This window comes from Geomonas terrae (assembly GCF_004791675.1).
Lineage (GTDB): Bacteria > Desulfobacterota > Desulfuromonadia > Geobacterales > Geobacteraceae > Geomonas > Geomonas edaphica.
The window spans coordinates 57,072-114,742 of sequence record NZ_SRSC01000005.1; the positions used below are offsets into that span (position 1 = coordinate 57,072).

The following is a 57,671-nucleotide window of genomic DNA, read 5'->3' on the forward strand; positions in this document are numbered from 1 at the left end:
CCAGAAGGAGAGCTGGCTCCAGGGCGCGAGGTAGCCGGTAAGCGAGATCCCCTGCACCAGGGCGAAGAGCGTGAAGCCGGTGACCCAGTTCAACTCGCGCGGCGCCTTGTAGCTTCCCATCATGAGCGTGGAGAACATGTGCAGCAGGAGCACCGCCACCATCATGTTCGACCCCACCGCGTGACACAGGCGGATGAACCAGCCGAAGGGGACCTCGTTCATGATGAAGGAGACGCTCTTGAACGCCTTGTCCGCGTCGGGCACGTAGTAGATCATGAGTAGCATGCCGGTCACGACCTGTATGGCGAAGATCACCAAAAGGACGCTCCCCAGGGAATACCATTCGTTGATGTTGCGCGGCAGAAGGTAGCCGGTGAGCTCCTTTTCCGCGATCTCGCCGATCCCGTAGCGCAGATCGAGCCAGCGGTACAGCCGGTTTAACATGGATGCCTCCGTATGCGGAAAGGGTTAACCGATGGTGATGTTACCTTCGGTGACGGTGAACGGGATTTTTGCGAGCGGGCGCGGGGGAGGGCCCCCCAGCACGGTGCCGTCGGTGGAGAACTGGCCGCCGTGGCAGGGACAGAGAAACTGCTGCTTCTCCTTCACCCACTGCACGATGCAGCCAAGATGGGTGCAGACCGCGGAGAGCGCGACCAGTTGGCCGCTGTTCGTCTTGATGAGGACGGCTGAGGACCCGGCGAACTCGAAGAACTTGGCGTCCCCCTCCTTCAGCTCCCCGGCCGGTATCACCAGTTTGGCCGCCCCTCCCTGTCCGGACCTGGGTGCCAGGTAGCGCAGCACCGGGTATCCGGCGGCAGCCGCGGCCGCGACCGTGCAGCCGGCCACACAGACCCCGAGAAACTTCCTTCTCCCTTCGTTCTCCATGCCTTCCCCCCGCTAGTGTCGGTTGATTCGGCACAAGTATAATGACCACTTGGGCCATTTCAAGCGACTTTCTTCATGAATATCGGCTGCCCTCGCCGCTCATCACCCCGCCGGCTCGAAACTACGGGACTTTAACCGAGGCGTTCGCTCATGAGGAGTCGCCTCTTTCCCTTTACCCGCGGCGCCGTTTCCGATATGCTTCCACGTCCGTACCCCACGACGAGAAAAGGAGAACGCCATGGAAACCTACTACGACCCTAAGGACCTCGGGAGCTTCGCCGAGATCGGCAAGGACGCGCCGGAACTGGCCGGGAAGTTCTTCGACTACTACAACGAGGTCTTCGCCGAAGGTGACCTAACCGAAAGGGAAAAGGCCCTCATCGCCTTGGCCGTCGCCCACACCGTGCAGTGCCCCTACTGCATCGACGCCTACACGAGGGCCTGCCTCGAGAAGGGATCGCACCTGGGCGAGATGACCGAGGCCCTGCACGTGGTGACCGCGATCCGCGGCGGCGCCTCCCTGGTGCACGGGGTGCAGATGCGCAAGATCGCGGAAAAACTTTCGCTCTAGGAGACGGGATGTCCGGGACAACGGAAAACACCGCGACGGAGAGCTTCCGGCAGCGGCTCGCGCGCCACGAGCTACGCCTCGAGCGGGACGAGACCCGTGCGCTGCAGGTGAACGTGGGCCTCGTCTGCAACTTGGCCTGCGGGCACTGTCACCTCGAGGCGGGGCCCGCCCGCAGCGAGATGATGGCGCGCCCGGTGATGGACGAGGTGATCGCCGCCGCCACGCGCCTTCCCTTCGCCGTCATCGACGTGACCGGCGGCGCCCCGGAACTGGTGCCGGAGCTCCCCTACCTCTTACGCGGTCTGGCACCTCACACCCCGAGGCTCATCGTGCGCACGAACCTGGTCGTCCTTGAGGGGGAGCGGGGCGAGCCCCTCATGGAGCTCTACCGCGACCTTGGCGTCGTGCTCGTCGCTTCGCTTCCCGCCGCCAACCAGACGCAGACCGACGCCCAGCGCGGTGCCGGGGTCTGGGAGCGGAGCATGGCGGCGCTCACGCACCTGAACGCGCTCGGCTACGGCATGCCGGGAAGCCTGCTCGAGCTCGACCTCGTCAGCAACCCCTCGGGCGCCTTCCTCCCGCCGCCGCAGCTCCAGGCCCAGGAGAAGTTCCGGCGCGATCTCGCGCGCAGGCACGGCGTCAGCTTCCACAACCTCTACACCTTCGCCAACGCGCCGCTCGGCCGCTTCCGCCTCTTCCTTGAGCGCTCGGGCAACCTGGACGCCTACCTCGACAAGCTCGCCTCCGGCTTCAACCCGTGCGCCGTCTCGGGCGTCATGTGCCGCAGCCAGCTCTCCGTCGACTGGACCGGGCGCCTCTACGACTGCGATTTTCACCTCTCCCGCGGCATCAACATGGGGGGAGAGGAGCGCCTCCTGCGGGAACTCTCCGAGCTTCCCGCGCCGGGCACGGCCATCCCCGCCGCCGACCACTGCTACGCCTGCACCGTGGGCGCCGGCTTCACCTGAGGGGGGAGCATCGTGGCCTAGTTAGGCCGCCGGTCCGCAAATTTTTCATTGGGAAGTCGTGTCATCCTGCGCTATAGTGGCCCCTGGCCCCGAGCGCTCAGCGCCCGCGGCGACGCCGGGAAAGGAGGACCATGTGGCGAGAAAACCGCTGGTAAAAAAGGACGAATGCATCAGTTGCGGCATCTGCATCGGGAACCTTCCCGCCGTGTTCCGCTTTGACGACCACGGAAAGTCCGAGTGTTACGACCCGGAAGGGGCCGACGAGGCGGAGATCCAGGTCCGCGCCATCGACCTCTGCCCGGTCTCCTGCATCATGTGGGAGGAGTAGGCCTCCACATGAGACGAACCGACCTCTTCAGGGGCGCCACCCTTTTCGCCTGCGTCGTCGCCATAAGCCTTCTGCACTACCTCACACCGCTCCGTCTCGCGGTGTTGCACGACATCTTCCAGCGCCTTTACTACATCCCCATCATCCTAGCCGCCTTCTGGTTCGGCTTTCGCGGCGGCATCGGCTGCGCCATCCTGGTCACCATCGCCTACGCCCCCCACATCCTCTTCCAGTGGGGCGGCCACATCGCCATGGAGATGGAGAAATACCTCGAGGTCATCCTCTACAACGTCGTAGGCGGGATCACCGGCTTCTTGTCGCAGCAGGACCGTTTCCGCCGTGAGGAGCTGGAGCGCAGCGCAAAGGGACTCGAGGACTCCTACCGGCAGCTGAAAGAGCAGTCCGAGCTCATCATCAGGATCGAGGAGCAGTTGCGGCGCGCCGAGCGCCTTTCCGCCCTGGGCGAGCTCTCCGCCATCCTGGCCCACGAGATCCGCAATCCCCTAGCCTCGATACGCGGCACCGCCGAGATCCTCATGGAGGACGGCAGCGCCGCCAACCGCCACGAATTCCTCGAGATCCTCGTCAAGGAGTCCGACCGCTTGAACCGCGTCGTCGAGGACTTCCTGCGCATGGCCCGCCCTGAGCCCGCCGACAAGAGGGAATGCGACCTGAACGAGGAACTCGCCAACATCGTGACCCTCCTCTCCGCCCAGGCCCGCACCGGCGGCGTCACGTTAGAGCTCGAACGCGGCGCGCTTCCGCCGGTAGTCGCCGACCCGGGAAAGCTGCACCAGGCCTTCATGAACATCCTGCTGAACGCGATCCAGGCCTCGTCGCAGGGGGGGAAGGTGCGCGTCGCCACCACCTTGGGGCGCGACGGACGCATCGAGGTCCGCTTCACCGACGAAGGGAGCGGCATCTCCGCCGAGGCGCTCGCCAAGATCTTCGAACCCTTCTTCACCACCAAGGGAAGCGGCACCGGCCTAGGCCTCTCCATCACCAAGAAGATCATCGAAGGGCATGGCGGCACCCTGGAGGTGCAGAGCGAGCCGGGGCGCGGGACCACCTTCCTGGTAGCTCTCCCGCTCTCCCCGTAGTGTGGAAAATCCTACGCTGGCTGGCGGATATTCCACAGGATGTGGGCGCATGTCGTCCATGGGTCTCCACGCCGGCAAGTGATCCCGGTGGGTTACCACTTTCCAGCGGCGTGGCACGCTCCTTGAAAAATGGTTCCCCGACCGAGCCTGCAGGACGCATCCCGCGTCAGCCACGCCGGTCCGGGAGAGCCTATGAAAAACAGGATATGGAACAGCGTCCTCTTGCTCGTCGTGGTCACGGTGCTTGGCGTCTTCGCCTTTTACGTGAGGGTGGGGGCTACCGCCGACAAGGTCGTCGTGCTGCGCACCTCCGGGATGACCTGCGGCGCCTGCGTGAAGAAGATCAACGAGGCGCTGCAGACGCAAAAAGGCGTGGCGGCCACCGAGGTGGATCTTGAAAGCGGGCTCGTCATAGCCGGTTACGACTCGAAGCAGGTGGCCCCGGAACGGCTGGTCGCCGCGGTAGAGAAGTGCGGCTTCGCCTCCAAGGTAGCCGGGGTGCTCACCCCGGAGCAGTTCCGCACCATGGCGGGGCGCGACCTGGGCGGCAAGGCCGCCCACGGTGGCTGCTGCGGCAAAGACGGTTGTGGCGGGAAGTAAACACGTTCTACGTTCAACGCTCTAGGTTCTACGTTGAAAACCTTCATCTCACCCGGCTTTAGCGAGCCGGATCAAAAGGAGCTTCACATGGTTCAGCAGAACAAAAAAGGATTGCAGACCCTCATCATCGCCCTTGTCGCCGTTGCCGCCATGGCCACCGTCGCCTTCGCGTTCTCCCTACCCGGCATGGGCAAGTACGAGAAGGTGAAGCCGGTGAACGGCGCCGTCACCATCCCGGTCGCCAAGGTGAACGACGGCAAGGCGCACTACTACAAACTCGCCGACGGCGGCAAGGAGATCAACTTCTTCATCGTCAAGGGAAGCGACGGCCAGCTCCACACCGCCTTCGACGCCTGCGACGTCTGCTACCGCGAGAAGAAGGGGTATGAGCAGCAGGGCGACAAGATGAACTGCAACAACTGCAACCAGAAGTTCGCCATCAACAAGATCGGCGCCGCTTCCGGTGGCGGGTGCAACCCCTCCCACCTGACCGCCAAAATCGACGCGTCCAACGTCACCATCTCGGTCACCGATCTGAAGTCCGGCGCGCGCTTCTTCTAGAAAACGTTCTAAGTTCTAAGTTCAACGTTCTACGTTGGAAAACCTCAGGCGTCCCTGCCCCTGGAGGGGGAGGGACAGGGAGGGGGGCTTTGACCGACAGTTTCCCCCCCTCCCGCCCCCCCCTCCAGGGGGAGGAGATCCCCGCGTCTCCTTGCCCCCTGGGAGCTTCTAGGTTGACACCCGTCTCGCCCCCGGTGTATTACAGAAAGTGCAGTTAGCATCAGGGGGTATCAAGTGAGCAAAGACAAAGACGAGCGCAAGAGGTCACACCTCCGGCTCGTGGTGGACAACGCGGAGATGCGCAGCGCCAGACCTTCGGCACCGGAGCAGGAGTTCGTCCCGCTCGAGGAGCTGATCGCCAACCGCGACGCGTTCCGTGCCGCTTTCTACCGCGGCATGGGCAGGCTGCAGACCAAGGGATACCAGTCCCTGGAGCGCTTCTTAGCCGGCCGCGGCGCCCCTTACGGCATCGACCCCGTGCACGGCAAGGTGATGGTCCTCCCCGCAGGACACCTCTCCCCCGAATCGCTCGAATACGGCTCGCCGCAGGACGAGGTGCTCCTCTGCATCGCCGAGGACGCCGGCGGCACCGGCCTTTGCTTCTCCCTGGAGATGATCCTCCCGTACTTCAGCGAGGACGACCAGGTCATGGAGGAGGCGCTTCTCTTCGCCCCGGTGCTGCAGTACGGCGCCTTGTTCCTCGAGGAGAACCCCCACGACGGCATGCTCGACCTCATCTACCGGCTTGCCGTGCCGCTCTACCCCCCCGTGCTCACGGCACGGCTCGCCGAGCGGATGTTCTCCATCTTCTCCTTTGAGCTGAAGGAAACCTTCCTCACCCTCTCCGACTACCCCGAATAAAAAGCGAAAGAGGGGGTGTTACCACCACACCCCCGATCTATTGCTTGAAAAAAAAGTGCAAATCTGTTAGACAGACTGGGGATTTTCCCGAAGCCTGCCCGGCTTCCCTGCAGCCGCCTTCCCGGGCCGCGTCCTGCCGCTTATGGGGAATACCATTGTTATGGGAGGAACCTCTGCCTCCCCTGGAATTTGCATTGATTGTGTTGGCTGGCCCCATGTCCACCATTCCAATCTTACTTGCTAGGGTGTCATCATGAAGATGCTTGCCTTTGTCCCTTTCGCGCTGGCCGCGCTGCTTCTCACCTCTGCCGGCAACGCCCGTGGCGACTCCTGCGTTACCTCGGCCTGCCACGTCGAAATTGCCAAGATCGCCGTTCCGCACGCCCCCGTCAAAGAGGGGGACTGCGCGAGCTGCCACACCGCCGTCTCCAAGGAACACCCGCTCAAGGGGGGCAAGAGCTTCCAGCTTGCCGCCAAGGGGGGAGCGCTCTGCACCGGCTGTCACGACGGGCTCGCCTCCAAGAAACTCGTGCACGAGCCTGTGAAAAGCGGGGAGTGCACCGCCTGCCACAAGCCGCACGGCAGCTCCGGCCGCTTCCTGCTCGAAAAGGGTGACGACCAGAACCCGCTTTGCACCGGCTGCCACGACCAGGCGACCTTCCAGCAGCGCTTCATGCACGGCCCCGCCGCGGTCGGCTCCTGCACCGAATGCCACGACCCGCACCAGTCCCAGGAGAAGGCACTTCTCAAGCAGAACGTGCGCGAAACCTGCCTCAGGTGCCATTCCGACTTCAACAGCCAGTTGAAGGCCGCCACCTTCCAGCACCCGCCGGTGAAGAAGGACCCCTGCACCATCTGCCACAATCCGCACGGCTCGGGCGTTCCCATGTTCCTCGTCAAGAAGATGCCCGACCTCTGCATCTCCTGCCACGCCCCCATCGGCAAGAAGATCGCCGAGGCGAAGGTACTGCACAAGCCGATCAAGTCCGAGGCCGGCTGCAGTAGCTGCCACTCGAGCCACTTCTCGAAAGCAAAGGGTCTTTTGGCCTTCACCGAGATGGAGACCTGCCTCTCCTGCCACGGCACGGACAAGCCTCCCCTGAAGAACATCAAGAAAGAGATCGCCAACAAGAAGTACCTGCACGGCCCGCTCAAAAACGGCGAGTGCAAGGGGTGCCACGACCCGCACGGCTCCAACTATTTCCGGATGCTCGGCGGCAACTATCCCGAGACCCTCTACGCCCCCTACAAGGACGGGCTGTACGACGCGTGTCTTAAGTGCCACGAGAAGAACCTGCTGCGCTTCGCCGACACCACCATCTACACCAAGTTCAGAAACGGCAACCGCAACCTGCACTACGTCCACGTGGTGAACAGCCGCAAGGGGCGCACCTGCCGCGTCTGCCACGCACCGCACGCAAGCAGCGGCGAGAAGCTCATCAACGTGGAAGGGGTGCAGTTCGGCGAGTGGAAGGTACCCATCAACTTCAAGACGACCGCAGCCGGCGGTTCCTGCGCCCCCGGATGCCATCGCCCTCTCGCTTACAACCGCGACAAGGCCGAGGATTACAGCATCAAGTAACGGAGAACCCGTGCCCGGCACGGCAAGCAACACCCATAGGTCAAGGAGAAAAAGGAGATGTCAGCAATGCTTCGTGGTAGCAGGTCGTTTCATGCGGGGAGAGGTTTCATGGTGCTGGCGCTCGCGCTGGTCGCTTTCGGGCTCACCGGCTGCGGCGCGAGAAAGCTCGGTTCCGGTGAGCCGGTGTTCTGGCCCCCCGAACCTAACCCCCCCAGGGTGCAGTTCCTGAAAGGGGTCTCCGCCTCCAAGGACGTGGCAAAGGAAAAGGCCAGCGTGAAACTCCTCTCCCTCTCCAACGAGGAGGAGGACACCAACAAGATCATCGCCAAGCCGTACGGTATCGCCTCGAACAAGGGGCGCATCTACGTCGTCGACACCATCCAGAACAACGTCGCCATCTTCGACCTGGTCAAGGAGACCTACGAGATACTCCCCGGGAGCAAGGGGCAGGGCAAGCTCAAAAAACCGATCAACATCGCCGTCGCCTCTGACGGCAACGTCTTCGTCGCCGACACCTTCCGCAAGGAGGTGATGATGTACGACGAATTGGGCAACTTCGTCAGGGCCTACGGCAAGGACATCCAGATGAAGCCGGTCGACGTCGCCGTCGACGACAAGAACATCTACGCCCTGGACATCTCCAACAACGAGATCAAGATCATCGACCGCCAAAGCGGCGACTTGGCCGGCGCCATCGGCAAGGGGAGCGAGACCCAGGTCGGTCTGTCGCTTCCCACCAACCTCACCATGGACAAGGACGGCTACCTCTACGTCACCAACGCCGGCACCGGCAAAGTGGTGAAGCTCGACCGCGACGGGCACATCGTGCACACCTTCGGCGGGCTCGGCGATTCCTTCGGCGAGTTCGGCCGTCCCCGCGGCATCTCCGTCGACGACAAGGGGCGCATCTACGTCGCCGACGCCTCGCATCAGAACGTGCAGATCTTCAACGAGACCGGGCGCATCCTCATGTTCTTCGGAGACCCGGGCTACGTCTACGAATCGCTCAACCTCCCCGCCGGGGTGATGGTGATCAGGGACAACCTCGACTACTTCCAGAAGCTCGCCGCGCCCAACTTCGTCCTCGAGGAGGTCATCGTGGTGACCAACCAGTTCGGGCCCGTGAAGGTCTCCTTCTACGGTCTCGGGCAGATGAAGGACTTCAAGGGGTACGACACCCTCCCGAAGCAGGCGCCGAAAGGGAAGGGCGACGCGGAAGGGAAGAAGTAACAAAGTTCACTGAAATGCCTGCGGAGACGTCGCGCCGGCCGTAAAGGCGGGCGCGACAACCCTTTCACGGGGTTCCTGCGGCGACCCAAGGGGCACATGGCACGACTCACGCTACATATCGCGGCTTTCCTGATGGTTTTCGCCATCCTCGCCGGGTGCGATCCCATCACCAGGCACAAGGTCCTCTCCACGGTGTTCGACGGCGTGCCGACGCTCCCGCCGCCCGAGGAGATCTGTACCCAGTACGCGGATGCGAAGCTCACCGAGTACAAGGAGGAGCTTGCCGGGGCCAAGAAGGCCGCCGAGGCCGGGGACGTGACCAACGGCTCGGTGCACCAGCCCTACGACGAGAAGAAGTGCGACAACTGCCACGACAAGTCCAAGGACGATGGTCTGGTGCGCCCCGCGAAACAGCTCTGTCTCATGTGCCACAAGGACTTCTTCAAGGACAAGGGGCACTACCAGCACGGCCCCGCCGCGGTCGGCGACTGCCTTGCCTGCCACGTACCCCACAACTCCGCCTACACTTCGCTTCTGAAGGTGGACAGAAAGAACATCTGCGATCTCTGCCATAAGGAACAGCGCGCGGCGCTCGGGCTGCACAACAAGGTTGCCGAGCGTAAGATGGTCTGCGCCGACTGCCATAACCCCCATTACGGGACCACTTCGTTTTTCTTGAAATGACCGGGATGGGATGATGCGGTCCAAACTTCTTTTCATACCGCTTAGCCTGCTCCTCGTACCGGAGTGGGCGGCGGCGCAGGTGACCAACGTCCTTGCGCTTAGAAACCTCAGGCAGAGCGTGGAGACCACGTACCACCTGAAGGCGGCGCAGGCGGACCTCGTCTCCACGACGCAGCAGTCGCTGCAGGAGGACTACCACCTGGGGCTCGACTACGCCATTTACCGCGCGCGTCTTCTGCACGGCGAGATCGGGCTCGACCTGCGAGCGGACCAGAACCTCTACATGGGGAACGAGCGCTCCACCAACGACACCTACGGTTTCGGCGTGCTCTACAACATAACGGGCATCTTCCTGGACCGCTTCCCTTATCCGCTTTCTTTCAGCTTCACCTCGGACATCGCGGACGTGCCGCGCGAGTTCGCCTCGAGCTATCAGCAAAAGAGCAACTCCCTCGCGCTCCACCTCCCGATCTCGTCGACGTTCCTGCCGATCACCTTCGGCTACAACAGGACCTCGAACCAGACGAGCGGCCTCGAGCTCGACAGCCGCTCCCAAAGCGACTCCTACACCTTCGGAGCGAGCCACAATTACAAGAACAGCGAGACCTACTTCACCATCGTCGGGAGCACCCTGAACCTCACCACCGACAACGACGTAGAGAGCCAGCAAAGCAGCAACATCGACGCCAACCTCCGCAACAGTCTCAACTTCTCCACCGCGTCCTTGAACAGGATTTTGAACAGCCGCGCGCACGTGGTGACCCAGCGCGGCGTGAACGAATCGCGCACCACCGATCTCGGCGCGTCCCTGAGCTGGGACCTGGGGCGCGCGCTCGAGAGCGGCACCGACTACAGCTTCACCATGCGGGAAGAGCCGACCCAGATTCAGCGCACCCACAACGCCCGCGCCTGGCTGCAGCACAGGCTCTTCAAAAGCCTCACCACGCGGATCGAAGCGGAGGGTAACGACCGCAGCCTCTCGGCCGGGAGCGAGCAAAGCGGCGGCGGCGGCCTCATGCTGGACTACCACAAGCTGCTCCCCCGCGACAGCAGGATGCAGCTGACGGCCGGCAGGCACTACCTGGTCACCGCCAACAAGCTTAGCGACAGCGGCATCGACATCTTCGCCGAGGTCCGTCCCGTCGACGAGCTCCTCTTCGTCACTCTGGACCAGCAGAACGTGGTGGAGGGGTCGGTCAAGGTGTGGAATCAGGCGAGGACCAAGCAGTACGACGAGGGGATCGATTACACGGTGCGTCAAAACGGCCCGTACACCGAGGTGGTCGTCAAGACAGGCACCTCGAGCATCCATGTGAAGGATATCCTCTCCATCGACTACAAGGTGCTGGTCAACTCGAACATCACCTACTCCACCACCAACGATGCGCTGGGCGCGGACTTCACCTTCCTGGAGAACAAGTACCGCGTCTTCGCCAACTGGAACCGTACCAGCCAGGAGCTCATCTCCGGCAGCGCCGACCAGATCAACCTCGCCGGTTCCAACTCCTACCGCCTTGGTGGGGACACGAGGTTCGACGACGACGCCGGGACCCTCTCCGTCGAGTACACCCGACTCGTTTCGAGCGCGGAGAAGAGCCAGACCTACAAAGGGGCCTTCATGCGCAGCGGTTCCTGGATGCAGGGGCGCTACACCATGAACCTGACCGACCGCTACCTGATCCGCGAGAGCGATCTGGTGAGCAAGGGGAACACGGGGGGGAACACCTCCAACGTGTTCTCCGCGAGCGGCAGCTATTCGAAGATGCTTGAGAACACCGCCCTCGTCACCGCCACCAGCAACCTGCTCAACAACACAGGGTACATCGACAACACGAACCTCTCCCTTTCGCTCGACGTACGCTGGAGCGTGCGCAAGCTCACCTTCAACGTGAACACCCAGGCGAACTTCCGTTACTCCGGAAGCGGATGGACCAGCGACCAAACCCTCATGCTGCGCATGGCGCGGCAATTCTGACGGCAAAGGATGAAAACATGAGCATAAAGAATTCGATCATCTTTTTCCCGTTGCTCGTTTTGCTGCTTCTGTCCGGCTGCGCCGGGAGTGCCCCGCAGCGCCGGGGAGGCGACTACCGCGAGCTGCAGTGGCCGGCGCTCCCCACCCCCCCCCGCATCACCTGGGTGAAGGAGATCCGCGACTTCGAGGACGCCGGGATCTCCAAAGGGTTCTGGCAGCGCGCCATAGAACTCCTCACCGGTGAACCGGACCAGCGCATAGGCAAGCCTTACGGGGTCTACGTCGACCAGAAGGAGAGGATCTTCATCGCCGACGTGGGACTCGCCCTGGTCCACATCATGGACCCCGACAAGAAGAGCTACACCGTCATCGGCGGGGGGCTGCGCACCCCGATTGCGGTGACCGGGGACGACCGGGACAACATCTACATATCCGACGCGGGGACCGGCGTCGTCTACCGCTACGCGCTCTCCGGCGGGAAACTGCAGCGCTTCAACGTGACCGCGCTCGATCGTCCCACCGGCCTTGCCTTCAACGCGAACAACCGCTTCATCTACGTCTCCGATACCGCGAGCCACCAGATCGTGGTCTACGACCTCGCCGGCAACGAGCGCTACAGGATCGGCGGGCGCGGCACCGGGGCGGGGCAGTTCAACTACCCTACCGACCTCTTCGTCGACGCCTCCGGGCGCCTCTACGTGACCGACGCGCTCAACTCCCGCATCCAGATCTTCACCGCCAACGGCCACTTCCTGAAGCAGTTCGGCCGGGCCGGGGATACCTCGGGGAGCTTTGCCCGCCCGAAGGGGGTTGCGGTCGACAGCGACGGTCACATCTACGTCTGCGACGCGCTCTTCGACGCAGTGCAGATCTTCAACGACAACGGACGCGTGCTGCTCGACTTCGGCTCGCACGGGAGCAATCCGGGGCAGTTCTGGATGCCGGCCGGTATCTTCATCGGCAAGGGTGATCTCATCTATGTCGCGGATTCTTACAACAGGAGACTGCAGGTCTTCAGGTACCTGCGGGTCGACGACCCGCAGACAGGCGCCCCGCTACCGGCGCCGGGTGAATCCAAATGAGAGGGATCAAGATCAAGGTAATACACGCGCTCTGCGCGGCGACCCTGCTCCTTCCGGGTGTCGCCACCGCTTCATCCCAGGGCGCCCGCATCGTCAACACGCCGCACAACCTCTCCGTCAGCGGGGGAGGGGGGGCGCACAACGTAAAGGCGACCGACGAGGTGCGCATCTGCGTCTTCTGTCACACGCCGCATCACGCCGTGAGTGAAGGGCCGCTTTGGAGCCGCAAGTCCAACCTCAGCATCTACGTCCCGTACGCGTCGACCACCATCAAGGCGAATCCGCAGCAACCCAAGGGACCCTCGCGCCTTTGCCTTTCCTGTCATGACGGCGCGGTCGCCATGGGGGTGCTAAACGGCGACTTCACCGTCTCAAGCCTCGGCAAGATCCCTACCGACTTGGACCCGGCGCTCAACGCGAACCTCGGGACCGATCTCTCGACGAGCCACCCGGTGTCCATGACCTACGGTCTCTCCGGCGAGCTGAACGACAAGGGGACGCTGGCCAGCAAGGGGATCAGCCTCTCCGAGGATACCTACGTGGAGTGCACCTCGTGCCACGACCCGCACAACAACCAGTACGGCAACTTCCTCGTGCGTGACGACTCCGCCGAACACGACCTTCTCTGCCGTGACTGCCACAACAAGACCGACTGGGCCAACGCCGACAACAAGCACCGTACCGGCGGGGCGCGCTACAGCAGCGCGGTATCCACCCAGGTCGGCGCCGACGGCTGCCGCAACTGCCATCGTCCCCACTCCGCGGAGCGGGGGGTGCATCTTCTCAAGCAACCGGCCCCGCTTTCCGGCGAGGAGAGCAACTGTCTCGGGAGCTGCCACTCCGGTGCGTCGTACAACACCTTGACCAGCATCGACATCGCGACCCAGATCTCGCGCACCTTCAGCCACAAGATCCAGATCTACTCCGGCGTGCACAAGGAAGACGAGACGTTGCCGCTGACCTCCGACTTAAAACACGTGCAGTGCGTCGACTGCCATAACCCGCACCGCTCAGGTTTCCAGGGCTCCCCCTTGGGCGACCCGAACCCTGCGGTCACCCCCGCCTCCACCGCGCCGTACGTGAACGGTCCCCTGCGCGGGGTACGCGGCGTCGACGTGAACGGCAACGCGCTCGGAGGGGACGGTTCCGCCCGCTACGAGTACGAGGTCTGCTTCCGCTGCCACCAGGGCGTCTCCGCCTCCTCCTTCAAGACTGCGAGTCTTAGCCGTCCCGTGCGTGCCTTCTCCACCTACGACGAGGGTAAGCGCTTCGCCACCGGGAACCCGTCGTACCATCCGGTCGCCTACGACACGGTGGGGAGGACCGGCAGGAGCCTCATCTCGTCGCTGCAGAACAGCCAGTTCCGGATCTACTGCTCGGACTGCCATGCCCCGCACGGTTCCGAGGAGCCTTACATTCTGCAGGCTCAGAACATAGATACCTTCCCCTCGGCCGCGACGTCGTACCCGCTATGCTTCAAGTGCCACGAGCAGCTGTACCTGCTCGACCCGATGAACGTGCCGCACTCCAATTCCGCGGCCCTGCACCAGTCGCACGTGCGCGACCACAGTGCGCCCTGCTCGGCGTGTCATGATCCGCACGGCGTGCCGAGTTCACTCTTGGCCAACACCACCAACGGAGCCCACCTCGTCAACTTCGACACGAGGTACACAGGAGACGCCCCGGTCTACAACGCCCCGGCCCGAAGCTGTGCCGTAGCCGGCACCTGTCACCCCGCCGGCGGCACCAAGATCTACTAGTAAACAGCGACTACGCATCACGCACCATTAGCCCGCCCGGCTCCAGCCCGGCGGGCTTTTTATTTCATGAAGTGCCGTCTGTTGCCCTGACGCCCCCACTTTGCGAAGGTTCTTCAGAGAATACCGTGGAAGTATGTGTGCGTCAGTCTCGAAGCATTGAGTATGGCATCACGTTCCCCCCTTTGCGAAGGGGGGGCAGGGGGGGGGTGATTTATACCTTTCCGCCTGATGGACGGAGTCGCTTTCCTCATGAACAAGTTGTTCCGCATCAGTCTATTTGCTGTTGCAGCGTGTGCGATCCAAGAGTCAGCAGGTGCTTGTATGGTCAGGCCAAGGCAAATCCCCCCTTGCCCCCCTTTGCAAAGGGGGGGACGTTTTGCCCAGCCCACTGTTTGAAGCGCAGCCAAAAGGGAGCTTGCCTCCCGTACCCACAACGTTCAAAAGGGGGGCAAGCCCCCGGACCGACAATGTTCAAAGAGGGGGGTCAGTGAAAGGGCGGCCCCCCTTCCGTGTTATCCCGTGAAAACCCCGTACCCTCCCCGCGACAAGGCGGCGCCTCCCCCCTGGAAGTGTCTTTTCTCCATCTTTTTGCTTCAGTCCAAATTAAAAAAAGTGATAGCAGATCAGCGCTTTGCGCCTGGGCCTTTTCCCTTAGCCCAAAAATAATCGGCCCCAAAATCCCCGTGGCACCGCAGTTGCACAATAGGTAATCGTAATGCTTTTCGTGGCCATTTTCGGGCAAATGACGGATGGCCCAGCCAGCCGACTAGGCCCATACAAAGAAAACGAACATGAAAGGAGGATGTGTCCCAGTTCAAAGTCTATTCAGTGTAATCCGTGTAGCACCAAGCAGTAGATGGAATATCATTCAATCGAAAAAAAGGAGAGTACAAATGAACAAGAAGACGGTATTTGCTGCACTCGGCATCGTTGCTCTTTCCACGAGCATGGCATTCGGCCTCACAGCGCCTAAGGGCGGGGTTGTTGGCTCCATCCACGACATGAACATCTACACCGGCACCACCCCGGACAGCCAGGGCCGCGTATGTGCGTTCTGCCACACCCCGCACCACGCTGCAACCGAAGGCAACGACTACCTCCCGCTGTGGTCGCACGCTCTGCCGAACACCTCCTACGTTCCTTACTACAGCGCAACCATCGACTCCACCGTTGACCCCTCCACCATGATGGAAGGTCCGAGCAAGCTCTGCATGAGCTGCCACGACGGCGCTATCGCGGTTGACACCCACTACGCAACCACCGGCACCAAGAAGCTCGACTCCGACACCTTCGGCACCGCAGCTATCGCTCAGACCGCTTCGCTTTCCAACGACCACCCGATCGGGTTCGTGTTCGACCAGGCTGACGGCGGCGTTGCAAACGGCCCGGTCACCGGCAACCCGGCTGACAACACCCCGAGCGCAGTAGGCAAGGACAACTGGATCCGTCAGAAAGCCGCTACCTACATCGACAACACCAGCCTGAAGATTTCTGACCGTCTCTACGCTGGCAGCCAGGGCCCGATCATGACCTGCGCTACCTGCCACGACGTTCACAACAAGAAAAACGTCGACGACCCGACCAAGACCAACTATCTGCTGCTTTCTCCGAACACCGATTCGAAACTCTGCCTGACCTGCCATATCAAGTAACTTGAGCAGTGGTCGAGGCAGACCGCAGGAAGCATTGAACCAGAAATAAGGGCCGGGCCCTGTGGCACTTCGACCCGCAGTTACTTATGAACACTAAATCGAAAAGGAGAATATATATGTTGAGAAAAGTTGGGATAGTCTCTACCCTCCTGCTCGCTCTCCCGGCATTCGCCCACGCGTGGACCGTCACGGCGAAAATCGGCAGCGGCCAGGGGTCTGTGGTCAGCGGCACGAAGACCATCTCCCTCCCGGTAGCAGCACCGGCAACCGGTTCCATCGGGTACTACAAGCAGGACAACGTGACCGGTCAGACCAGCCAGGACTTCATTGTTGATCCGGCTGCTGGCTACTCGATCTCCTCCGTCATCGTGAACGGCGTAGACGTGACCGGCACCGTGGCTCAGGACGCCAACGGGACCTACACCGTCGCCGCGGGCTCCCCGATCAGGAACAGCCAGTCCCTGGTGGTTTACTTCAAGCAGAACCTCCTGACCGTGACCGCTACCCAGCCGGCAGCAGGCGGCAGGATCGTCCTGCAGCGCTGCAACGCTTCCGGCGTTGTCTTCGGCTCCAGCAGCATGTACAGCCTCGCCAACCTGAAGGCCGGCGCATACGTGAAAGTCGTTGCCCTGCCGAACGCAGACTACAAAGCTGCCACCGTGGCTGGCGTAGCCGTGACCGCCGCCCCCGGCGACGTGGTTTCCCAGGTCGTACAGGTGAACGCAGCCGGTGCCCTCACCGCCACCTTCACCCAGGTTCCGGTGGTTAAGCCGAACTTCTCCATCAGCACCAACATTGCGAGCCCGGGCGACAGCGTCACCGTAACCCCCTCCGCAGTGTCCAACATGACCGGCGTTACCTACACGCTGACCTCTGACGCACCCGACGAGACCGTGACCGGGACTGGCCCGTTCACCGTTAAGTTCCCGACCTCCGGTACCTTCGGCTTCACCCTGACCGCCACCGTCGGCGGCCAGAGCTTCCCGATCACCAAGGCCGGCCTCATCACCGTTCAGCCGCACAACGCTTGCACCACCTGCCACAGCAACAGGAACGCGGTTATCACCACCGCATGGCAGACCGGCGCACACGGCAACGCATCCGGCCACACCACCGGTACCTGCCAGCGCTGCCACGCAACCGAAGGCGCTATCGCAGGCTTCGCCATTGGTTACACCGGCGGGTACGCCGACGTTCTCAACGCGGCCGACGCCAAAGCTGCTTACACCGTATGGTCCACCGTCAACTCCTCCAACAACGGCATCAGCTGCACCGTCTGCCACGCTCAGGATCCGCACAACGGCGGCAACAACCTCCGCGCTGTAAACACCTGGGCCAACGGCGCCGCCACTACCTGGGACCCGAACGGGAACGGCAAACTTGACCAGTACGACGTCTGCACCGGTTGCCACTCCCTGACCAACAACGCCGGCGCCCTGGTTGGCAACTACCACGACGGCAGCTCCCCGAGCGTCGAGCGCACCATCTCTGACTCGCACTTCGACGATCCGACCACCGCCGTGGTGGAAGGCTACAACCTGCGTAAAGCAGGCGCTACCCCCTGCGCAGACTGCCACAACCTGCACAAAGCTGACGTAGAAATCCAGGAAGAGTGGGCAGAGTCCGGCCACGCTGGTAAGATCCTTGCCGCCAAAGAAGCAGCTCTCGTGACCAACGCTGCTCTTTACTACAGCGCTCCCGCCGGGACCGACGTGAGCACTGTTCTCCGTCCGGGCAGCACCAGGACTTACCTCGAAGACTACAAGCGCACCAACACCAACGCTGCAAACGGCACCCTGAGCGCCAACGCACTGCTCAAAACCATCGGTCCGGACACCGCCGAGGCATTCGTTCACTACAACTGGACCCAGACCAGCGGTTCCGGCAACCGCGCTACCTGCGAGAAGTGCCACACCGCAACCGGCGCAGCTAACTACATGAACAGCCCGGCTACCTACAACCCGGTTAACAACGACTTCTCGCACATCTCCGGCTGGACTTCTACTGCCGGTGCTAACGGGAAAGAACTCCTCTACTGCTGGGGCTGCCACTCTGACTCCGCAACCGGCGCACTGCGTAACCCGGGTGCCGTCGTTGCTGACTACAAATTCCAGGGTGCACCTGCTGTTTACCCGAACGTTGGACCCTCCAACACCTGCCTTACCTGCCACGTGGGCCAGGCTTCCGGCAACAGCATCACCGATCTGACTGCAGCAGCTAACACCTTCACCAACGTAAGCTTCGTTAACTCCCACTACATGGCAGCTGGTTCGCTCATGTACGTAAAAGGCGGCTACACCAACTTCGTTCCCGCTAACACCCAGGTAGCCGGCACCACCGGCACCGGCATTGTGTCCTACGGTCAGACCCTGACCTCCGACGCCGACATGACCGTCGACATCACCGGTGTTGCCACTGCTGGTAAACTGACCTCTACCCACCGCAAACTGGGCACCCCCGCCATCAACGGCGACTCCCACAACAAGGCTCTGTTTGTACCGGGCTTCCTCGACAGCGACGGTCCGTGCGTGACCTGCCACTACGCTAAGGGCGATGTGACCAAGGGTGACAACGGCGTTGCCGACCACACCCTCGAGTTCGGCGCAAAAACCCTCAACGGCGTGTGCGTGAACTGCCACGGTGCTGAAGCGGCTGACGTTGCCGGTCTCCAGAACTTCATCGAAGAAGAGGGCGCAGCTCCGTTCGAGGCAACACTGTCCCTGGCCCTCGATCTGCTCCAGAAGAAGTACAACATCACCTACAACCAGGCATCTTACCCCTACTTCTTCGACGCAAGCGCTGCCAACGGCGCAGTGAAGAACTGGACCCGTTCCAACGTATCCGGCTTCACCGCACTCTCCGCTGCCAACGCAGAGAAGCTCATGGGTGCATGCTTCAACATCAACCTGCTCAAGCGTGACCCGGCTGCCTTTGCCCACGCTCGTACCTACGCTCGCAGGCTGCTGTACGACACCATCGACTTCCTTGACGACAACACCATCAACCAGTCGGTCGGTACCACCGCACTCGCCTCCGGTCTGACCGACTCCACCGGTGCCCTCCTGTTCGTGAAGGACACCGCAGCTTACAACAGCACCGGCACCGCTATCACCACCCCGTACGGCACCACCACCGGCGGCATGCTGTACATCCTCGGTTGGAGCCGCACCACCGGTGCATGGGCTGCTTACGAGCGTCCGTAACATCTGATGATTAACTCTTGATTTGATGCTGTACTTGCCCCGCCTCGAAAGAGGCGGGGTTTTTTCCTAAGCAGGAAAGGGAGAGAAAACCATGAAAAGGACATTGTTTGCGCTGATGGTTGCTGCAGTTTTGCCTCTCTCCGCCCATGCCGCAGAGTTCAAGATCCACGAAACCGACAACGAGATCATCGTCGAATACAACGGCGACGGCAAAGCCGCAGTCATGCCTCTCGAAATCGCTCCCGTCGAGGTCAAGCCCGCTCCTACCCAAGTGGCCGTTTCCAGTACCCCGTCACCGGTTGAAGAAGATGAGGAGGAAACACGCTCCGTCGGCAAGTTGGCGCGAAAGGAGCAGGCGCTGGCTAAGGCCAAGGAACGCGTCGCGCGCGAAAAACGGGAGAAGTGGAAGACCCGCAACCTCTCAACCATCTCTTCCGACGATTACTACCAGGCACAAAGCGTTCCCGAATAATATTTGGTCGTCTGCTTAGTCGCAGATCCTGTCCAGTTTGCCACCATTGTCATGGTCGCGTAACGCCGTTTCCCCCCCCTCACTTCCTCTTTGCATCACCATCTCAAAATTCCGGTTGTACAGAATGGAATAGATTTCATCACGGGCCTGCCTCTGTTTAGTTCCGCGGAACTGAACATGATCCTGGCCGTATAGCCGAGCATTTCGAATGCTACGGAATTACTACGTCTTATCCCTGACGCTGGAACCAGGACCACGTGAGAAGGCTTACTTGCGGCATGACTAATAGGGGGCACTCGGCTGGCGAGCCAGCAGAGTCCGGATGACTGGATAAAGACTCAAATTATAAAAAGACAAAGTTTCAGTGCCTTGCAGGTGCGTGGTGTGAGGCACCAGTGAAACGTAAACATCTATAACCCTTGTGGTATACGGATTGCAGAAAAAACTTATGTGTTGCTTTTAACCGAGTTTGGTGCGGCAAATCGCGTAGCGGTCTGGCCGTGTCCGGGCAGAACAACGAGGAATGACTCGGAAGAACGGGCCTAACCTTGCTGTTCTTTAGCGGTGTACCTGCAGACTAAATCCACAAGGAGAATACATGTTGAGAAAAATAGGGTTCCTCTCTTTCCTCTTGCTTGCCCTTCCGGCGTTAGCCCACGCGTGGACCATCACGGCAAAAGTAGGCAGCGGCAAGGGCACCGTCTCCGACGGCGTAAAGACCATCGCTCTTGGCCGGGCCGGCGTGCCCTCAATCGGGTACTACAAACAGGACAACTTGACTGGTCTCACCAGCCAGACCTTTACCGTTGATCCTGAAGCAGGCTACTCGGTGTCCTCCGTCATTCTGAACGGGATAGACGTGACCGGTACCGTGCCCCTGGACGCTAACGGGACCTACACCGTTCAAGCGGTCCCGGTTGGTTACGTGTCTATCCGGAACAGCCAATCCCTGGTGGTTTACTTCAAGCAGAACCTTTTGACAGTAACTGCCACCCAGCCCGCGGCAGGCGGTAAGGTTGTCCTGCAACGCTGTGATGCCTCAGGTGCCGTCTACGGTTCCAGTAGCATGTCCAGCCTGAACCTGAAGCCCGGTGCGTATCTGAAAATCACCGCGATGCCGAACGCTGATTACGCGGTTACTAATTTGGCGGGTGATGTAACGGCGACCGGCGCTGTCGGCGACATCGTGTCCAAAGTTGTGCAGGTTAGCGCCAGCGGTGCCTTCTCTGCGAATTTCGGTCAGGTTTGTGCTCGGCTGCCAATGAGGTGCACGAGTAATTCAAATCTCGTTGATCCGGGAGATACAGTCACAATAACCTGTGCTGACGGACCAGGTATCAGTTACACGATAACCTCTGACGCTCCCGATGCGACGGTGACTGGAACCAACCCGTTCATCATCAAGTTCCCGACCCCCGGTACCTACGGTCTTACAATCACTCAGTTCTGTGGCGGCCTGGGCTTTCCGATGACAAAGGCCGGCCTTGTCACTGTTCAGCCGCACAACGATTGCACCACCTGCCATAGCAACAGGAACGCGGTTATCACCACTGCATGGCAGACCGGCGCGCACGGCAACACTTCCGGTCACACCACCGGTACCTGCCAGCGCTGCCACGCAACCGAAGGCGCTATCACCGGCTTCGCTGTCGGTTACACCGGCGGCTACGCCGACGTGCTTAACAACACCGACGCCAAAGCTGCCTGGACCACCGCTTCCACCGGGCTGACCTCCAACAACGGCATCAGCTGCACCGTTTGCCACGCTCAGGACCCGCACAACGGCGGCAACATCCTCCGAGCAGTAAACACCTACGACACCGCAGCCAAGGCTGCAGTGACCTGGGACCCGAACGGGAACGGCAAGCTTGACCAGTACGACGTATGCACCGGTTGCCACACCCTGACCAACAACTCAGGCGTAGTGGTCGGCAACTATCACGACGCCAGCTCCCCGAGCGTTGAGCGCACCATCTCCGACTCCCACTACGACAACCCGGCAACCACCACCGTCGTGGAAGGCTATAACCTGCGCAAAACCGGCGCCACCCCCTGCGCCGACTGCCATAACCTGCACAAGGCTGACGTAGAAATCCAGAAAGAGTGGGCTGATTCCGGCCATGCCGGCAAGATCGCTGCCAACAAGACAGCTGCTCTCGAGACCAATTCCATCCTGTACTACGGTGCAGTTGTCGGTATGGACCCGTACGTTATCCGTTTGCCCGGCCCTAGGACATACATTGAAGACTACGGTCGCACCATCACCACAGCTGCCAACGGAACCCTGAGCGCCAACGCACTGCTCAAGACCGTCGGCGCAACCGAGACGACCGGCGCTGCCTGGGTTCATTACAACTGGGATCAGACGCAGGGTGCCGGGAATCGCGCTTCCTGCGAAAAGTGCCACACCGCTACCGGCGCTGCCAACTACATGATGGATCCGGTTAACTACAACGCTGCTAACAACGACTACTCGCACCTCCCGGGCTGGACTGCAACTGCCGGCTCAGGAGCTAACGAACTCCTCTACTGCTGGGGCTGCCACTCTGACTCCGCAACCGGCGCACTGCGTAATCCGGGTGCAGTCAAGGCTGACTACAACTACAAGGGCTCACCTGCAGTCTACCAGGATGTACAGGCTTCCAATACCTGCCTCGCTTGCCACATCGGCCAGGCTTCCGGCGACAGCATCACCGACCTGACAGCAGCAGCTAACACCTTTACCAACGTAAGCTTCGTTAACTCCCACTACATGGCAGCTGGTTCGCTCATGTACGTAAAAGGCGGCTACACCAACTTCGTTCCCGCTAACACCCAGGTAGCTGGTACCACCGGCACCGGCATCGTGTCCTACGGTCAGACCCTGACCTCCGACGCCGACATGACTGTCGACGTTACCGGTGCTGCCGTTGCTGGTAAGCTGACCTCCACCCACCGTAAACTCGGTATGCCTAGCATTAGCCGTTATCCAGTCCCTGTAGAGTTCGTGTCGGGCGTTTCCGACACCGATGGCCCGTGCGTGACCTGCCACTACGCTAAAGGCAATGTCGCCATGGGGGACAACGGCGTTGCAGATCACACCCTCGAAATCGGTACCAAGGCCCTCAACGGAGTGTGTATAAACTGCCACGGCTCTGAAGCGGCTGATGCTGCTGGCTTGAGGACCTTCATTGAGGAGCAGGCCAAACCGTACCAGGCTACCCTGACCTTGGCTCTCAAGGTCCTTGAGGACAACTACAACATCACCTACAACCAGTCCGCGTACCCCTACTTCTACGACAAAAACGCCGGCAACGGCGCCGTCAAGGACTGGACCCGCGGTGGCACACTTACCGCTGTACAGGCTGAGAAGCTGATGGGGGCCTGCTTCAATATCAACCTGCTCAAACGTGAGCCTGCAGCCTTCGTTCATGCACGTACCTACTCTCGTCGGCTGCTATACGACAGCATCGACTTCCTAGACAACAGGACGATCGACCAGTCTGTTGGTGCTACCGCAGTCGGCTCAGGCCTGACCGACGCAACCACAGGTACCCTCCTGTTCGTGAAGGACACCGCAGCTTACAACACCGTCAACAACTCCCCCACCACTTTGTACGGCACCACCACCATAGGTATGGCTTACATTCTCGGTTGGAGCCGCACCACCGGTGCATGGAACGCTTACGAGCGTCCCTAGCAACTACCACTGTCTCTTGATTTGATGCTGTACCTGCCCCGCCTCGCAAGAGGCGGGGATTTTTTTAGCTGGACTATCCCCACACCCGCGATGCATGAGCTCCTGACGTTCCCCCCTTTGCGAAGGGGGCAGGGGGGATTTATCCTTGGTCCGACCATGCCAGCATCTGCTGACGCGGCCATCGCTCACGCTGCGCCTGGAATAGATGACAGAACCTTGGTGGCATCCTCTCAGAGGAAAGCGGCTCAAGAGATCCAGTCAAACCTGCGGAAACCGCTGTAAAAAGCAAATCCCCCCCGTCCCCCCTTCGCAAAGGGGGAGCCTGCCCCCCGTAGCGTACCTTGGCGAAGGGGGGAGCGCGAGGGCACCGTTCTCAGCAAGAATCCCCCAAGAACGCAAAAAGAGGGGACGATTGCTCGTCCCCTCTTACATACAACGGTGCCGCCTTTGACTATTTTCCTATAGGCGGGTGCCCCGGGGGCATGGTCTGGCCACCTGCAGGCTGGCCGCCCTTGATGCCGGAGGCGAAATAGATGACGTCGAAGGTGCGATTGAGGCTCTTGCTGCTGAAGGAATTCATCGGCATCGCGTTCTCGATCTCGATCTCCTGCCCGACCTTCAACTGCATGACCGGCAGCGCCACCCAGACGCTCTTGCCGTCCTTTTCGAGGCGCGCGTAGCTGTATCCGCCGGCATCCATGGTTTCGGCTACCTTGCCGCCAATCGCCTTCATGGAGATCGGGGGAGCCTGATCATGCGTCACGAGCCCATCCGAGAAGATGATCTCGTCGAACTTCCGGCTCAGCGACTTGCTGGTGAAGTTCTTCAGTACCATCCCCTTCTTGACCTCAACCTCCTTGCCCACCTCCACCTTCGGATCACCACTCACTGCAGCCCATGTGGCCTTGCCGTCCTTCTCTACCTTGAGGTAGGTGTACCCGGCCACGTACATGCTCTCCGCGACCTTGCCTGACAGCGCGCGCACTTCGTAATCGGCAGGCTGCGGCGCATTCTGAGCCGCGGCGGGCTCTGCCGCCGGTTTCGCCGCAGGCTTGGATACCGTGGCGCATCCCGCCTGGAAAAGTGCCATGACGCCAAGTGACATGCTCGCTGCTGCTACCATCCGTTTTTTCATTCCTTGTCTCCTTACACATTTCATATTGCGTGCTACATGGGCGGCTGTCGTTACTGCCGCTCTGAAACTCTCAATGGTTCTGCGTGGCACTCCTGTGCTCCAGCATCGAGCGCGCGCTGTCCAAGTCTCTGCGGTACTCCGGGCGCCCAGGCTCGATGCTTGCTGCGCACTGGAAGAAGACGACAGCCTTGTCCATGTCGTTGCTCCGGGCATGGATTGTGCCGATCTTGTAGTAGATGTCTGCATCCGCAGGAGTAAGCCTCAGCGCGATCTGGTACTGCTCCAGGGCCTGCGTGGTGAGGCCGGACTGCCGGTACAAGTCGCCCAGGTTGATATGCGGAGCAGCTTCTTGCGGCGCCAGACGGATGGCCTCGCTGAGGGCGGCCGCCGCCTGCTCGATCCTCCCCGTTTTTTCCATGATAACTCCTATCAGGTTGTAGGCGTAGGGCATGGTGGGGGCCAGTCGTGCCGCCTGCAAGGCGTGCTCCAGTGCCTCGTCAGTGCGATGCGCCTTTTGAAAGGCGAGAGCCAGGTTGTAGTGCGGTCTTGCCTTGTTCGGTGCCTTCTCCACCGCGTCGGACCAGAGAGTCACGTCACTCGCCCATGCTTGGTTGCGCACGAAGGTCGTGCAGGCAAGGGCAAGCACAAGTACGCCGATGACGACCCCGGTTGCTTTTGCCGGTAGACGCTGCAACAAAAGCGAGGCGAGCGCTGCGAGCGCGATGAAGGCGCCTGCCGAGGGGAGATAGACGCGGTGTTCGAAGATCACGTCGGCGATCGGGATGATGCTCGATTCGACCGAGAGGGTGATGAAGAACCAGAGAATGCCGAAGGAGACGAGCCTAAGTAGCGGCTCCCCGCGTGAACTGCGCAGCAAAAAGTAAAGGGAGAGGACCAGCAGCGCGAAAAGGAGCAGGAAGGAGAGCGCGACGGGGGCGTCCCCGAAGGAGTGGTAGACCGGAAAGTCGTAATCGATGGTCTGGTGTACGGGTAAAAAGAGGAGCCTCAGGTAAGTGGTGATCACGGCGAACTGGGTATAGAGGTAGTCCAGCCGCGATATCCCGCTTTCTACTCTGGTGAGGGTGTCGACGTCGCCGATGAGGCTCCCGATGGGGCGCCCTGTGCCGAGCAGGCTGATCGGAACCACCACCACCATCAACGCCATCGGGGCCAGGAAGAGGAGTCTCTTCGTGGCGCTCATCCTGAAGAAGAGGAACTCGTAGAGCACGACGACGAAGGGGAGTGTGAAGGCGATCTCCTTCGTTTTCATAGCGCATCCGGCGGCGGCCAGGGCGCCAAGGTAGAGCAGCACTGGCTTCCAGTGCAGCGCCCTGGCCCCCACTTGCTGTAGCAGGCGCGCTTTCCCGTAGCAGAGAAGGGAAAGGACGAAGAATAGGGTGGCAAGGGAAGCCAGCCTCTGGATGATGTAGGTGACCGCCTGCGTCTGGACGGGATGCGCGACGAAGAGAAGGGCGGCGAAAAGCGGCAAAAAACGGTAGGAGGCGGTCTCTTCCGCGCCGGCATTGCGCTCGGCAAAGAAGGGTGTCTGCAGCGTCAGGGCGGCGAGCCCGTATACCAGGCAGGCCGTCAACGCGTGAACCGCCAAGTTGAATATGTGGTAGCCGGTGACGTCCAGCCCGCCGAGACGGTAATTCATCGCCACCGACAGGTAACCGATGAACCTGCGGGGATTGTAAGCGTACCCATCACCCCCAAGGAAGCGCCCCAGGTCTTTTATGACGCCATTGTTAATGATCGAGGTTTCGTCGTCCAGTAAGAAGGGGACGTGGAAGGTGTTAGAGTAGGCGATTGCCCCGACCAGCACGATGATGAAGAGGTGGAGCGCCGGCCTGTAAGACGGTTTTGTGTTCATGGCGGACCTTCTGAGTGATTTTGCGCGTAATTTAGCATAAATGGTGGTGGGAGAACAGTTTAAACAGCGTTTACCAAAGAACTTTTGCGCTTCTGAGCCCCTTCACGCGCACCGCTCACGCGACGCGGCACGCAGGGGAGGTCGGGAAAAAATTTTCGGTCATTTAGCGGTGTGTCCGAACTGAGGGCGAGCTGTGTATCGTTGATGCGGTGGCCGCTCCATTGGGCTTTTGTCCCGTCGCGGCATCCGGTTTCACGGCGGAAAGGAGAGGGGTGCGTTCAGTTAAAACGCTGGTTCGTGGTTGTAACTTGTTGTTTTATCGGCATAAAAATCAAAATCTTACTAAATGTTTTCCATGAGCCTCCGATTAGTAACCAAAAGGCGGGAAGGGCGTTACACACTCCGGGCCTTTGCAGGCTTTTGTTTCATCCCTAGAAAGGAAAGGAGGAAGAGAAGGCAGTCTGCATGTGATGGTGGCAGTAGAAGCAACCGCATCAAATGTTCATCATTCCAATGAAAAAGGAGAGCAAACCATGAACAAGAAGATGATGTTGTCTGTACTGGGTATCGTTGCTGTTTCCTCGAGCCTAGCATTCGCCGATACGACGCCGGGGAGCGGGGTGCTTAACTCCATCCACGACATGAACCACTATGCGGGGGTCACCGCCGATACGCAGGGACGGGTATGCGCTTTCTGCCATACGCCGCACCACGCCCTCACCTCGACCGCAGCCGGAGATTACCTGCCGCTTTGGTCACACACCCTTACAACTAATAACTATTTGCCCTACGCTTCAGCCACTATCGATGCCACCATTACTGCCGGAGTAATGATGGAGGGGCCGAGCAAGCTATGCATGAGTTGCCATGACGGTGGAATCGCCGTCGATACACATTATGCGACGACCGGGACGGTGGTTCTGACGGATAAGGACAGTTGGGGACAGGCGGGAATCGCGCAGACTTCTTCGCTAAGCAACGACCACCCGATCGGTTTCATCTTCGACGCAGCTGACGGGGGGGTTGCAGCAGGCCCCACGACAGGTGACCCGTCGTCCGTCTCCCAGTCACAAGCCGGTCAGGACAAGTGGATCCGCAATAAAGAAGCGACGTATCTTGGGAATACCGCTCTTCAAATAAAAGACCGCCTTTACACCGGGAGTCTAGGCAAGCCGATCATGACCTGCGCGACATGCCATGACGTTCACAACAAGAAGAACGTCGATGCCGCGAACGCAACAAACTACCTGCTGCTCTCGCCGAACCTCGACTCGCAGCTTTGCCTCACCTGTCACATCAAGTAGCCGCTGCATAAAAAAGGCCCCCGTCCACCGACGGGGGCCTTTCCCGTCTCTCCATGAAATGCCTTCAGGTTTAACCGTCGCATTTTGTCTTATCCCCCTTCATCCCTGTAAATCGCCTTTGTTTCGCCTCTCTTTGCGCCTTTGCGTCTTTGCGTGAGGAAGCCTGCGGGCGGCGCCTGTATTTTTTTTCGATATTTTATTGACATCTTTTAATGGATCGCTATATTTGAGGTGTTTGTTAAATTCAACTAACTTGGAGGGGCAATGGTTAATACCTTGAAGTTGGACTTCTTGCGGGCGCCGATACCCGCGCGGATCGTCAAGGGGAGGGTCATCATCGCCGCGATGACCGGTAACCCCTTCTTTCCCGAGCCGTGGTCTGAGCATACCACTACGCTTGCCCGCTTGAACGAGGTGACCCACAACCTGGAGGTCAGTCATCTCGAAAGCCTGGGAGGGGGCAAGGGGAAGATCGCAATGCGCGTGCTCTACGAGAAGGAGTATGCCGAGGAATTCAGATCGCTGGCGGCTTACGTCACGCTTGTCGCGAAGGGGGACATGCAGAAGCTCACCGCCTCGGGCTTCGATGTAACGAAAGCGGTCCCGGTTCAGAACAAGAAGCACGCCCATGAAACGGTGCCCGTCTTTGAAGTGAAGCAGGGGGCACAAAGGGGCAGCGTCCTCTTCAGGGCAAAGAGCATTGCCGGAGCGGCGAGCTTTGAAGTTCACTTTGCGGTGGGAGACCCGGCCGTGGAGAGCAACTGGAAGCACGGAGCAGTCTTCGCACGCTGCACCGGAATGGAGCTGGGAGGGCTGACCGCCGGCGTGGACCACTACTTCAGGATGAGGGCGATCACCAACGTGGGGCCCGGGCCCTGGTCACCTCCCTTACCCTTCATGCCCACCTGAGAAAGAGCAAAAAGGGCCCGTGCCGAAGCACGGGCCCTTTCCTTTTCCCCCTTAGATGTGATTCTCCCGCCCGCAAAGCAAGCCACAAACCATTTTTCAGCTCCATCCCCTTCATCCCTGTTTACCGCTTCAGGTTTCGCCTCTTGCCGAAAACAAGCTTGCAGGAGCGATCTCAAGCTTGATTTTGACAAAATCAAGCTTGTTAGAGCGTTCCCAAGCATGTTTTTGATAAAATCATGCTTGGGATCATGAACTTTTGGGTAAAGAACAGGCTCTTTCTCCTTTTTAGCGTTCTCGCAAGCACGATTTGGAGGATTTTGGCACGGTTTTGGTCTGTAAAGCGGAGAAAACGGTGGAAAACAGGTTGGAGGGAGCGATTTCAAGCTTGAGGACGCGTTCTCAAGCTTGATTTTGGCAAAATCACGCTTGAAGTCGCGATAACATGCTTGATTTTGAGAAAATCATGCTTGAGATCGCTCCAACACGTCAAAAGCAAGGATCATTTCACAGGGATGAAGGGGATGCAGGGGATAACGTCCGAACCGAAGGCTTAAAAGATAGAACGCAAAGGCGCCAAGCCGCGAAGACGCAAAGGGAAACCACAAAAAGCCTTATAGGTTTAACCCGATTAGGATCTTTGCTTTTATCCCCTTCATCCCTGTTAATCGGTTTGTCTTCTTGGCGGGCCTGCATCAAAACAATCACTCCCCAGCCCTTCAATCAAACAAGCAGAGTCCTCGAGGCCTGGCCGTTTAGCAGGATCTGTTGGTGTATCTATCCTTTCATTATTAACAATTGATGCTGTCGGTGGTAGTACTTCTCTTGCATGACATCTTCTGATACTTCTGTAGGAATTCATAACCGGCTGTGTATGCGCAGAAATGTGGCCAATAGTACCCTTTCATAAATGCTGATTATGTGATAAGTGGGAAGTGTAAACTTAGCTATAGCCAACAAAATATTATTAAAAGTGGGCGCGCCATGTCTGTTCCTTTACAAGCACCTCTTAGGCAATATCAGCAATTCGCGACGGAAATAGATACAGCTGTGCAGTCGGCGCTATCGAGCGGTCGGTGGCTTTTTGGCACTAGTGTAGATCAATTTGAGAAAAGCTTTGCGGCTTACTGTCGTGTGCCGTTTGTGATTACCGTCGCAAATGGCACCGATGCTCTTGAAATATCCCTCATAGCGGCGGGAGCAAAGGGGCGCGAAGTCATCACTGTTGCCAATGCCGGTGGTTACACGACAACCGCTTGCAGAATCATCGGTGCGATCCCGGTATATGTCGATATAGATCCAGAAACTCTCCTCATGTCTCCGCAGCATGCCCTTGCTGCCGTGACAAAGGACACTGCCGCACTGGTTGTGACACACCTCTATGGACGCATGGCAGACGTCGAGGCTTTCCGCACCGGTCTTGCCGCCATGGGCCGAGAGGATGTCGTCATTATCGAAGATTGCGCTCAGGCACACGGCGCTTTATTGAACGGGAAGCGTGCCGGGAGCTGCGGAGACCTCGCCACCTTCAGCTTCTATCCTACAAAAAACCTGGGTGCCATGGGGGATGGGGGGGCGATAGCGTGTCACGCCCCGGATATCGCGGCCAAGATCAGGGCTCTCAGTCAGTACGGCTGGTCCCAACGCTACTGCAGCACTGTTGCTCACGGCAGAAACAGCCGTATGGACGAAATACAGGCTGCGATCCTTCTGTCCAAGCTCCCCCACTTGGATGACTGGAACGAGAGGCGCCGCCAAATCGTTCAGCGATACCGGGCTGCCGCTTCAGCGGCATTCAATTGCTGGAACACCGATTCCCCTGCATTCGTAGCCCATCTCGCCGTCTGTCGCCATCGGCAGAGAGACCATATCCGAGCCGTTCTTTCCGAGGCCGGCGTTGCGACGGATGTTCACTATCCCACCCTCGACTGTGACCAGCCCAGCCAGCAAGGCTTGCCGATGGTAGTTCACGACCTGCACGAAAGTCGCGCGGCATCCCGTGAGATTTTCACCTTGCCCTGTTTCCCTGAGATGACTGAAGACGAAGTATCGCTTGTGGTCAGCGCGCTGCAATCAAACGGGTGATCGAGGAACCTGCATGAGCCAAGACTGCCATTCCACCCCAGACTACTCCCTGATCATTCCGGTCTATAAAAATGAAGAAAACATCGACGATCTGTTGATGGCTCTCACGCGCTTGCACGAAGCGGTCGGCGGCAAGATGGAAGTTGTCTTTGTCGTTGACGGCTCGCCTGACCATTCATATGCCCTGCTTTATGAGGCTCTTCCTCGGGCGGGTTTCCCATCACAACTTGTTGCGCTCTCCCGAAACTACGGGTCGTTTGCCGCCATCCGGATCGGGCTCGAGATAGCATGCGGTAAATACTGCGCGGTGATGGCCGCCGATCTCCAAGAGCCGCCAGAGTTGATCACGTCCTTTTTCGCGGTACTGGACCAAGGCGAGGCGGATGTGGTCTTCGGGATGCGTACGGGGAGGGACGACGGTTTTTTCTCCGGCCTGTGCTCGGCGGCCTTCTGGGCTCTTTATCGGAAGCTGGTTTCTCCAGATATGCCTAAGGGGGGTGTCGACCTTTTCGGCTGCAACCAATTGGTACGGAAAGCGATTTTGTCGATTTCGGAGCCGAACTCCTCGCTTGTCGCGCAGTTGTTCTGGGTGGGGTTCAGACGAAAGTTCATTCCCTATCGGCGGCTGCCTCGTGAGAAAGGTAAAAGCGCGTGGAAGTTTCGCTCCCGATTCAAGTACATGCTTGATAGCATTTTTTCCTACTCGGAACTTCCGGTCATCATCCTTTTGTGGACCGGTGGAATAGGACTCGCCGTCTCTTTCTTCTTCGGGATCACGACATTGCTGGCCCATCTTCTTGGGTACATCGAGGTTCCGGGGTACACGACTCTCATTTTGCTGCAGGTCTTTTTTGCCTCCTCTCTTTTGTTTACCCAAGGGATCATCGCCTCTTATCTGTGGCGGGCCTTCGAAAATACGAAAAAACGACCGCTGGCATTGGTCCAGAACCACACTGAATTTAACAGGAAGGATTGATACATGGATGACGTCTTCGTGCATGCCCACGGCATCTGCGAAAGCAGGCAGGTCGGCAGTGGAACGCGGATCTGGGCTTTTGCACATGTGCTCCCCGGAGCGAAAATCGGCAAGAACTGCAACATCTGCGACAATGTTTTCATTGAAAACGACGTCGTCATTGGCGACGACGTGACTATCAAATGTGGCGTGCAAATCTGGGACGGCCTGCGCATAGGCGACAAGGTTTTCATTGGCCCGAACGCCACCTTCACTAACGATATCTTCCCGCGATCAAAAGAGTACCCGGAAGCCTTTGCTCAAACGCGCATTGGCGATGGTGCATCCATTGGTGCCAATGCGACAATCCTTCCGGGACTGCAGATCGGTGCCAAGGCAATGATCGGTGCGGGGGCCGTGGTGACGAAGAACGTGCCGCCCAATGCCATTGTCACCGGAAACCCTGCGACGATAAGCGGCTACGTCAACATAAGCAGGGAGAAGGTCAGGAGTTTCACCGCTGGTGCGCCAGACTTGCAGTCAGTGACGGAACCCGTGAGCCTTCATGTCGGCGGGGCGATGCTCTACCCGCTGCCGCGCTTCTCAGACATGAGAGGGGAGCTCTCCCCGATCGATTTCGGAAAAGACCTCCCTTTTAAGCCAACGCGGCACTTTCTGGTTTTCAACGTTCCGGGAGGAAAGGTGCGCGGAGAACATGCGCACAAAGTCTGCGCCCAGTTTTTGATGGTGATCAGGGGCAAGGTCAGCATAGTCCTCGATGACGGTAATGATACCTGCGAAGTCTCGCTTGATAGCCCGTCCGCCGGAGTGTATCTGCCGCCGAGTGTCTGGGGCATCCAGTACAAATTCACCCACGATGCGATTTTGTCGGTGTACGCATCTCACCCCTATGATCCTGAGGACTATATCCGGTCCTACGAGGAATATCTTTCTTATATTCCGAATAAGTGCATGCAGGGCTAAGATCCGGGCGTTAAAGGTACCTTGAAATGAAATTGCGTAATGAAGCTTTTGCGGATGTTGCCTTTCCGTTGCTGATACTCACCATCCAGAACCTGTTGGTCTTTAGCGGACATTACTTCAACCACTATCTTTTCCCCTGGGATTTCGCACAGGCATACTACGGGTTCACGGCATTTTGGACCTCGGCCGTGGATCAGGGGCTTTTCCCGCAATGGGTGCCGTTTCAAGCCATGGGATACCCGCTGGCTTTGAACCTTCAATCGGGTCTTTACTATCCCCCGCTCTGGATTTTCCCCGCCCTTGGCCTGCCATATACTCTCACAGCCGCCGTCATGCTTCAGTGTTTGCATGTTCTTTTCGGGGGCTTCGGGATGTTCTTCCTGCTCCGGCTGAAATTGGGGGGGCGCATGATACCGCTGGTCGGTGCCCTTATGTTCCAGTTCTTCGGAGGTTTCTATTCCAATGCCGAACATGTCGACATCATCAGAGCCTTCGCATTCATGCCATGGCTTTTGTTCGTCTTTTCCTTCGAACCTGGGGGGGCGGAGGCAAGCTGCAGACCACTGTGGCAGCAATACCTTTTCGGGAATAAGCCTAGGAATCTGTTCATTCCGCTTTTTATCTTCCTGATGGCAACCGGGGGATACCCTGGGAATTTCATCTCCGGGCTGTTCATGCTTGCGATCTATGTCGTGCTGCAAACGTGTCGCAGCTACCTTGCCTCGAGGTCCCTCGTAGTATCCGGCTCTATAGCCCTTCCTGCATTGCTGCTTACCATTGTCGGGCTTGCCATGTCCATCGTCCACCTCGGGCCGACATGGGTGGAGAAGGCAAGTCTCACCCGAGAGCAGACGTCGGCCACCATCCAGAAAATGGGATTGTGGCTGACAGAGATCCCGACGCTTTACCTCTCGAATGCGTCGCTGCCGGGTGAAATTTCGATGACATCCTGCTACGTCACTTTGCCGGCTGTGATCCTCTGTTTCTTCCTGCCGCTCCGGAAGTTAAAGGAATACTGGATCGAAGTCGTACTGTTGGTTCTTGCGCTTTTGATGGTGCCAGGCCCACGTAGCCCGTTCTTCACCCTCATAACAAAAATTCTCCCGCCGCTGAACTATTCCAGGTTTCCGACGAGCGACTACCGTATCTTCATCGGGGTCATCCTCATCCTTTTGGCTGCCGTAGCTTTGAAATCGTTGTCTCATGCACCACAGGGACTGGCAGCGCTGGTGACCCGAGCTTCGGCGTCAATTGTGTTCATCGGTTCTGGGTACTATTACTTTCAGAGTATCGATCCGTTGCTCTCGGTTTCATCGGCGCAATTTGCAGCCTTCCTGGCGGTTTCCATACTGACCCTCGCTGTGCTTTTTAGTATCGGCATGAAGCGCTGCATCCCCCTTGAAACGGCATTGATCCTCCTTGCACTTCTTGTTTTGGGAGACGGGCTCAGGGTCCTTCCAAAGATAGAGTTGCACAGGCCTGGAATGATCATCAGCACATGGCGCGATAAAGACGCTTACTCGGGATACAAGGCTTACGGTTACCCCCTCGGCGCCGGTAGAAAACTCGCCATATATGAAGCGATTAAAAACTCTCCGCCTTCACGTCCGCGGCGTATCGACGCTACGGACCACTTGTTGTTCACGTGGGCCGGGTACTTGACGGCAAACTATATGACTTCCGACCTTGGCGGCACGAAGATGACGGCACGGGAGGAGATTGAAAAACATCCGCTTACGAAGGAGATCATGATCAGCCCGTGGAGCATACTGTTACTGCGGCACGGCGAACCTGCCCCTTTGGCACCGAATGAGAGCCTTGAACAGAAAGCCTACGGCATCAATGATATCGCCTACGAGATATCACTGGAGAGTCCACGGTTGATGGTGGAGAATGAGATGTATTTTAAAGGGTGGACGGCTGATTTGAAGACAGCGAACTCTGAACTCAAAATAGCTGCAACGAGTATAGGGGAAGGGCTGAGGGCGTGGGAGTTGCCTTCAGGAAGATACCGTATGATTGCCCACTTTGAGTTCCCTAATCTCAACGTGTATCGAGCTGTGAGCATTTCAGCTATTTTGGTGTGGTTTATACTTTGCTTTCTCAGGATTGGAAAACCTGCCTTTCGGCGGGTTCAAGTCGCTGAAAGTGAGCTTAGTACGTAACCGGCCCTTTCGTTTTTGTGTAGGCTTCCACCGTGTTAAGAAATTGCTTCATTTCCTGCGATAGAATTCGACATTCGCTACACGGATTTCGGAACAAGCGGGCGCGCCGGTGCTTGAAATGGACATGCTTTCAGGCTGGTCCACAAAAAGCCAGTTGGGGGCGCTGTCCAGCGGGATCAGCAGGGATCCGTTCTCCGCAGTGAACCGTATGGAATTCTCCGCTCGTTGCGGGTCCTTCACCTTTTCCACCCAACTGAGCACCAAATCCTGCTGTGGGAATCTGGTACCGGATGCACAACTAAAGTCTACGCGCAAGAAAGAGGTCTCCGATCCTTTCAAGTGCAGAGGCTTGGTGTCAATTTGGGCCGAGGTCTTTGTCGTGACGGCAGCAGCCTTGCCTGTGGACGCCAACCTGGGCTGCAGGGAAGCCAATGAGTGCCCCCACGCCACGGGAATCTTCCCCAGAACTTCCGGTTTGAAGGCCTTGGAAAGCAGGGCTCTCTCCGTTTCGGCTTTCTTTGACGGGCTGAGGGGCTCCGTTCGCTTAAGGACAACAGTGCGCCATTGCGACAACTGAGACTTCCGCACCGGGGGACCACTAAACCGGATGGTTGCTCCTTGCATACCTGCGATGCTTCTTGAACTTCCGTCGGGTAAAACGATGGAGTCGCCCGGTGCCACAGCTAAAAGGTGGATGGGGTCTTCCAATACCAGGCCATTGCCGGCGGTCACCGTTCCCCAGGCGGCATCGTCTTTGGGAGCCAAGGGGACCTGCTCGAGTTGAGGAATGGTCGGAAGGGTACGGGCCCGGTCCGGTTGAACGAGGAAAATGAACCTGCCGCGTTTGATGGGCTGGTACGATAACGCCACGCGCCGGTAAATCGTGTTGGCGCGAAGCGGCAAGGGGCCGCCGTCGTGCAGGATGTTATCCCCCCAGACGAGGATGACCGGCGGAAGTCTGTCTCCGACCCGTGCCAGCATCCTTTGCTGCATGGCAGTGGACGGCGCATTGTAGATGGCCGCTTCGAGCAGAGGGGCCGGCAGGTTGAGAAAGTAGTACCTGGCGGCGTGGTTTGTCAGGTCCAGGTAGGTTTCGCCCTCATGCAACAACTCTGAAAGTTCTCTCCTTAATTCCACCAGCTCGTCAAAGCGTCTGTCCGGCAGGATGAGGTTGCCGATGTGCGGGGGGAGGGCGCTGTTTCGATCCATCGAGGCTCTGGCCTTCGCGTCGACCTGGACCTCCTGGAAGGGAAGCCTTAGGTAGTCAACAGGCTCAGGGTAACGGTCGTAAATCCCTGTACCCAAGCCACCGAAGAACGAACATGCTAAGGCGATAAGACTCCAGTGTCGGGGAGCCGTGACATGGAAGGCGAGGATCGGCACCACGCCGCCGACGAGCCACAGCGTCAGTGTCCCGGTGCGGGTTATCGCTGGGTCGATTCGACCGAAGCTGTACATGGAGGAGATCACCAGGAAAAGCAGAGTGCAGGCCGCCAGCGCCAGTGTCACATCAGGCCCGTTGCCTGATTCCTCCCGCGCGCGGCTCCAGATGAACAAGGTGAGAAAGGGCATGCAGATGACCCAGCCAAACCGTATGATTTCCATCAAGAGGGCGGACTTTAATACCCCATCTCCATCGGTGGTGCTGAAGAGCGTCGAAACCCAGCTGATGCCGTTTGCTGCCGTGTTCGCTGCGGAATTTTCTCTAAGAAAGGTGATTAGATTCAGAGCGATGCGGCCGGCAGGTGTAACTACACAAAGTAGCGCAACGATAACGGCAAGTGCACCCACCATGTAAAGGAAACCGCGAAGATCCCTTCTCCAGCCGCGAACCGCCATCAGTAAGGCGAACGGTGCCGTCGCCAAGGCAAAGGCTGTCCCTGTCGACATCATGTAAAAGACCATAAAACACGATGTCCCCATCCAAGCCACCAGCCAAGCCTTTTCACGTCGCAGCAGCTGCGGGGCCAATAGTACGAGAAAAGCGGGGAGTACGAAGTAGTAGTGCTCAGAAAGGACGGGTATCGTTAGCGCGATCACGAATGCGATAGCTGCGGGAAGCAGGTTTCTCAGCATGAGGAAAGTCAGTGCTGCCGTCGCTATGTAGATCATCCTTCCCACTATCATCATGGAAGGGGCTGATCCGTCGAAAAATAGCGAGTTGCTGAAACCGTAAAGCAGGTAAACCATTCCACGGGGGTAATTGAGGTCAACGAACGGCAGCTTGCCTTGGCTGGTCAGTTGTTGCCAAGGGAGAAGCTTTTCGCCGAAGTGGTAGTCGTCGCCCGGGTACACGGGGAGTGTGGCCCCATTGGCCTTGAGAAACACTATGATGGGCAGTAGCGACCACGAGCTGATCGTATCGCCCAGGTGCACAGGCTCCGTGCGGTTTCTCTTCAACAGCGCAGCGACTGATATGGCAACCACAGTCCAAATGACGGCGAACAGGTATGGGGAGGGAGAGTAGCCCTGAAACAACCGGTCATCCTCTTTCCATGGAGGAGGGACCAAGACAAACAAAAGCAGGGGGAGTGGGAGTTGAAAGGCTAACACCGCCCTGAAAATCCGTTGCTTCAGCTTTTCAACCGAATCGGACAGGGCGAAAACCAAAATGGCGGCAATCAAGGCCAGGATTGCAAAGATCCGTACAACTGATGTTATGTGGACTGCTTGCCCTAAAAAGACCAACCGTTCATGCAACTCTACGGAGGCCCTGCCGGCAAAGGTAAGCAGCGCAAGGATCGCCATGACGCCGAAGAATGCCATCAGCAGGATGCCACCCACGATGTCCGTGACGTCCCGAGCCGTTACTTCCTCCTTGAATCGGGTCAGGCCTGTCGCCGAAAGCAGGGTGAGCGCTATGGCAGCGCAAGAGATGGCAGGTATGCCGTAATCCGGCTTAAGCGCGACGAACTGTGCGCCGGCCCAAAGTAGTGCAGGGAGAACGCACGCTGAAGAAAGGTTGTTGAAGGCTTCTGCCATTGGGCCTCGTTCATCGCCTCTGCCCAGGGTAGCGATCAACATCCGGGAGGCCATGAAAACAAGACCGAAGACAGCGCAAAAAACGCCGATGGCAAGATAATCGTAGCTTTTATTGATGGCAGGCACGGTTATGGCGCCAACGATGAAGTCAGGATAGCCTTGTGAGGCCCTGAAATATCGGGCGGAAAGAATGACACCTCCTGCTGCGCACAGAGAAAGTACTAAAGCGGCAAAAACTACACCGATGCTGATTGCTTGCTCCTCTGATTTCCGCACTACGCCATCCCCTTGAGACCTTTCATCACTCCTAGGAAGCACCTAGCTGTCTCTCCTGCGCATTTCCCACCACAGGTATTTAAGCAGTCTTTTCGCGGTGGGGAGGATCTTGAAGTTGCTTTCCCCAAACGGACGAGCCACTTCATGAACCGGGAATTCACATCGCTTGATGCGAAGTCGATACGACCTTATAACCATCTCGATATCGATGGAGAGGCCGTGATCAACAGGGTTCATCCTCTTGAAACCCGATACGCTGAACCCCTTGTACCCATGCAGCACGTCTTTGATGGCATGCCCTTCACGACGCCATATGAGGGCAGCAAAGGTAGCTAACCCGAGGACGCCCCACTTTCTCGGCTTAAAAAGGGCACTGTCCTCTTCGTTTCGTCCGCCTTCGATATTGCGGCTTGCGACCACCAACTCGTACCCAGCTTTAAAATGCGGCTCGAAATCGAGCAGGGTCGAAGGGCATATCGTGCCCTTTGGAAAGAAAACGACCACGGCATCTCCGGTAGATTTTTCGACGCTGTGTATGTACGCAGCATTGAGTCCCTTTTTCGGTTGCTGGTACACGGGGATTCCCTTCGATTCTAGATACTCGACGGTACCGTCGGTGCTCCCGCCATCGACGGCGTATACCTCGTGAAACTGGCCTACGGGCAGCCTGGGTACATCGATCTTGCACCCTTCCAATTCATTCCATACCAGCAGACAAAGAGAGATCTTCATAGTGCCCCTTTACTTCCCCAGAAGTTTTCTGGCGGTTGCCATGCCGTGAGCCACGGCGATATCTGAATTCATGTGCTCCCAAGTACCCCATCGCCCTGCACCGACGATGCGATGTTTCTCTGCCCATGAAAGGATTTCGGCAACAGCGTCAGGCTTCCCGATGGTGTTGACAGGGTAGGCGTAGTCATTGCGGTAGTTCCATTTCCCATGGGTGGTGGCACGGTGCGAGTTGGTCTCGGTCCAGTACCCCCTGCTCCCTGCACAGAAGTTGCTGCGGTACAGAATTCGGTGATAGGAGAGATCTTCATCCGGTTCGTACAGCCAGTGGACGTCAGTCGGTGCCGTCTCTGGATGGTAGTCGATGTCGATGGAGGCGTTGCGCAGCGACGAAATCCGGCCTGCCACGACCGGCGGGAGATCTGAAACTGCTGTCCAGAGAGGCCAAGGGATGGTGGTGATTATGGTTTCGCCTTGGAACTCTTCGTTGACGATCCTTTTTGAGATGTCGATGCTGGTGACGGGGGTGCGGGTTCTCAACCTATCGCCCAGGGCATCGCCCATCCGCTTCCATACCTCGCCATAACCGTGATTCTTTGGGTAGAGGAAGGTGGCATGGGCCGGAAGGGTTCCGGAGGCCTTTGCTTCAAGGCAGCTTTGAAGCGTCTGGCGGAATGAAACGTCTGGTAACTTGTAAAGCCAATAGGTCCCGAGCTCACTCAGGTTCGTGCTCCATATTTTCCGGTTATACGGAAGCATGTACTCTTGCGCGATCCTTTCGCCCAGTTTCCAAACGATCCATTCGTCAAAGGCTTCAGGCATGGGGCTGTCGCTGACGCAGCCGGCTTGGGCGATTGACTCTAGGAAGTCGAGTTGGTCATCGACCGGCATTTGCCAAAGATTCGCCTCCAAGGGGTAGTCGAGTTCGTTTCCCCTGATCTTTATCCTCGAGATGCGATGGTACTCCCGCCACTCCGATTCTGGAAGGAACCCAAAGAGGAAATCAAGAACTTCACGGCGTTTCACGTCCAGAAAGTGCCCCCCTCCGATGTCCAGCGGGTGGCCGTCGACCTCGAGACTCCTGCACAAACCGCCGGCAGTCTCCTCCTTTTCGAGGACGAGGAAGGACTCTTCTCCCAGTGCGGCAAGAGTGTGTGCAATGGCCAAACCGGTGGGGCCGGCGCCGAGGATGAGGTATTTGACTTTGGTCATCGCTGCAGTTCCTTTCTACGTAAAATGTGGGCTACGCTGTTCGATACGGGGCCAGCTAGAAGGAAAAACAACCAGCCTAGCGGGTGGAGGTAGCGAACCGTGGGGCGTTCGATGAGCAGGCTTGCCGTGGCTACCACTGCAGAGGTCGCAATTAAGATCAGAAAAACTTTGTCACGGCCCACCTTGTTGAAAACGAGGGTGAAGGCGGCTAGGAGCGGTACGCACAACAACACGAGATACCAGGGCCAGGCAGCAAAAAAATAGGTGCCCGTGATGGTCTTCATGGTGGGAAGTCCGGCTGCATCGAGGTTGAAATCGGTCTTGAGAGAATGAAGCATTTCGGGAGGAAGCTCGCGGTCGCTCCCTTTGTCGGTGACCATGCTCGGCTTCAGCATCTGCGGGTCCCAATAGTCTGAAAAGCCTTGTAAGGCCAGTAAAGCGATGCCGAGAGGGTCGCGCTTCAGAGCATTGACTGCGGTAGTTTTTGCAGCGTTGTCTGCTTTTAGGAGGTCGGGAATGACCATGTTCATTCTTGCTATGAGCCCCCCTTCCATCCAGTGTTGCTGCCCACGGGCCTTTCTGTCCTTCAAATCAAAGACGAGCCCGGAAAAAATTGCAGGTGCAAGCCTTTGGTCGGGGAAATCCACGGGGGAAAGCACAGGTGCAAAATCGGCGGCGAGAAAGAGGCCGCTCTGGTACTGGTACGCTGCCGGCCCCTTTACCAGAAATCCGTTGAGATGTTTGTATGAGGAATGGCAGGCAAAGGTAACGGCAAGGGAAAAGGCAAGATGAGCGGCGACGATACGAAGAGCTTTAACAGGGAAGGGGCGGGACTTCAGTAGGGGCAACAGGGGGACGATCACAGCAAAACAGATTACGACGGGCAGGAAGCTCAACCTTACCGTGATCAAGGCAGTCCCGGCAATCTGCACTAGCGCCAGTCTCAAGTAGCTCCGATTGTCGAGGTAGTAACAGATGCCGAGAAAGTACAAGGCGAATATAAAGAGGGACAGGGTTTCCGTCATCACGTACCGCTCGTACAGCAGTTGCAGCGGTTCCATGGCACACAGAACGCCGAGCGGCATCGCGGTTCGGAATCTTGTTGCCAGGAATCTGACGAGTATGAAAATGAGGATTACAGCAGATGCTGTGCTGATGATGACTTGAAGGAGGACAAGGTAAAATAGCGAGCCCGTGGTTACCGCGGCGAGCCTTACGAAGAAACCGTAGACGAAGGAGCGATCCGGTGGGATTAAGAGGTTTACTGCCGTACCAAGATATGTTTGCGAGTCTCCCAGGAAAAACATGGGAAGCGGGTCCAGCATTAACAGAAGGAGTTTGAGGCCGGCCAGGGTGGCCACGCAAATGATCCACTGGCGGCTTGTCATTGTCTGGTCCGAATTCACTTCTCCCCCTTTTTCATTGCATTAAGCTGAACCGGCTACGTTTATCATCTTCACGGAGCTGCATCCGACCGCGAGGCGGTGCCGTCGCAAAGCTCAGACATGATCCTCCCAACCTTCCCCTGAAAGGCTGTTTGCGAGAAGTTGCAAGTGACGAATTCCCTTGCCTTGTCCCGGATGCTCTCCCACAGTTGCTGGTTGCTGTGCAACTCCGAGACGGCGAGTGCAAAGTCAGTGTGGGTATCCGCTATCATAATGCTTTCCTTGTCCACAAGGCCGATCCCCTCCGCACCAACGGAGGTAGTCACAACAGGAATGCCGTAATTGGCAGCTTCGATGATTTTGCCCTTGATGCCTGCACCGAAACGAAGCGGAGCGACATAGACTAGGGCTTTCTCGAAGAGCGGTCGAAGGTCGCTGACATAGCCCGTGAAATCTACTAGACTCAGGTCGAGCCCCTTGAGCTCGTGGTGTGACACTTCTCCCGCAACTGTTAGTCTTATCCCCGGGATTTCGATACTGAGTGGTGGAAGGATCTGTTGTATGAAGTAGCGCAGAGCATCCACGTTCGGCGGGTGCGTCCCACCGACGAAAAGGAGCCCCGTTCTTTTCTCGTAAGTAGCCTGAGATGCTTCGACGTCGTTTACCGGCAGGGGGATGACTTCGACGTGGGCATCCGGCAGTTCCTTCAAGATGATGTCACGCTCGACGGGACTGTGGATGCCTATGACGTCACAATTGCGGAACAGGTAGAATTCACGTTCTTTTATTTCTGCAAGAGCTGCAGCGTTACCACCTTCCTGCTCAAAGCGGCGCCCTTCGCGCACGAATTCCAGGTCGGGGTCGTGATACATGACTCTAGTGATATGCCGCCGCACCGTGTCGATGTACTTGATGGATATGTGGTTCCTGGTGAGGATAGCCGCGTCGAAGAAACTTCCATATTCTTCTAGATAATCGTTTAGGTTATGAGGCCCAATAATTACCTCCACGCCCATTTGCTGGAGGACCGAGGTGTATGGTTGGTGTGAATAGAGATTGTCGGGCCAGAATATAACCTTGTAGTCTAAAGCAACCAATGCCTTTAGCAAGCTATACATAAAGAAAGAGCCTGCGTCTTTGTCGTACATCGGTACGTAATGATCAATTACAAGTACGGTTTTATTGTGTCGGCTGCGGTCCCGCGCTTCGAAGACGTTTTGCCCGTTGGCGAAGTGATCACGCACTAGAACTTCCTGCCACCGTTGCAGGAATTTCGACTTATTTACCTCTTGGTAAGCCTTGATCCCAGTCGCCACATTCTTGCCGTGGGAAACTCCTTCAAAATGCACGACAACCGATTTGGGTTGATAAATGACGCGATACCCAAGACTGCGCGCCTGAAAGGCGAGGTCGGTATCCTCAAAATAAGCGGGAGCATATCTTTCATCGAAGCCGCCGACCTTTTCCCAAAGGTCGCGCCGCACCATTATGCTGGCCCCAGAAACGTAATCGACTTCTTTCACGTAGTTATAACCGGGCTTCTCCGGGTCGTCTCTCCAGCCAAAGTTCCAGCCGGATGCATCGCTCCATATGATGCCTCCGGCCTCCTGCAGCATTCCGTCCGGATAGACAAGTTTTGAACCGGCGATGCCGATTCTTTTGTCGGCATCCATAAGCGTGACAAGAGGGAGGAGCCAGCCAGGTTGAACGTTAGTGTCGTTGTTCAGGAAGAGGAGGTATTTGCCGCGGGCGGAAATAGCTGCATTGTTGCAGTTGCGAAGAAAGCCCAAGTTTTTGGAATTCCTAACGACTGTGATGTTTTTGACCTGCTGCTCGATATCGATGGTCTGGTCCGTTGAGACGTCATCGGCGATAATGACCTCGTATGGCACATCCCCGCTCTCCTCGATGATAGAGGCAAGGCAGGAGTGGGTGAACTCCCACTGATTGTGTACGGGGATGATGATTGAAACCACTGGCGCGTCGCAGCGAGGCAGGCAGAGCGGTGTGTGTGGTGAGATCGTCCCGTGGAGAATGACCGGTTTGAACTCGGTCGATTGGGACGATCTGCCAAGGAAATAGCCCATACCTTTGAGCAGGCCATTTATATCACCGTTTTTCATATACCCGAAGGCAAGCCTGACGGTGTCTCTGTTTGTGGCCCTGATGGTGCTAATGGGGTGAAGTAAAAGTTGTAGTACGAATTGTAGAAAAAGTGTCATTCTAAACCCCATATGCGTCTGCAATAAAGTCTCTTGTTGCGCACAACTGTGTGTTGAATCCACTCCCCCTGGCGCAGATACAAGCGATCTTATCTTCTCATACACAATTCGCAGCGGTTTGGTGATTCTCCATGAGATAGAACGATGAAATTCTTCTAGATGGATTTCCAAGGTTTTCAGATGTTGTTCTTTTAAGGACAGCTCGGCTTGGAGTGTCTCTAGCTGCTTCTGTTGTGATAGGACCACGGTGTCACGTTGCTTTACATCTTCAACCGTAGCCTGTGCCCACTGGGTACGTTCCTCAAGAATCAATTCTCTAATGGTGCCATGTTCGGCTGCTTTTTCGAAGAGAGTAACCACTTGATCTGGCTTTAAAACATTGAGTATGCCTAACAGCGTGGCGCCCTCATTTCCTCTCTGTGATCCTTTCTTTTTGCTGCCGTTGTAAGCCTCTGTTAGGACTGTCTCGATACCTGCAATATACTTCGCGGTAGTAAACTCAGTCTGTACTCTCTGACGACCAGCTTCACCCATTTCTTTCGCTAGTGTCGCATTGCCGAGAACCTTAAAGATGGCATCTGCCATTTTCTCAGGGGCACCAGGGGGGACTAGGAGGCCGGTGACCCCATCGAGTACGATTTCGGGGGAGGCTCCGGTATTAGTCGCAATGACAGGTTTGCCGGCTGCCATCGCCTCAATGGTGGTTCTTCCAAACGGCTCAGCTAACGAAGCCACAACAACAAGATTCAGGGACTTAAAGACATCCGGCATGTCCTCTCTGAACCCGATAAAGATCACATACTCTTCTAGATGTAACTGGGAAATAAGTTCAAGAAGAAATTTTTTATATTCTGTTTCCTCTTCCCCTATAATGATCAACTTGCTTTTAATACGTCTGTCTGCAACAAATCGAAAAGCTCGCACCAAGTCTTCATGGTTTTTATGCTTATGGATTTGTCCGATGATTCCGACCAAAGAACAGTCAGGATCCACAAATAGTTCCCTTCGGAGTTTGCCCCCATCCCCACACGCAAATGCTTCTGTATCAATGGCGTTGTGAACTACATTCACTTTTGAGGGACTGGCCGCAGAGGGAAATTGTTGGGCGACGGCACACGAATTGGCAATTATTCTGTCAGACAAATAATTAACTAAACTAAACGCAGTTTCTTGGCCGAAAATGCTCTTCAGTGGATGGTTCTCTAAAACCTCTCTGATGTGCCACACGTGAGGAACACCTGAAGATTTAGCGGCAATTGCGCCAGCCAAACGAGTTATGGTGTTGGTGTAAACGACATCAATTTCTTCTTCCTCAATTACCTCCGCATATTTTCTGATGAGTGCGAATTCATCAAGTGTGTTTTGGGCGACCTGGTGCATGTCTTCGCTGCTGATCCAGGAGTGGGCTGCAATAATGTGAAGTTTGTATTTAAGGTCTTTGACCTTATCAGCAAGCAACCCTTTGCTATCGGGAAGGACCACGATTGGTTCGAACTTTTTCTTGTCTAAATGTTGCAGGAAAAACAAAAAACTTTGCTCTGCACCAAAAAAGTTCGATGAATGTGAAATGCACAGTATTTTTAATTTCATATGAACATCCATGTGAGATTATTGATGGCAATACGCATATCTGGTTGTGCGCAATTAAATACTGTAATCATAAGATGCGGGTTATAGCTTGGTGTGAGATCTCCGCTGAGCTTTGCCAGCTGAATAGACGCGCTCGTGCAGCTGAGGCTGTAGCTGCCGTTACAAGGTCCATCTGCATCACCGTTTTTATCGCGGCAAGCAGTGCACCTTTGTCTGCAGGATCATAAATAATACCGAAAGATGAATCGACAACTTCTGTAATTATTCCCGTGGCAGGAGCAATTACTGGTTTGTCAAACGTTAGCGCCAGGAACAAATTCCCCGATGTAAAGACATTATTATAGGGAAGTAGGACAACGTCAGCTGCATTGAAAAAGAACTGGACTTCGTCTTCCTCGATAAATTTCAGGAACGGTTTTATCCGATCATCATTTTGAGCCTCGGCAATAACAGTTTCGCTGAGTCCTTTATCGGAAGGGCGTCCAGCAATAACCAGAACAGAGTCGGATATGTCCAGTAACTTGAATGCCTCTATCGCCTTTTCAATTCCTTTGTAAGGTCTCACAGGGCCGAAGAGGAGATACACGAAAGACTGTGGAGCTAATCCAAGAGCTGTTCTTGCTTCAGCTTTCGAACAATTGTTTTTGAAGATTGAAGAGAAGGTGCCATGGGGAATGATCTCAACGTTCTTGGTCCTTCCGAATAACAGGGATACCTTCTTCTTTGCCTGCGCAAAATGTACAAAAACTACATCCGCTAGCGAGGCTAGGATTACGCGCCCGATGTATTCCAGGATTATATTGTTTCTTTCATGAGGGAAAAGATTGTGAACAGTCCAGAGAATTTTGTAACCAGAGCGCTTCGCTTCTCTGATTGCCTGATAGAAGGAAAGCAGCTTTTGAATAAAGGCAGCAACACTGCTGTCCGAGTAGATATAGGCTGGCCAATGAAAATGGAGGATCTGCACGCGGTCCCGGTTTTCTTGCACCCACTCACAGTCGAAACTCTGCCCTCTTGTGTCTATCAATCTGTAGCCGTACTCTTCCAGGTGTTGGTAATAGAGCCAGAAATAGTAGGTGTCCGGGTTCGGCGTTGGGAATGATGCTATATTAATTCTAGGCTCCATACACGTCCTTGTAGCACGTCTACCACGTCTGGCTCAACTATTTGCCTTTAAAACCTATTAGGCTGGTAAGCTTCCTAAGCGGTTTGGTAAGCTTCCAGCTCAATGATGTTTGTAGCGCCAGTATTAGTGACTCTTGTTCTTGAATTTTTTCCTTCAAGCATTTTATTTCCTCTGTAAGAGGAATTTCTGCGGCTTCTTCATTGTGTGCAGAAACAGAACCATCCCGCAGGTGTGCTAACACTACCTTAAGGGTTCGTTGTCTTTGGAATTCACGCTCCAGGATTCCACTGTAAAGTGCATGGTAGATATAGCCGAAGGCATATCTTTGCAAGCACTTCCTGTCGAAGGGACTAAGTTGATCCCCAAGCTGGGGGAAAAGCAAGGATAGTTTCTGCTGGATATTCCGGTAAAGGTTTTGTCCTGTAGTGATATCGATCACAGCATCAGATCGCCCTTGCCAAAATGTGCGGCGATATAGCCAATGTTTTTGTGTTCGTTCCGCGGGAATCTTGTGATGGATAATGGCGTCAGGGCTAAAAGCTACCTTGCCGCCAGTAGCGTGTATTTTCCTGAAAAGGTCCTTTTCTTCACATGACAGCAGTGAATTTCCTATTCGCCCAAGATCCGTCGAAAACATCCCAACGCGACATATAATGTCTTTGCGGAAGGCCATGTTTGCCCCCCAAGGATAGTGCGGTGGACGAAACTCACCGAGTTCTTGTGCATGGTCATATTCATTTATGGTGTAGAAGCCTTGCCATCTTTCTGTCAACCAATCTGGCCTTTTGAAAGGCCAGATTGGGCGGATGGGCCCACCTGCTGCTACCACATTAGGGTCTGTAAATGGGGTAACGATGCTTCGAAGCCAGTCTCTCTCTGCATCAATGTCGTCATCGACAAACGCAATGATCTCGCCAGTTGCCTGCCGTATCCCTGTATTCCTTGCGTACGACAATCCTTGCCGACTTTCGAATACATACCGGACGTCGGGCCTCGACGTCGATGCAATGTTGTCAACAATAGACTTCGTGGCATCTTGGGAATTGTTGTCAACGATTATGATTTCGAATTGGTCAGCTGGAAAATCTTGGCGTTGTATAGCTGCAATTGACCCCTCGAGCAAATCTGCTCTATTGAACGTGCATATAACAACAGAAACCATCATTCTGACACTCCAAACCTACACTTGCTAAGTGCTCACCGACTGAAGTTAACCTTACATTACTACATTTAAACATTTGTTTTGACAGCTGCACAGTAACAATCAAGCTTTCTGGTTTTTATGTAACGCCAATAGTCTCTACGTTGATGAAAGGATCAGCTTCGTTACATTCACTTTTTTGTAATTGTCGAACAAATCGCTCGTAAAGGCTTCGTTATTTTCCAACTCAGACTACCCATTAAAGCCTTAATCCTGTCCCTTTGCTCTGTGAGTTCGAGATCCTTTGTCTTTAGTAGGTCCCCAAGTTCTTTAAGTTGAGCGTCTTTAAGCGTGTCCCCTTCAGGGCTTTTGTTTTTGGTGTCGACCACCTCGGACTGCTGTTTTAAGGCTTGATGTAGACGTCGAATCTCCGCTTCATATGCCTTGCGCTGAAGGCAAATGTGCTCGAGTATTGCTTTTGCATCTGCGGCTGTGGTGGGTGTGGACACGATTGCTGCCAGATGTAATGGGTTTTGGCAGTAATGGTCTACTAGCTTGTTTTGGAGATTTAGAGAAAACTCTTCAAAATGCGGGAGTGGGGTGGGATCTCCGCGGTCTAGGTCATCGTAGCCGGTTGTTCTTCTTTGTTCTGCCAATTTCGATGCCGCACAGGCAAACTGGCTTTGAAGAAGGATCTTACTCGTAGATATGGCTTGGTCCTGGACGCGATATTGAACGAGCATTTCAGGTAAATTCGCTATGGCGAAGGATTCAGCAATCCTTAACCATAGATCGTAATCCTGAGCGTATTGGAAAAATTCCCTGTACGTGCCGACCTTGTCGATGGCTTCTCTACGCATCATGACTGATGCGTGGCAGAATTGGTTTATCTTCGGAAGACGCTCTTGGAGTTTGTCGTTTTCAGTCTGCAGCATTGACCTGGAAATCACTTCACCTGACTGGTCAATGAACTCAAATCTAGTACCGAGTAGGCCCACATCTCTGTTTTCCTCTAGGTAGGCAACCTGTTTCGCTAGTCTCTCAGGCTTTGAAACGTCATCAGCATCGTGGCGCGCAATATATCTACCTCGGGCTAAAGATATACCTTTGTTCAGCGCTTTAGTAAGCCCTTCTTTTTTCTGGTGGATGAGGGTAATCCTATCGTCATGATATGCCTCCACGATAGCTCTGGTCGTGTCGGTAGATCCATCATCAATAATAATGAATTCGAAATCAGTGAAGCTTTGGCTGATAATGCTATCAATTGCTTCACGGATATAACGTTCGCCGTTGTGAACGCTCATGATGACGGATACAGTGACCATAAACGATGAAGTCATTCCTCTACGCACCACTCAGATCGTCCCCGCCACATCTTTTCAGAAATATATCGCCCAGCTTTTTGTCCCAGATTGGGGGCTCAAACTTTTCACGGCCAGCTGAGGGGTGGAGTGTAGCTTCTCCAAAGATCGGACGCCCGTTAAGATCATAAAAGTCTATTCGAATAAATTTTTCGTTTTTAGCGAGTCGTTCCGCCAGGCTTATCATTAGTTCAAAACACTCTGGTTTACGAATTTCACCTCGGAACGTTGGGTAAACATGATGGATAGGCAGAACTTCAAAGTTGCGATTCAGCATAGTCAGAGTGTGATTTGTGAAGCGATCCATGTCGACTTGTACCATCTTTACTTTGCCATGGAAGCAGAAGAACTTGTAATCATTTGGAATCTGGTTGTCCTCACTTCTTAGCAGTTCTTCTATTAATAGCTTCGGTTTAATCCACCGGTATTGCCACTCCGCAAACTGTGTAGACAGGTCTTTTGAGAGCCATCTTTGCGTCAGATTGTCAAGATGGTCCCAGTCAATTGAACTTTTATTGTAAACAATGAAATTTGTACCAGAGCCATTGTTCGCCTTTATGACAAACGAGTCGGGTAACTGTATTTTCCGTGCTTCTTGGATGTTTGTACCGAACCACAGTAGTTCGCATAAATATTGTTTGCCAATCGTGTTCTCAATGTACTCTCTAACTTGGAGCTTGTCTGCTAGTTGAGTGTAAATTGATTTCCGTGAAATAAACTTGGACTGTTGTATGCACTCATTAAATGTACTAGGTTTGATTAGGTTTGGAAATACTCCAAACCGATTCTTGTAATCGGTTAGGACTTTGTATATGTCAGAGGGAAGCAAAATTAAATCGATTAAGGTTTTCCATCTCTGGTTATCATACGGGAGCCTTTTTTCTTTTAAACGTATCCCGAATTCTTCCGTCGATTTAATAACTTTTTTCGTCATTTTATGATTGATGATATCAAACACAAAAGTGCCTCTTTTGCATAAACACTAGTTCAATATGACAACACCGTCATTGTGTATAAGTCCAAAAGCAAAATCTTTTCCGTATACTTCCAGGGCAGCTGCGTTACTCTTTATGTCTATGCTCTTATATTCAAAGTCGGTGGTATGCTCAGACACTGAAAGATTCAACATGTATTTACCTGGATTGAGCAACATCTTGCAAATAAAGTTAATCTCAATTTCATCCCCACACTGCTTATATCCTAGCGACATTCGTCGCTCATGGTAAGAATGTACACCAAGCAAATTCTGCCCCTGCGGGCTCTTGATCATCATTCCAACGCAAGGGTTTTCTACTTCTCCTGTAAAAACTACTTTCATCCAAACGCTAAAATCAGCACCGGCTCTTAAGGCAAATGTTTCCTCGCCTTCGTCATTAAAAACTTTGAATTCCGTAATTTCTGCAGTCCCTGAAATGAATTGGTCACGTTCTTTTTTTTGGGGGGGCTGAATGGATTTCTTTCTTAACGCACCATCTGGTTTAGTTCCCGCTCCGGTTTTATCTTGACGTGCGTGCTCCATCTCCCTTTGTAAACGGAAATAAGCTCGAGTTACCTCATTCGGTGCGCCATGGGCAAAAATTTTGCCACTATCTAACAAGTAGGCACTGTTACACAGAGAGGAAATCGTATTCATATTGTGTGTCACGAAAAGCGTGGTGACCCCACCAGACATGAGTGATCTAATTTTATCGTAGCACTTGGCCTGGAACATCATATCGCCTACTGAAAGGGCCTCATCCACTATTAAGATTTCAGGTTCGACGTTGACTGCGACTGCAAACGCAAGACGAACGAACATGCCGCTGGAGTATGTTATCACCGGCTGCCGGATGAAATCGCCGATGTCTGCAAAGGATAAGATCTCTTCCAATTTATTATCAATCTGGTCGTGAGTGTACCCCATGAGGGTGCCATTAAAGTAAACATTCTCAAGCCCAGTTAACTGCGGATTAAAACCGGCGCCAAGCTCCAGTAGCGCGGATATCTTGCCGTTCACGGAGACAGAACCACTGGTGGGTGTGAGAACGCCTGTGATCATTTTTAGTAACGTAGATTTACCTGCACCGTTTTGGCCGATTATGCCAACGGTTTCACCTCTTCTAATGTCCAAGCTGATGTCATCGATTGCGTGAAACTCTTTGTGATACTTTTTCCGTAATGGATGAAGTGCTTCCTTAAGTCGGTCCTGTGGAGAATCGTACAGCTTGTAAACCTTAGTTAGCTTGTTGATATTTATAATGATGTCTTCGCTCATTGGTGTTTTGTTGGCCTCTTCTTCGCCGGGCTCTGTTTGACTTGTCGGTAACTTCATTGCTGTATAAGGTGCTACAGCACGTCAGCAAAGTGCGGGCGAAGTCTTTTAAATACCATTGCCCCAGCAAAAAGGATCAAAGTGGTCAAACACCAGAAATATATCGTAAGCATATAATGAGACTCCCAAAACCACTGCTTGTATATAAAGCTTTCTCGATAGCCTTCTACAATGTAGTACACTGGGTTTAATTTGATGATATTCAAAGTCCCAGGCGATAGCCCTTTGGGAGACCAGAATATCGGAGTCATCCAGAAGGCAAATTGAAGAACCATTGTGACTACTTGCCCCGTATCTCGTAGGAATAGCGTGAGCGATGAGGTAAGCCAAGAGAGCCCAATCAGTAGAGTTATGGTACAGAATAGGTAGTAAAATACCTGAAGGTTGTAGAGCGAAGGAAGGTACCCATATATTGCAAACATAGCGAAGATAACTATGATAAAAAATATGTGTATTAAGAGGCTAGATAGTATCTTGATAAGCGGTAGCATCCCAATGCTAAATACCATTTTTTTGACAAGAAAAGCATTGTCAAGAATGCTATTAGATGCGCTAGCTAGGCATTCAGAGAAGAAGAACCAGGGAATTATACCAGCCAACATCCAGAGTACAAAAGGAAAGTTGTCCATAGGCTGCGTTTTGAAGCCGACTTGGAACACAAACCACACTATTGCGATATAAACAGTGGGGTGAACGAAAGCCCAAAACATGCCAAGTAGTGAACCAAGATATTTCTTCTTAAAGTCGGCCTTCGTAAGTTCTATGATTATTTGCCGTTTAGAGAGAATCTCGGTCAGGAATGAGAGGAATTGTCTAAAAAATTGCATAGTTGTTTTAATGTAATTGGGTGGCTACGATTGAATTCATTCAGAACTTAAGGAATCATAAGATAAACTAAAAGGTAAAAAAACACCACAAAAATTAGGCTGCGCCATGGGGTAGGCTTACAACGATGACAAGAGGCCTAATTAAAAAAATAGGGCGGTAGCTTGTCGCCACCGCCCTTGAAGTAAAAACTTTTTAACTGTGGCCGAAAGCTACCAAGGTAGCTTTTTCCATTGCAATGTACCACCCACCTTCACGCAAACTTCGACTGTATCATCCGTTGCCCCCTGAGTGATCCAGATGGTACCGCGGGTCGATGGATTTGCGTCATCACAGATGGGCTGCGAGAGAGTAGCGGTGTTTATTTTGACCCCGCCAGCAACCTCTAGTTTCTGGGATGGTGCATTACTCCCGATACCGACGTTACCGGAAGAGGTTACGCGCAAGCGCTCCACAGGGTCTTTGGCTCCAGACGGTGACGTGGAAAATACGATGTAGCCTGGGGAGTATGTTGAGAAGGGGGCTTCCGTAAACACTTCTATGCTCGCGGCACTGCTGTCTTGTTGCGAGGGATTAGTGTACTGCCCGTCGTAGGCCTTAAAGAACAAACTTCCGATCCTGTCACCAGCGCTCAGCGGCGCAGGCACGCCTGAGGTGCCACGTGCATGTGAGAAAATAAAGCCACCTGCAAAAGCCGAACTACGTATCGTGGTGAAAGCTCCATAAGGTCCGGTCCCATCCGCCCCTCTAACTTCGAGTGTTCTAGCCGGTGTACCAGTTCCTATTCCAAAAGTCCCACTCGGTGTTGCAGCAATCTTGGTGTTGCCTGAGCTGTCTTTTACCGCTAGTTTGACGGTCGTTGCTGCCTCAGTCGGACCTTGTTGAATGGCCAGTGCTACACTGTCTGTGGGGGCAGCTATTTTCGTAATAATTGTAGCAGTAGTCTCTACAGACGGTAATTGAGAAGTCGGAACCTTCCCTGTTGCATCCAACGATGCATAACCATTTGCTATGCCTTTAGCCGCTACAGATTCAGGGACATACCCTAAAGTGTTTTGTTTAGCATTTAAGGCGTTCTGAAGGTCTAATTGGCTGGAGATGGTGCCAGTTATAGAGCCCCATGACCCGCCGGTTGGGAGGTTCGTGAGCTGCGAGCCATCACCTATGAAGGCTGTTGCTTTTACCTTACCTGCGACCTCTAGCTTCTCAGAAGGAGAAGTACTACCAATGCCAACGTTACCAGTTGACGTTACTCTTAACCTCTCTACTGGGTCTTTCACTCCCGTTGGGGTCGTCGAGAATGTTATGAAGCCAGGTGAGTAAGTCGAGAAGGGCCCTTCTGTAAAGACTTCTATGCTTGCAGCACTGCTATCCTGTTGCGACGGATTGTTATACTGTCCATCGTAGGCTTTAAAGAACATGCTTCCTATCCTGTCACCAGCTGACAGGGGCGCAGGGATAGCGGAAGTGCCGCGAGCATGTGAAAAGACAAAGCCTCCTGCAAACGCTGAGTTCCGTATTGTGGTAAAGGCACCGTAAGGACCTGTCCCATCAGCTCCTCTCACCTCCAATGCCCTGACCGGAGTTCCTGTGCCGATACCAAATGTACCATTTGCAGAGGCTGCAATCTTCATGTTGCCCGAGGCGTCCTTTACTGCAAATTTCACTGATGACGCGGCTTCTGTCGACTCTTGCTGCACTGCGAGAACTCCGCCGCTGATAGGGGTGGCAATCTTGGTGAAGATGTCGATGGGAGTATCGGGAGATCCGGCTGGCCCCTGCGGGCCTTGGATTCCCTGCGGGCCTTGGATCCCTTGCGGGCCTGTTGCGCCTGTTGCACCGGTGTCGCCTTTCAAGCCCTGCGGGCCTTCCGGACCGGTGGCGCCGGTGTCACCTTTCGGACCCTGCGGACCGGTCGGACCTGCCGGACCTGCCGGACCGGTAGCACCGTCCGCGCCGGGAAGACCTTGCGCACCTGCACTCCCTTTTGCGGCCATCAACTGCCAAGCCGGGCTCGCACCGGGGACGTCGTTTACAGTCACTGCCGCTGCCGCGATGTAGCTGCTGCCTTCGTACTGGACGCCGTCGTCGGCCTTGTAGTCTCCGGCGACCCACTCGCCTTTCCAGCTCATGCCTTTTTGCCCTTGCGGACCGGTTTCACCTTGAAGGCCCTGGATACCTTGGGAACCCTGCGGGCCGGTCGGACCTGCGGGGCCTGCTACGCCTTGAATACCCTGCTCGCCCTGCGGACCCGCGGGGCCCGTAAGACCGGTGTCGCCTTTCGGACCTTGGAGACCCTGGTCGCCTTTGAGACCCTGCGGACCTTCGGGACCGATATCGCCTTTGGGACCCTGGATGCCCTGGTCACCTTTGAGACCCTGCGGACCGATCTCGCCTTGAGGCCCCTGGATACCTTGCGGACCCTGGGCACCGGTGTCGCCTTTAAGACCCTGGATGCCCTGGTCTCCCTTAAGACCCTGCGGGCCGATCTCGCCCTGGGGACCCTGGATACCCTGCGGACCTTGAGCACCGGTGTCGCCTTTGGGGCCTTGCGGGCCGGTTGCGCCTGCTGCACCGTCTGCACCTGCCGGACCTTGCGCGCCGGTCGCGCCGTCGAGGCCTTTTGCCGCTACGAGCTGCCATACGGTGCTTACCGGGGCGGGGACGTCGTTAACGGTTGCAGCAGCCACCGCGATGTAGGTGCTTCCCTGGTACTGCACGGCGTCGGTCTTCACGTAGTCGCCGGCCACCCACTCGCCTTTCCAGGTCATCCCCTGTCCTGCGGGACCCTGCAGACCTTGCTCGCCCTGCGGACCTACGGGACCCATCGAGCCTGCCACACCCTGGGGACCTTGCGGGCCTTCGGGGCCTGCCGGACCGGTGAGGCCGGTGTCGCCCTTCGGACCTTGCGGACCGGTCGGACCTGCGGGGCCTGCAACGCCTTGAATACCCTGCTCGCCTTGCGGACCTGCAGGGCCGGTAAGACCGGTGTCACCTTTGGGGCCTTGCGGACCGATCGGACCGGTCTGGCCTGCGGGGCCTACGATACCTTGAATACCCTGCTCGCCTTGCGGACCTGCGGGGCCGGTAAGACCGGTGTCACCTTTGGGACCCTGCGGCCCGATCGGACCGGTCTGGCCTGCGGGACCTGCGATACCCTGGATACCCTGCTCACCTTGCGGACCAGCAGGGCCGGTAGCGCCGGTATCGCCTTTCAAGCCTTGGATGCCTTGATCACCTTTGAGACCTTGCGGCCCGATCTCGCCCTGGATACCTTGGATACCCTGCGGACCTTGTGCGCCGGTGTCACCTTTCGGACCCTGCGGACCTGCCGGGCCGGTAAGACCGATGGGGCCGGTCTGGCCGGGCTCGCCTTGCGCGCCGGTCGCGCCTGCGGCACCGTCGAGACCTTTCGCGGCGACGAGTTGCCAGATGGCGCTTACCGGGCCGGGAACGTCGTTCACGGTTGCGGCTGCCACCGCGATGTAGGTGCTGCCGTTGTACTGCACGGCGTCTGTCTTGACATAGTCACCGGCAATCCATTCGCCCTTCCAGGTCATCCCCTGTCCTGCGGGACCCTGCGCGCCTTGCTCGCCCTGCGGACCTACGGGACCCATCGAGCCTGCCACACCCTGGGGACCCTGCGGACCTTCCGGACCTACGGGACCGGTGAGGCCGGTGTCGCCTTTAGGACCCTGCGGGCCGGTGGGGCCTGCGGGACCAGCAACACCCTGGATACCCTGCTGACCTTCAGGACCGGTCGCACCGGTGTCGCCTTTCGGACCTTGCGGACCGGTGGGACCTGCGGGGCCCGCTACGCCTTGGATACCCTGCTGACCTTCAGGGCCGATCGGGCCGATGTCTCCCTTCGGTCCCTGGATACCCTGTACACCCTGGTCACCCTTGTCACCTTTGAGGCCTTGCGGCCCTTGGATGCCCTGGTCACCTTTGTCGCCCTGCGGGCCCTGGATACCTTGGATACCCTGGTCCCCCTTGTCGCCTTTGAGGCCCTGAGGACCTTGGATGCCCTGGATACCCTGGATGCCCTGGTCCCCTTTGTCGCCTTTGTCGCCTTGAAGACCCTGGATACCCTGCGGACCCTGTGCGCCGGTGTCACCTTTGGGACCCTGCAGACCGGTGGCCCCTGCTGCACCGTCCGCGCCTGCCGCGCCGTCGAGGCCTTTAGCTGCCACGAGCAGCCAGGTGGTGGTGCTGGTTCCGGGGACATCGTTTGCGGTTGCCGCACTGGCGGCTACGTAGGTGCTGCCCTGGTATTGCACCGCCTCGGTCGCGTTGTAATCGCGCGCGGTCCACTCGCCCTGCCAGATCATCCCTCTGGGACCGGGGGCGCCTTCCGCCCCTTGCGGACCCTGCGGGCCTGTCGCGCCCATGGGACCGATCGGACCAATGGGACCTACCGGACCGATGGGGCCCTGGATGCCTTGCTCGCCTTGCGGACCGGTTGCGCCGGTTGCACCTGTTGCACCGGTGTCGCCCTTGGTACCCTGGATACCCTGAATGCCTTGGTCGCCCTTGTCGCCTTTGAGGCCTTGCGGACCTTGGATACCCTGGATGCCTTGAATACCCTGGTCGCCTTTATCGCCTTTGTCACCCTGGATGCCTTGCGGACCCTGCGCACCGGTATCGCCTTTGACACCCTGCGGACCGGTCAGGCCGATGGGACCCTGGATGCCTTGGTCACCCTTCGGGCCCTGCGGGCCGATCTCCCCTTGGATACCTTGAATGCCCTGGGCACCGGTGTCCCCCTTGAGACCCTGGATGCCTTGAATGCCTTGGATACCCTGGGCGCCGGTGGCGCCGGTCTCACCCTTGGCGGCCACGAGTTTCCAGTCGAGCGGCGACTGGCCGGGGATCGCGTTGATGTTGGCCCTGAGTGCCACGTAGGAACTGCCGTTGTATTGCACCACGGAGTCTTTTGCGTAGCCCGGCGTGGCGCTCCAGTCACCCTGCTGGTGCAGCGTGTTGGTGAGGTTGGAACCGTCGCCCGCGTAGGAGGTGGCGCTTACGTTGCCGTCTGCGGTCACGTTGAAGGTGGTGTTGCCGGAACTGTCCTTGACGGTGAGTCGGTTCACCTCGGCGTGTGCTGCGCCGGAAACCAGTCCCACGAGCAGCGTGGCCATGCCAAGGCTCCTGTAGTACTGTCTTCTCTTGAACTTCTTTCCCATTGGATCTGCCTCCTTTAAAAATTGAGCATCGAATAATTTCAATAAGTAAGTTTCACAGGGCTACTGCAGTACCAGCCCCTCCAGGACGGCCTCGCCGTTGTTTATCGTGAGCGAGTGGAGCTGTGTCGAACCTGTCTGGTTCTGGAACTGGCTGTCGTAGCCGCCTCTTACCGCGACGGAACGGTCCGCGTCGATCAGCAGGTCCTCGAGGGTGTTCACCGCGAGGCTCTGGATCACGCTTCCGGAGAAGGAGGCCTGGTAGGCTGCCTGCAGCGAGCCGTAGTACTCCTGGGTCCCCATGATGCGGAAGGGGGACTTGAAGAAGGCGTAGATGCTGTGGTCGCTGTTTGCCGGGCAGAAGGTGAAGCTCGAGGATGCGCTGTTCTGCCAAGCTCCGTCGACCTGGAAGTCGCCGAAGGTGAAGCCGTTATCCGGCGTGGTGGTGAAGCTCTGGCACGCCCCCGCGGCAACGTTCACGTCGCCGGAAGGGGAGATGCTCCCTCCTGCGCTCGCGCTCGCGTGGATCACGTAGCTGCTCGCAGCGCTGCCGGAGAGGGATACCTGCTTGTCGGCGGCGTACGGGTCGTTGGACGGGATGTGCAGGAGCGCGCTCTTGGCCCCTGCGCTTGCCGGAGTGAAGCTCATGGTGATGCTGCAGCTTGCCGCCGGTGCGAGGGAGACCCCGGCACAGCCGTTGGCGGTGATGCTGAACTGCGCCGCGT

At 56.5% G+C, this 57,671-nt stretch carries 41 protein-coding genes (2 of these 41 cut by a window edge); 24 read left to right on the top strand and 17 right to left on the bottom strand.

Annotation, left to right across the window (positions count from 1 at the left end; all coding sequences use genetic code 11):
* Both E4633_RS18435 and E4633_RS18440 read right to left on the bottom strand, forming a co-directional pair.
* Positions 1-444, bottom strand: the beginning of a protein-coding gene (locus E4633_RS18435; protein ID WP_135872491.1) for a cytochrome b. Its footprint begins 654 nt before the window's first position; 444 of the gene's 1,098 nt are visible here — the first part of the coding sequence; its start codon is at positions 442-444; the stop codon falls past the left edge of the window.
* 24 nt (positions 445-468) lie between these two features.
* Positions 469-888, bottom strand: a complete 420-nt coding sequence (locus E4633_RS18440) for a QcrA and Rieske domain-containing protein (RefSeq protein WP_135872493.1) — start codon at positions 886-888, stop codon at positions 469-471.
* Between the two features lie 238 nt (positions 889-1,126).
* Between E4633_RS18440 and E4633_RS18445 the strand changes: the two genes are divergently transcribed.
* The 17 genes from E4633_RS18445 (at position 1,127) to E4633_RS18525 (ending at position 23,196) form a co-directional block, all read left to right on the top strand.
* Positions 1,127-1,459 (top strand): arsenosugar biosynthesis-associated peroxidase-like protein, encoded by a 333-nt coding sequence (locus E4633_RS18445; RefSeq protein ID WP_135872495.1) that lies wholly within the window; start codon positions 1,127-1,129, stop codon positions 1,457-1,459.
* Between the two features lie 8 nt (positions 1,460-1,467).
* The gene (gene arsS, locus E4633_RS18450; RefSeq protein ID WP_135872497.1) at positions 1,468-2,427 is read left to right on the top strand and encodes an arsenosugar biosynthesis radical SAM (seleno)protein ArsS; all 960 of its coding nucleotides are present in this window, start codon (positions 1,468-1,470) and stop codon (positions 2,425-2,427) included.
* 133 nt (positions 2,428-2,560) lie between these two features.
* A complete protein-coding gene (locus tag E4633_RS18455) occupies positions 2,561-2,755 on the top strand; it encodes a ferredoxin (RefSeq protein ID WP_135872499.1) in 195 nt (64 codons plus the stop codon).
* A gap of 8 nt (positions 2,756-2,763) precedes the next feature.
* On the top strand, positions 2,764-3,855 hold the full coding sequence (locus E4633_RS18460; protein WP_135872501.1) for a two-component system sensor histidine kinase NtrB: 1,092 nt from the start codon (positions 2,764-2,766) through the stop codon (positions 3,853-3,855).
* 192 nt (positions 3,856-4,047) lie between these two features.
* A complete protein-coding gene (locus E4633_RS18465) occupies positions 4,048-4,455 on the top strand; it encodes a heavy-metal-associated domain-containing protein (RefSeq protein WP_135872503.1) in 408 nt (135 codons plus the stop codon).
* Positions 4,456-4,542: 87 nt separating this feature from the next.
* Positions 4,543-5,016 carry a DUF2318 domain-containing protein gene (locus E4633_RS18470; protein ID WP_135872505.1) on the top strand — a complete coding sequence of 158 codons (474 nt, stop codon included), beginning with the start codon at positions 4,543-4,545 and terminating at the stop codon, positions 5,014-5,016.
* Positions 5,017-5,250: 234 nt separating this feature from the next.
* A complete protein-coding gene (locus E4633_RS18475; protein ID WP_135872507.1) occupies positions 5,251-5,877 on the top strand; it encodes a hypothetical protein in 627 nt (208 codons plus the stop codon).
* A 253-nt stretch (positions 5,878-6,130) separates the two neighbouring features.
* Positions 6,131-7,459: a cytochrome c3 family protein gene (locus E4633_RS18480; RefSeq protein WP_135872509.1), complete on the top strand. Its 1,329-nt coding sequence runs from the start codon at positions 6,131-6,133 to the stop codon at positions 7,457-7,459.
* 108 nt (positions 7,460-7,567) lie between these two features.
* The gene (locus tag E4633_RS18485) at positions 7,568-8,689 is read left to right on the top strand and encodes an NHL repeat-containing protein (protein WP_162605032.1); all 1,122 of its coding nucleotides are present in this window, start codon (positions 7,568-7,570) and stop codon (positions 8,687-8,689) included.
* 96 nt (positions 8,690-8,785) lie between these two features.
* Positions 8,786-9,373, top strand: a complete 588-nt coding sequence (locus E4633_RS18490) for a cytochrome c3 family protein (RefSeq protein WP_135872513.1) — start codon at positions 8,786-8,788, stop codon at positions 9,371-9,373.
* Positions 9,374-9,386: 13 nt separating this feature from the next.
* Positions 9,387-11,348: a hypothetical protein gene (locus E4633_RS18495; protein WP_135872515.1), complete on the top strand. Its 1,962-nt coding sequence runs from the start codon at positions 9,387-9,389 to the stop codon at positions 11,346-11,348.
* A gap of 17 nt (positions 11,349-11,365) precedes the next feature.
* The gene (locus tag E4633_RS18500; protein ID WP_135872517.1) at positions 11,366-12,430 is read left to right on the top strand and encodes an L-dopachrome tautomerase-related protein; all 1,065 of its coding nucleotides are present in this window, start codon (positions 11,366-11,368) and stop codon (positions 12,428-12,430) included.
* A complete protein-coding gene (locus tag E4633_RS18505) occupies positions 12,427-14,190 on the top strand; it encodes a cytochrome c3 family protein (protein WP_135872519.1) in 1,764 nt (587 codons plus the stop codon). Before E4633_RS18500 ends, E4633_RS18505 begins: the two co-directional genes overlap by 4 nt.
* A gap of 893 nt (positions 14,191-15,083) precedes the next feature.
* Positions 15,084-15,842: a cytochrome C gene (locus tag E4633_RS18510; RefSeq protein ID WP_135872520.1), complete on the top strand. Its 759-nt coding sequence runs from the start codon at positions 15,084-15,086 to the stop codon at positions 15,840-15,842.
* 116 nt (positions 15,843-15,958) lie between these two features.
* Complete coding sequence (locus tag E4633_RS18515) at positions 15,959-19,045, top strand: cytochrome c3 family protein (RefSeq protein WP_135872522.1); 3,087 nt, start codon at positions 15,959-15,961, stop codon at positions 19,043-19,045.
* Positions 19,046-19,136: 91 nt separating this feature from the next.
* Positions 19,137-19,517 carry a hypothetical protein gene (locus E4633_RS18520; RefSeq protein ID WP_135872524.1) on the top strand — a complete coding sequence of 127 codons (381 nt, stop codon included), beginning with the start codon at positions 19,137-19,139 and terminating at the stop codon, positions 19,515-19,517.
* A 598-nt stretch (positions 19,518-20,115) separates the two neighbouring features.
* On the top strand, positions 20,116-23,196 hold the full coding sequence (locus E4633_RS18525) for a hypothetical protein (protein ID WP_135872526.1): 3,081 nt from the start codon (positions 20,116-20,118) through the stop codon (positions 23,194-23,196).
* Between the two features lie 451 nt (positions 23,197-23,647).
* Here the strand turns inward: E4633_RS18525 and E4633_RS18530 are convergent, their stop codons facing one another.
* On the bottom strand, positions 23,648-24,331 hold the full coding sequence (locus E4633_RS18530) for a hypothetical protein (RefSeq protein WP_135872528.1): 684 nt from the start codon (positions 24,329-24,331) through the stop codon (positions 23,648-23,650).
* 70 nt (positions 24,332-24,401) lie between these two features.
* On the bottom strand, positions 24,402-26,204 hold the full coding sequence (locus tag E4633_RS18535) for a tetratricopeptide repeat protein (RefSeq protein WP_135872530.1): 1,803 nt from the start codon (positions 26,202-26,204) through the stop codon (positions 24,402-24,404).
* A gap of 533 nt (positions 26,205-26,737) precedes the next feature.
* Between E4633_RS18535 and E4633_RS18540 the strand changes: the two genes are divergently transcribed.
* From E4633_RS18540 to E4633_RS18565, 6 genes are all read left to right on the top strand, one after another.
* Positions 26,738-27,508, top strand: a complete 771-nt coding sequence (locus tag E4633_RS18540; RefSeq protein WP_135872532.1) for a cytochrome C — start codon at positions 26,738-26,740, stop codon at positions 27,506-27,508.
* 264 nt (positions 27,509-27,772) lie between these two features.
* Positions 27,773-28,417: a fibronectin type III domain-containing protein gene (locus E4633_RS18545; protein WP_135872534.1), complete on the top strand. Its 645-nt coding sequence runs from the start codon at positions 27,773-27,775 to the stop codon at positions 28,415-28,417.
* A 981-nt stretch (positions 28,418-29,398) separates the two neighbouring features.
* A complete protein-coding gene (locus tag E4633_RS18550; RefSeq protein ID WP_135872535.1) occupies positions 29,399-30,499 on the top strand; it encodes a DegT/DnrJ/EryC1/StrS family aminotransferase in 1,101 nt (366 codons plus the stop codon).
* Between the two features lie 13 nt (positions 30,500-30,512).
* Positions 30,513-31,475 (top strand): glycosyltransferase family 2 protein, encoded by a 963-nt coding sequence (locus tag E4633_RS18555; RefSeq protein WP_135872537.1) that lies wholly within the window; start codon positions 30,513-30,515, stop codon positions 31,473-31,475.
* A 3-nt stretch (positions 31,476-31,478) separates the two neighbouring features.
* The gene (locus E4633_RS20910) at positions 31,479-32,438 is read left to right on the top strand and encodes a WxcM-like domain-containing protein (protein WP_135872540.1); all 960 of its coding nucleotides are present in this window, start codon (positions 31,479-31,481) and stop codon (positions 32,436-32,438) included.
* A gap of 26 nt (positions 32,439-32,464) precedes the next feature.
* Positions 32,465-34,603 (top strand): hypothetical protein, encoded by a 2,139-nt coding sequence (locus E4633_RS18565; RefSeq protein ID WP_135872541.1) that lies wholly within the window; start codon positions 32,465-32,467, stop codon positions 34,601-34,603.
* A 48-nt stretch (positions 34,604-34,651) separates the two neighbouring features.
* Here the strand turns inward: E4633_RS18565 and E4633_RS18570 are convergent, their stop codons facing one another.
* From E4633_RS18570 to E4633_RS20680, 12 genes are all read right to left on the bottom strand, one after another.
* A complete protein-coding gene (locus tag E4633_RS18570) occupies positions 34,652-37,861 on the bottom strand; it encodes a hypothetical protein (protein WP_135872543.1) in 3,210 nt (1,069 codons plus the stop codon).
* A 42-nt stretch (positions 37,862-37,903) separates the two neighbouring features.
* Positions 37,904-38,593: a glycosyltransferase gene (locus tag E4633_RS18575; RefSeq protein ID WP_135872545.1), complete on the bottom strand. Its 690-nt coding sequence runs from the start codon at positions 38,591-38,593 to the stop codon at positions 37,904-37,906.
* Between the two features lie 9 nt (positions 38,594-38,602).
* Positions 38,603-39,802 carry a protoporphyrinogen/coproporphyrinogen oxidase gene (locus tag E4633_RS18580; protein ID WP_135872547.1) on the bottom strand — a complete coding sequence of 400 codons (1,200 nt, stop codon included), beginning with the start codon at positions 39,800-39,802 and terminating at the stop codon, positions 38,603-38,605.
* The gene (locus E4633_RS18585) at positions 39,799-41,163 is read right to left on the bottom strand and encodes a hypothetical protein (protein WP_135872549.1); all 1,365 of its coding nucleotides are present in this window, start codon (positions 41,161-41,163) and stop codon (positions 39,799-39,801) included. The genes E4633_RS18580 and E4633_RS18585 overlap by 4 nt, the downstream gene beginning before the upstream one ends.
* A 95-nt stretch (positions 41,164-41,258) precedes the next feature.
* Entirely contained in the window at positions 41,259-44,999 is a 3,741-nt protein-coding gene (locus E4633_RS18590; protein ID WP_162605033.1) for a glycosyltransferase, read from the bottom strand.
* 67 nt (positions 45,000-45,066) lie between these two features.
* The gene (locus tag E4633_RS18595) at positions 45,067-46,125 is read right to left on the bottom strand and encodes a glycosyltransferase (protein ID WP_135872554.1); all 1,059 of its coding nucleotides are present in this window, start codon (positions 46,123-46,125) and stop codon (positions 45,067-45,069) included.
* Positions 46,126-46,162: 37 nt separating this feature from the next.
* A complete protein-coding gene (locus tag E4633_RS18600) occupies positions 46,163-47,290 on the bottom strand; it encodes a glycosyltransferase (protein WP_135872556.1) in 1,128 nt (375 codons plus the stop codon).
* 167 nt (positions 47,291-47,457) lie between these two features.
* Positions 47,458-48,606: a glycosyltransferase family 2 protein gene (locus E4633_RS18605; RefSeq protein ID WP_135872558.1), complete on the bottom strand. Its 1,149-nt coding sequence runs from the start codon at positions 48,604-48,606 to the stop codon at positions 47,458-47,460.
* Between the two features lie 4 nt (positions 48,607-48,610).
* Entirely contained in the window at positions 48,611-49,585 is a 975-nt protein-coding gene (locus E4633_RS18610; RefSeq protein WP_135872559.1) for an ATP-grasp fold amidoligase family protein, read from the bottom strand.
* A gap of 24 nt (positions 49,586-49,609) precedes the next feature.
* Complete coding sequence (locus E4633_RS18615; RefSeq protein WP_135872561.1) at positions 49,610-50,881, bottom strand: ABC transporter ATP-binding protein; 1,272 nt, start codon at positions 50,879-50,881, stop codon at positions 49,610-49,612.
* Between the two features lie 71 nt (positions 50,882-50,952).
* Entirely contained in the window at positions 50,953-51,765 is an 813-nt protein-coding gene (locus tag E4633_RS18620; RefSeq protein ID WP_135872563.1) for an ABC transporter permease, read from the bottom strand.
* Between the two features lie 210 nt (positions 51,766-51,975).
* Positions 51,976-53,430: a hypothetical protein gene (locus tag E4633_RS20680; RefSeq protein ID WP_216629463.1), complete on the bottom strand. Its 1,455-nt coding sequence runs from the start codon at positions 53,428-53,430 to the stop codon at positions 51,976-51,978.
* 138 nt (positions 53,431-53,568) lie between these two features.
* Between E4633_RS20680 and E4633_RS20915 the strand changes: the two genes are divergently transcribed.
* Entirely contained in the window at positions 53,569-56,967 is a 3,399-nt protein-coding gene (locus E4633_RS20915; protein ID WP_216629464.1) for a hypothetical protein, read from the top strand.
* Positions 56,968-57,009: 42 nt separating this feature from the next.
* Here the strand turns inward: E4633_RS20915 and E4633_RS18630 are convergent, their stop codons facing one another.
* Positions 57,010-57,671, bottom strand: the 3' portion of a protein-coding gene (locus E4633_RS18630) for a choice-of-anchor D domain-containing protein (RefSeq protein ID WP_135872567.1). 3,082 nt of this gene lie beyond the right edge of the window; the window shows 662 of its 3,744 coding nt (coding positions 3,083-3,744); its start codon lies beyond the right edge, outside the window — the gene reads right to left on this strand; its stop codon occupies positions 57,010-57,012.

Coding starts and splice junctions, on each gene's coding strand:
- E4633_RS18515 (WP_135872522.1), top strand. CDS start 15,959: ATGTTGAGAAAAGTTGGGATAGTCTCTACCCTCCTGCTCGCTCTCCCG.
- E4633_RS18520 (WP_135872524.1), top strand. CDS start 19,137: ATGAAAAGGACATTGTTTGCGCTGATGGTTGCTGCAGTTTTGCCTCTC.
- E4633_RS20910 (WP_135872540.1), top strand. CDS start 31,479: ATGGATGACGTCTTCGTGCATGCCCACGGCATCTGCGAAAGCAGGCAG.
- E4633_RS18620 (WP_135872563.1), bottom strand. CDS start 51,765: ATGCAATTTTTTAGACAATTCCTCTCATTCCTGACCGAGATTCTCTCT.
- E4633_RS18605 (WP_135872558.1), bottom strand. CDS start 48,606: ATGACTTCATCGTTTATGGTCACTGTATCCGTCATCATGAGCGTTCAC.
- E4633_RS18545 (WP_135872534.1), top strand. CDS start 27,773: ATGGTTAATACCTTGAAGTTGGACTTCTTGCGGGCGCCGATACCCGCG.
- E4633_RS18540 (WP_135872532.1), top strand. CDS start 26,738: ATGAACAAGAAGATGATGTTGTCTGTACTGGGTATCGTTGCTGTTTCC.
- E4633_RS18565 (WP_135872541.1), top strand. CDS start 32,465: ATGAAATTGCGTAATGAAGCTTTTGCGGATGTTGCCTTTCCGTTGCTG.
- arsS (WP_135872497.1), top strand. CDS start 1,468: ATGTCCGGGACAACGGAAAACACCGCGACGGAGAGCTTCCGGCAGCGG.
- E4633_RS18485 (WP_162605032.1), top strand. CDS start 7,568: ATGGTGCTGGCGCTCGCGCTGGTCGCTTTCGGGCTCACCGGCTGCGGC.
- E4633_RS18510 (WP_135872520.1), top strand. CDS start 15,084: ATGAACAAGAAGACGGTATTTGCTGCACTCGGCATCGTTGCTCTTTCC.
- E4633_RS18495 (WP_135872515.1), top strand. CDS start 9,387: ATGCGGTCCAAACTTCTTTTCATACCGCTTAGCCTGCTCCTCGTACCG.
- E4633_RS18445 (WP_135872495.1), top strand. CDS start 1,127: ATGGAAACCTACTACGACCCTAAGGACCTCGGGAGCTTCGCCGAGATC.
- E4633_RS18575 (WP_135872545.1), bottom strand. CDS start 38,593: ATGAAGATCTCTCTTTGTCTGCTGGTATGGAATGAATTGGAAGGGTGC.
- E4633_RS18525 (WP_135872526.1), top strand. CDS start 20,116: ATGTTGAGAAAAATAGGGTTCCTCTCTTTCCTCTTGCTTGCCCTTCCG.
- E4633_RS18555 (WP_135872537.1), top strand. CDS start 30,513: ATGAGCCAAGACTGCCATTCCACCCCAGACTACTCCCTGATCATTCCG.
- E4633_RS18595 (WP_135872554.1), bottom strand. CDS start 46,125: ATGGAGCCTAGAATTAATATAGCATCATTCCCAACGCCGAACCCGGAC.
- E4633_RS18505 (WP_135872519.1), top strand. CDS start 12,427: ATGAGAGGGATCAAGATCAAGGTAATACACGCGCTCTGCGCGGCGACC.
- E4633_RS18590 (WP_162605033.1), bottom strand. CDS start 44,999: ATGAAATTAAAAATACTGTGCATTTCACATTCATCGAACTTTTTTGGT.
- E4633_RS18580 (WP_135872547.1), bottom strand. CDS start 39,802: ATGACCAAAGTCAAATACCTCATCCTCGGCGCCGGCCCCACCGGTTTG.
- E4633_RS18530 (WP_135872528.1), bottom strand. CDS start 24,331: ATGAAAAAACGGATGGTAGCAGCAGCGAGCATGTCACTTGGCGTCATG.
- E4633_RS18500 (WP_135872517.1), top strand. CDS start 11,366: ATGAGCATAAAGAATTCGATCATCTTTTTCCCGTTGCTCGTTTTGCTG.
- E4633_RS18490 (WP_135872513.1), top strand. CDS start 8,786: ATGGCACGACTCACGCTACATATCGCGGCTTTCCTGATGGTTTTCGCC.
- E4633_RS18460 (WP_135872501.1), top strand. CDS start 2,764: ATGAGACGAACCGACCTCTTCAGGGGCGCCACCCTTTTCGCCTGCGTC.
- E4633_RS18535 (WP_135872530.1), bottom strand. CDS start 26,204: ATGAACACAAAACCGTCTTACAGGCCGGCGCTCCACCTCTTCATCATC.
- E4633_RS18615 (WP_135872561.1), bottom strand. CDS start 50,881: ATGAGCGAAGACATCATTATAAATATCAACAAGCTAACTAAGGTTTAC.
- E4633_RS18440 (WP_135872493.1), bottom strand. CDS start 888: ATGGAGAACGAAGGGAGAAGGAAGTTTCTCGGGGTCTGTGTGGCCGGC.
- E4633_RS18550 (WP_135872535.1), top strand. CDS start 29,399: ATGTCTGTTCCTTTACAAGCACCTCTTAGGCAATATCAGCAATTCGCG.
- E4633_RS18465 (WP_135872503.1), top strand. CDS start 4,048: ATGAAAAACAGGATATGGAACAGCGTCCTCTTGCTCGTCGTGGTCACG.
- E4633_RS18470 (WP_135872505.1), top strand. CDS start 4,543: ATGGTTCAGCAGAACAAAAAAGGATTGCAGACCCTCATCATCGCCCTT.
- E4633_RS18480 (WP_135872509.1), top strand. CDS start 6,131: ATGAAGATGCTTGCCTTTGTCCCTTTCGCGCTGGCCGCGCTGCTTCTC.
- E4633_RS18600 (WP_135872556.1), bottom strand. CDS start 47,290: ATGATGGTTTCTGTTGTTATATGCACGTTCAATAGAGCAGATTTGCTC.